The organism is uncultured Shewanella sp., assembly GCF_947497935.1.
GTDB lineage: Bacteria > Pseudomonadota > Gammaproteobacteria > Enterobacterales > Shewanellaceae > Shewanella.
Genome location: NZ_CANMIO010000026.1, coordinates 1 through 41,644, shown reverse-complemented (window position 1 = coordinate 41,644; position 41,644 = coordinate 1). Strand labels below are relative to the sequence as shown.

Below are 41,644 nucleotides of genomic sequence, written 5' to 3'. Positions count from 1 at the left end.
TCGCCGATGGTAGTGTGGGGTCTCCCCATGTGAGAGTAGGTCATTTCCAGGCGCCTATTTAAGTCGAAAAGCCACCTTATTAAGGTGGCTTTTTTGCGTTTAGGCGTTTGTAAAATATTGAACGCTAACTTATCTAGAATACAGCTACCCGTTAAGGTGACTACTTCACTTAAAGTAGGCATAAATGCCTACCCCCGACGTCAACTCGCCGCTGAGCGGGTTCTCCAGCTTGCAGCAAAGCTGCTACGCGCTACAAGATTGCAATGTACTTCGTACATTAAGCGCAACCTCTTCGCCCCCATGTGTTCGCTGCGCGAACCGAGGGCGATTATATGCTCCTGCATAATCGACACTTCCCACATCCATGTGGGTCGTAGGTCATTTCCAGGCGCCAAATACGAGAAAGCCCGCTACGATGTAGCGGGCTTTCTCGTTTTTGTCTGGAAAGGTGACCGAACTAACATGGGGAAGTAAAAAGTCCGAACGTAGTGAGGCTCAATACCCATGTGGAGTAGGGTGAAGCCCTTGTGCTTATCAAACGAAGTTTGATGCATGGGGTGAACGCGGAGAGCTTGCTCGAAGCTGGCCATGATAGGCGCTAAAGGATTTACGAAATAGAGGTAAAAAGCATTGCCCTAGAGCCTTTTGGTTGTTTATGGCGCTAGTTATAGAGGTACTGATTACGAAAAATGAATTGGAGCATAAGCGTGAAAGCATGAGCTTGGAGGGGATGAAGTTTAGGCTTCGGTAGTTATGGAGGAAAACAGAGCCACTTTTGTGGCTCATGGCTGTTTATTGCTCAAGGCTATTTATTGCTCAAGGCTGTTTGCAGATAACGTGATTAGCCTAGGATTCTATCTAAGATAGCTTTATTGGCTTCGGGGAATTCGTACTGGCTGAGTTGGTCTTTCTCAACCCAGCAGACTTGCTGACCTTCTAAGCCTTTAGCTTCACCACTAAAATTGGTCACCCAATGGATATCTAAGAAGACTTGTTTATCGCCGTAGTCATGATGGATTTCCATCATAGGCTCAGTGCTAATAACGTCTAAATTGACCTCCTCTTTTAGCTCTCGTATAAGGGCTTCTGAGGTAGTTTCTTGTTTTTCGACCTTACCACCTGGGAACTCCCATTTTCCACCTTGGTGTAGGTGTTGAGGGCGTTTCGCTAATAAAGTTCGTTTATGATGATCTTGGATAACACCTACAGCAACGTGAATTTGTTTACTCATTGGTTTTTATCTTGTTCGAATGGATTTTCGTCTAGGAAGAAATCGGCATCGTCGTAGCCTAATTGATCTAACAGCTCTGGATCGAATTCAGGTTTAACTGGAATAGCATTCTTTTCAGATGCCCAATCGCCAAGGTCGATAAGCTTACAGCGTTCACTGCAAAAAGGTTTGAACTCAGCTTCAGCATTCCAAGTAACAGGTGTTTGGCAGGTTGGGCATTTTACGGTTAAAGACATAGAGAACCTTGTCAGTTAAGGGGCTGACGCTTGAAAGTGTATTAGTAGATTTTAAAGTGTTAGACGCAGGTTGCCAACTCGAATTCGATAGTTTGATCTGAGTGCTTTTGTTGGTCAAACTTTACAAAGTGAATGGCGTAGCGGTTCCTATTACCACTAATGGTTGGATAGCATCCTTGCTCTGCGGCGAGCTTGACCCTAATTAGAGATAAAGGCTGTTTACTGCTCCCTTGATAAAAGCCGCCACAAGCCTGCTTCAGCTGGTATTCTGTTGTCTGTCTTGTTAAGTCAAGAAGCAAATTTACAGGTGAAAGTATGCTAGCAAAGTGGCCAACCCAATCTTGATATTCACTCTGCCGATCTTCCCAGGGTTTTGCTAACCAGTAATGGAGTTGTGGTAAGTCAAAATTACAACTGGCGCCGGGCATATTGAACCTTTGCCTTAGGGCTGATAAGAAGCGATCTTTCTGCAACTCATGACCTGGTCGTTGAGAGGCTTGCAATATGTCTCTACAAGTACTCAGCTTTGATATATACAGTTCAACCTGCTCATCATTGATAGTTGGTAGCGATTGCCATTTTGATAAGGCAAACAGCTGCCTATCTAAGTCTTTCAGGACTTCGCCGCGGTAATCGCAGCGTTCGGTAAGTTCGCATAAAGAGAAGAGCGGATAAAAACAGCGATGCTGGTGATCTTGTTCTAGGTTGGCCTGTAGTTGCTGCGCTAAATATTCTAGACGCAGGTAGCTACGAGTTTTTTCATTAAGAGGCTGTTCATAGATCAATTCAGTCATGGCGTTATTCAAGAATTACTAGCTAATTTTAAATAAAAGTTATGTAGTGCATGTACCTTGCACTTTAACGCCGATATCTTTCCCTGATTGTCTATGACATCATCAGCTTTTGACAGTTTATCGGCTCTAGAAGCCTGACTGCCTATTATCTTTTTTACTTGCTGTGCAGTAACTGCATCTCTGCTAATGGTTCTTTGCTGCTGCAGTTTTGGTGAAATATCCACCAAAAGTGTTCGATCTACTAAGCTATCTAACCCGTTCTCAAATAGCAAGGGCACAACCATAATTACATAATCTGATTGGGCATCTTTGCACTGCTTCAGCATTTCATCTCTAATCATTGGGTGTAGCAGGTTATTTAGCCATAACCTCGCAGAGTTATCTGAAAAAATTTTTTCTCTAAGCTTTGCGCGATCTAGATTGCCATCGGTCGATAGCATGTCTGCACCAAAATGTTCAACAATTTGGCTAAGGCCAGTAGAGCCCTTTGCTACAACATCGCGGGCGATGATATCTGCATCAACCAGTGTCGTGCCGAGTTCTGCAAAAAGGTTAGCAACTGTTGTTTTACCGCTACCAATGCCACCTGTTAGTCCAACTATATAGTCAGCCATAATGATTCCTTTTACTCTATTATGACCTTTATAAGGTTGAAAGGTACCAGTTGGTAATGCTCTCGCCCCAGATCATGGCTATCCAGCCTGCAGCTGCGATGTAAGGCCCAAATGGAATTGGATTGCCATGGTTTAATTTCTTGAACAGGATAAGCGCAATACCCACAATAGCGCCTACTAGGGATGACAATAAGATAACCAGTGGTAACACTTGCCAGCCAAACCAAGCGCCAAAAACGGCTAGTAGCTTAAAGTCGCCATAGCCCATACCTTCCTTGCCTGTCAGCAGTTTAAATAGCCAGAACACGCTCCATAAACTTAAGTAACCCGCTGCAGCTCCTATTAAGGCATCAGATGTTGTTGCAAAGGTGCCACCTAAGTTAACGATAAGACCTAGCCATAATAAGGGCAGGGTAATTTGATCTGGTAACAGCATTTCGTCCAGATCGATACCCGTTAAGGCGATAAGGCAAAAGGTCAGTAAAGTGGTTAGCGCAAATTCTAGGGTGGGGCCAAAGTGCCAAGCCAAAAAGGCGACTAGTGCGCCAGTTAGTAGCTCGACAATAGGGTAGCGAGCCGAGATAGGATTGCTACAGGCTGCGCATTTGCCTTTTAGTATCAACCAACCAAGTATCGGTAGGTTATGGATAGCTTTGATATTCGTTTTGCATTTGGGGCAAGCAGAGCCAGGAACGACTAAATTGTATTTCTCTGGAAAAGCATCAATTGGAGCTTCAAGCAGTTTTTTATTGCTATCAAATACCTGTTTTTTGTATTCACTTAGGTAGTGATTACACTCTTGTTGCCATTCTCGTTTCATCATTACCGGCATGCGATGAATTACCACATTTAAAAAGCTGCCGATCACAGCTGCAAACACAAAGCTTAAGCTTATAAACAGCCAAGGGGTCTGGCTAAAAACAGAAATTAGTTCAGTCATTATTTTTCTTAAATTTTTGAAGTTAGCAGTAACATGATTATGTTAACTAACGACTTTACCCATTTGGAAGATTGGTAAGTACATGGCGACGATCAAACCGCCAACAACGGTGCCGATAACGACCATCATAATAGGTTCGATAAGACTTGATAAGCCATCAACGGCATCATCGACCTGCATTTCATAGATATTAGCCACTTTATTGAGCATATTATCGAGTGAACCTGACTCCTCACCAATCATCACCATCTGAATTAGCATATCAGGAAAGAGGCCTGTTGTACGCATAGCGACGTTCATCTGCATACCTGACATGACTTCGGTACGAATTTTTAAAATCGCTTTACGATAGACGGCATTACCTGACGCACCTGCTGCAGACTCCAAACCGTCAATCAATGGAACACCCGCTGCGAAGGTGGTTGCTAAGGTACGAGCAAAACGCGCCATAGCCCCTTTGTGCAGAATGGGGCCTATGGCTGGTATTTTTAAGAGAAATGCATCAACTTGATCACGAAAAAGCTGCGAGTTTTGATGTGTTTTCTTAAATGCAAACACAGCCATAGCGATAGCGGCGGCAAAGAAGTACCAAGAGCTTTCAAGCCCACGAGAGATAACCAATACAAATTGAGTGAATGCTGGCAGCTCAGCGCCAAAGCCTTTAAAAATTTCTTCAAATTGTGGAACTACAAACAGTAGTAATAAAGCCGTAACCAAAACCGCGACGATAACAACGGCAGCAGGATAAAACATTGCCTTCTTAATTTTTGACTTTAGCGCTTCGGACTTCTCTCTATAGGTCGCAATGCGATCGAATACGGTATCAAGAGAACCAGAGTGTTCCCCTGCTGCAACGAGGTCGACATAAAGATCATCAAAGTATTGCCTGTGTGGTCGCAGTGCATCAGATAAAGGGATACCTGATTGAATTTCGGCAAGAATTGTGGCCAATAATTCGCGCATTTTAGCTTTTTCATGACCACGACCAAGGAGTTCAATCGTAGTCACAAGAGGGACGCCCGCGGCTAACATGGTGGCAATTTGGCGAGTGACCATGGCTATATCCATGGGTTGTATTTTAGGATCGCCAAGTTTGAATAGCGGAGCCGCTTGTTTTTTTACTGATTTAGGCGTCACACCTTGGCTTTTTAATTGAGCGCGGATCTCGGCGCTTGAAACGCCTCTTAGCTCGCCAGAAGTTTTTGAGCCATCACGATTTGTGCCTTTCCACTCGTAGGTGAGGACTTTGGGTTCGTTTTTTGATTTCTTGGCGGGATTCTTTTTTGTTTTAATTGTTGCCGTCGCCATAACGTATCCTTCTGATATTTAAGTGAGTAGCTAAAGTTGGGTGAAGGGTTAAAAACTAGTGACACGATTGATTTCGGTAATACTGGTGACGCCTTGGATGACTTTCAATAGACCTGAATCTCGTAAGTCGCGCATCCCCTGTTTCTTTGCTTGTTTAAGAATTTGAAGGGAATTGCCTCCCTCCATAATGGTACGGGCAATTTCATCTGACATCTTCATTACTTCGTAGATTCCGACTCGGCCTTTATAGCCGCCAGAGCAGAGATCGCAACCTACAGGCTTGTGGGGGGTTATGCCTGCATCGACTTGCTCTTGGCTAAAACCAAGCTTTAAAAGCCCATCAGCTGGAATATCTTCTGGCACCTTGCAGGTCGGGCATAAGCGTCTTGAAAGACGCTGGGCGATAATCAGGTTCACCGAGCTGGCGATGTTATAACCTGGTACGCCCATATTGATTAAGCGGGTTAGCGTTTCAGCTGCAGAGTTGGTATGTAGAGTTGATAACACTAAGTGACCCGTTTGCGCCGCTTTGATGGCAATCTCAGCGGTCTCTAAATCTCGGATTTCACCCACCATCACCACATCAGGGTCTTGGCGCAGGAATGAGCGCAGCGCTGATGCGAAAGTTAAGCCCGCTTTCAGGTTAATGTGGACCTGGTTAACCCCTTCGAGGTTAATCTCCACCGGATCCTCGGCGGTGGAGATATTACGCTCTTGGGTATTAAGAATATTAAGGCCGGTATACAGCGATACCGTCTTACCTGAACCCGTAGGGCCGGTCACTAGGATCATGCCTTGTGGTTTTTGTAGCATTTCTTCGTACATGATTCTCTGGTCATCTTCATAACCCAGCTTTTCGATACCAAGCTGTGCCGATGATGAGTCCAAGATACGCATTACAATCTTCTCGCCCCAGATGGTGGGCAAGGTGCTGACACGAAAATCGATGGATTTAGAACGTGATAGCTTCATCTTGATGCGACCATCTTGGGGGACTCGGCGCTCGGCAATATCAAGCTTGGACATCACCTTTAAACGGGCTGAAATACGACCTGAAAGATTAACTGGCGGCTCGGAGACCTCATGCAATATGCCGTCGATACGAAAGCGAATACGGTAGCGTTTCTCGTAGGGCTCAAAGTGCAGATCCGATGCGCCTTTACGTATGGCATCTGTGAGGATTTTATTGATATAGATAACGATTGGCGCGTCATCTTTGCCATTACCATCTTGCTCTTCATCGCGCTTATCGGTATCGGTTACTTCTATCCCTGCTAAAGCTTCCTCATCAATTGAGCTTAAATCAAGGCTACTAATGTCATCTTCAAGGATGGTTTCAAGCGCTTTAGTGAGTTTATCGTCTTCAACTAAAATCGCTTCGGCGTGCAGGCCCGCGCTGAATTGGAAGTCTTCTAGTGCTGCGATATTTGTTGGGTCGGAGGTTGCAATATAGAGACGGTTGCCGCGTTTAAACAATGGCAAGCAATTGTGTTTTTCAATCAGCTTCTTATTGATAAACTCTTCAGGAATAGAGCCTATATCGAATTCATTAAGATCCAGCAGTGGGGTGCCGTATTCTTCATAGCAAAGATCGGCGACTTCACGCGCTGACAAGAGGTTAATGCTGACTAAGGTGCGCACTAAAGATTGCTTGTGTTTACGGGATTGCGCAACGGCTTCTGCCAATTGTTCTTCGCTAAGTAGACCCTTGCGAATAAATAGTGTCGATAATCCCAAGTTTAGGCCGGTTGATGGCATAGATATTCCAGTTACACGCAACTGTAAAAATCATAACGCTTTTGTAGCATTTTGTCATCGAACTTTTAAGTAGATATTGATAAAGTTAGTCAACAAAGTCAGTGTTACTTTAGTTTTTTAAAAACATATGTTTACGCTTGCTTTTTGGGTGTGAGTATTCTCTTTTCGTCAAATGATGGGGGTCGCATTAAATTAATGGCTTAACATGGCCTGAACAATGAGTACAAGTTATGTGGTTTAGGCTTCAAATAGGCGAAAGGGAATAGTGAGGTGTGAAAATGTCATTAAATATTTATTCTTGGGGAGTGATGATAGCTTTTAGCTTGTCAATTCTATTTGGGACTGTCTTTTCGCTAAATATCATTAGAGTTATTGATGTTGATAATCTGTACGACCTAAAGCGAATCATCGTCATTGCATTTATTTTTTTGTCTTCTATAGGTTTACTATCATTTAAAAAAGTTGAATTTTTTAGGTGGTCTAATTCTAGTCAAATGTTCTTTTTGGGATATATAACTTTGGCTGTAATATCGACTTCTATGAGTAAACATGCTTACTGGAGCGGAGTTGAGCTCGCAAATATCGGCTTGCTGTTTTGTTCTTTCTATGTACTGTCAACATGCATTAGAACCATTCATGGAGATACATTCTACCGATGTTTGTTTGCCTTTGTGCTGCTATTTTCACTTCTAACGTTTGTTCGATATGTAATATTTCTTGGCTTGTTTTATTTTGACGGTAACGCTTTCAATATTCACAGCTTAGTATCTGGATACAGTAATGTAAGGTTTTTCAATCAATTGCAAGTAATGCTTATGCCTGTCTTATTACTGCCTTTTTTTTTGCAATCTATGGAGAAGTACAAAAATCTTTCTGTTTTTGCTCTTTCATTCCACTGGGTTGTTCTTTTACAAACAGAGGCTAGAGGAGCTTTGCTCTCTCTGATTATAGGTTTATTTTTGTTAGCATGCTTTTTACCCTCCAGTTCACGTAAAATACTCGTTTACAGTACGGTTAAATCAATATTGCTTGGTATCGTATTGTGGTTGATATTTATCATCTGTATTCCTATGTGGGTTATAGAAAGTTCGAGCTTTCAGCTTAGAACCGGGTCATCTGGCCGCATAGACCTATGGCTTTATGTGCTTAACTCCATTTCTAAAGAGTTATGGTTTGGCTTTGGGCCTATGAGCTTTGTTTGGGCGGAAGGAAGACCTTTACCTAATGCGCATCCGCATAATTCAGTTATGCAATTACTTTACGAGTATGGGATCGTCGTATGTATCGTCATAACTACTTGGATAATAAGGCGTGTATATGGACGTTTAGCATATCTGAAAGAGACTATGCATAGCTCCACAATTCCTATCACCTATGCAGTGTTGTCTGCTCTTATCTATTCTTTGTTTAGCGGTATTATTGTCATGCCGATGGCGCAGTTTTTGCTTGTGTTTTTAGTGGCAATACAAGTGCAGTATTGTGAGGTCAATTTTGGAAAGGTTGGGCTGTTTGGGAAATTATTTCTGATGATATCGGTATCCATAATGAGTGTTATCATTTTTAGTAGCTATCAAGATGGAGAGTTGCTCGAAGCTAGGTTTCCTCGGATTTGGCTTAATGGTCTAATTAGCTATTAAATTTGCGGATTTACATGCTTGTTTTGGTGATTGTTAGAGCCTCTGTATTTGTTGATACAAGCTCATAATCACTTTCTGAAAGGGTCGTTTGATTTAGCTCTAGTTTTTATATGACATCCAAAGCGAGTAGATATATTTATTAAAAGTGACTTTAATCCTTTTATTGTGTCTACTTATCTCAGGACTAACAGTAGAAGTAAAAAAGCCACTATTATTAGTGGCTTTTAGGGGAATCATGATTAGGTTGGGAGGTAATTATGAACCTGCGCCAGAGCCTTCTTGGCAAAGAAGACTATCTTTTGTATCAACGCCTACAGCGGTATAGGTGACACTACCATCGACATCTACAGCTCCGTTTACTGTGCACTTATCGTTAGTCATTGTGATTGTGTATGCAGTGCCTTGTGTAACAGTTGGCTTAGCAATACCAAGAACTGCTGCAATATTGTTTTCTACTGTTGAACAGCCAATGCCCGATGTAACACAAGCTGATGTGGTAGAAGTTAATGAGCTGACCGCTTTCATCGCTGCACCACCACTTGATGTCGTGATGTAGTCTTTATAAGCTGGCAACGCTACAGCAGCCAAAATACCGATAATCGCTACTACGATCATCAATTCAATTAGGGTGAAGCCCTTAGCTTTATTCATTTGTGACTTGTTCATCATGCTTTTCATGCCTATCTCCATTAGAAAGCTTTGAATCACGTTTGAACGCAGATTTTTGCTATTCAAATCGCTATTCGTACTGTTATATCAGTAAGTAGTGCTTCAACCCTGCTTGATGCTCCTGCGCCAGCACGTCGCAAATTCCTATGCTAATTGTCACTATTATGAGTTAGTTAAGGTGCATACAACTTGTATTCTAGAGTATGTACGATAACGGTATTAGTGGCTTTTAGCGCGACCTCAGGTATCCGTGTCTATCTTAAATATAAAAATTAATTTTTAAGGTTACTCGGCTTTATTATTAACTGAACTCAAAGTTACAAATTAAATTGAAGTATTTATTAATTAACTTAGTACTGATGAACGTACTGGTTAATAAACATTCTATTTAATACTGGTAACGATAAATCAGTTGTTATATCTAAAACGAGTTAACCAAGCTGGCAATCTCGCCTAAGTGCAAGTTAGTACAAAGTTAACAAAAATGGAATAGCTGTTTGCAATAAAGTGGCTCTTTAGTCGCGAAATTTTCTAAAAATGGTGAGTTTTTATCTAAATGGTTATAGCGGTTGTTTGTCGATGGTTGGAATATTGACATTTGTGAGTCTGGTGTCAGTTTTACGTTACGTCTTGGTCGCTATTTTTGAAGTGAGCATATTTAGGTAGATATTTAGTCGATGAATTCTATGCACTTCGGTTATTCTCTGTGTTATTTACCCCTATATTTCCGTCGAGTAAGCGCTGTCTAGTTCTGTTTTGTATAGCAGCTTAAGTCATATTTAAACATTTTGTTTACTTTACGTGTTGATGAATCGCCATTTCGCGACGCGAAAGTGTTAGCTCCTTGCTGTATATTTTAAAGTTGTTAACTAAGGAGTCGTTGATATAAAAGTGGCTCAAGAAGTTAGTCATTTGGTGTTATTACAATGGTTGTTATGGGGGAATAGGAATACTGTTATTTGGTTGATTATGCTAAATAGAGAGAAAGGATATTTAGATATTCGCGTTTAAAACGCATTTCTAATCAGCTTGATTATTTTCGTTAATGACACTTTATAGCGTCTAATGTCGACGATGACGATGACGATGACGATGACGGTAATCTATTAATGATTAATCAGATCGGAGCAGTTGCTAGAGTCGAACTCAATAAAAAGCCTAATAAAATTAGGCTTTTTATTTTGGAAGAATGAAATAAATACCTACTTAAGCCTTAACGACAGATCCAGTGCGCGGACATGTTTGGTTAATGCGCCAACAGAGATATAGTCGACACCGGTTTTGGCGAAGCTGGAGATGGTATCTATAGTGACGTCGCCAGAGACTTCAAGTTTCACACCTTGGCCATTGGCTTTATAACTGTTGTTAAGCTCAACCGCTTCTATCATCATGGTGATATCGAAGTTATCTAGCATAACAATATCTGATTGCGCATCGAGAGCCTGTTTTAGCTCGTCAATACTCTCAACTTCAACTTCTACAGGTTTGTCTGCGTGTAGCTCTCTAGCTGCTTTGATTGCTTTTTCTATGCTGCCACAGGCCATGATGTGGTTTTCTTTGATCAGAAAAGCATCGAATAAACCGATGCGATGGTTCTGTCCACCACCGCAAGTAACCGCATATTTCTGCGCGGTGCGCAGGCCTGGAATCGTTTTACGGGTATCGAGTAGGCGAGTGTGAGTACCTGATAAACGGTCCACATAGTGTTTAGTTAACGTAGCGACACCTGATAAGGTTTGGATGAAGTTCATCGCCGTGCGCTCACCCGTTAAGATGGCTCTTGCTGGCCCTTCGAGCTCACAAAGGAGTTGGTTAGGTAGAACTAAGTCGCCATCATCGACATGCCAGTGCAGTGCTACTTCACCACCTAACTGGTTAAACACTTGTTCAGCCCAGGCCTTTCCGCAAAATACCCCTTCTTCGCGGGTGATTAAGCTGGCTTTTGCTGTTTTATCGGCTGGAATTAGCTGTGCTGTGATGTCTGCGTCGGATCTTTGTGAGGAAGTTAGATTCGAACTGGAATCTTGGTGACCTAAATCTTCATCCAAAGCAGCTTTGACTGAGAGACGAATATCATTTTCAAGCATGGTGGCTGTCCTTACTGACTTATAACTTATCTTATTAACTGGGTTATAACTGTTGTATACATGGGGCACGCTTTAATAGTTGTTTTAATCTTAACATAAGTCGTTAGGGAGTGAGCTAGCATTATCATGGCTTATGCTCTGGAAATAACGGTATTTAGAGGGTGATAATTCTCAAAAGCGCAGCTATATTCATAGGGTTAAAACTGCTAAAGTGATTAATAATATTTGCTTTAGGATCATTGTTTTGCCGATGACTTTACGCGATGGTTGGGTCGCACAGGCTAGATGCTGCCCATCTCCACATTTTAATACTAGGCCGCTTAATGAAGTGAGCTTGCTGGTGATCCATAATATTAGTTTGCCTGCAGGCTGTTTTGGTCAGCCTTATATTGATCAGCTATTTCAAGGTTGTCTCGATATTGAAGCCGATACCAGCTTTAAAGATTTGCAAGGCATGGAAGTGTCGGCGCACTTTCTAATCAGGCGTGATGGTGAGTTGGTGCAATATGTCTCTTGTGATGATAGAGCCTGGCATGCAGGGGTATCTGAGTTTGATGGCCGTAGTAATTGTAATGACTTTGCTATAGGTATTGAGCTTGAAGGGACTGATGATCTTTCTTATTCAGACGAGCAGTATCAAAGGCTGATTGAATTAACTAAGAGCCTAATGGTTCATTATGCTGATATTACGCCTTCAAGAGTTACTGGGCATAGTGATATAGCTCCGGGGCGTAAAACCGATCCGGGTAATAGCTTTGATTGGCAGCGTTATAAAGCTGCATTGTAATAGAATGCGAGTTCGACGGCAGAAATGGTCGAAATGAGCAGATTAACCATTAAAGGTGAAAATTATGGCTTTGTTTGCGTTATTAGTCGCGATTTTAGTTGAGAGATTACGGCTTTTACCTAATTCTTGGCAGTTTGATGACTTGTTATCAAAATATCATAAGTCGCTTATCAGTGAGCAACAGCAGCCATCACTATTGACGATGATATTGGTAATTTTACTGCCTGCTGTTCTTGTCTATATCTTGTCTTGGCTGGCATCTGGAATATTGTGGGGAGCAGCCAGTGTCGCGCTGTGGGTGTCGATTGCGGTGCTTTGCTTTAGCCATAATGTACAAAGAACGGCTTTCAAGCGTTATATACAAGCGGCTTGCCGCGGAGACTCACAAGCCTGCTTTAATTATGCTAATGAATTGGACTCTAGCCTTTGTCTGGAGTCTGTTAATGAGAAAGAACTGGGCGAAAAAGTAGGGCAGAGTGTTGCGTGGATCAATTACCGCTATTACGGTGCGATTGCGCTATATATTATTGTTCTAGGGCCGGTAGGCACTGTGCTTTATTGCACGGTACGCTTTTATAGCGAACAGAGTCGTAAGAGTGATACTGCACTGCCTTTGGTCGATAATCTGCTATTCGTGCTTGATTGGATCCCAAGTCGCATCTTCTCATTTGGTTATGTATTAAGTGGTCATTTCAGACAAGCCATTTCGGCCTGGTTATCATATGCATTGAATCCTCAATCTTCCGCTCGTGACACGATTACTCAAGTCGCGGTCGCTGCTGAAACATTGCCCGAGTCATCATCGGCACCCATTTGTTTACAGTCGACTATCGCATTACTACAGTTGAGTAAGCGTAATTTTATTCTACTTATTACGGTACTTTCCTTGATGACAATATTTGGAGTGGTGAGTTAGTAAGCAAACAGTTTCGTTTCTAAAGAAAATTACGGCTGATTTTAAGTCAGTTGTACAAGCGTGATTAGACCAAGAATTGTACGATTTATTTGCATTTAATGAATCGTACGCTCTCTTCTATCAATATTCATTTACCAAAAAATCTCTCCATGTTTAATTGCTTATAATAATTATTATCAATGCGCCCAATATCAATATTGGCACATTGGTCTGACCCCACAGTGAGAAAAATCAGCTATGCTCACACATCGCGCATAGATTTGATGCAGATCACTAACTGGACATCCAAAGTGTGATTTGATAAAGTGCGCTCAGTCAATTAAATTGGTAAGACCAATTTACAATAGGAGCTGAGGGCCATATGGCTTATAGCAAAATCAACCAGCCTAAAATATCTGACGTCATTATGGGACAGTTGGAACAGATGATCTTGGAAGGAAGTATCCAACCAGGACAGAAGCTTCCTCCTGAACGCGAACTGGCGTTGCAATTTGAAGTCTCTAGACCTTCATTGCGCGAAGCGATTCAAAAGCTCGAAGCAAAAGGCTTGTTAATGCGTCGTCAAGGCGGCGGAACCTATGTAAAAGAGCAGCTCTGGCAAAGTCTTGCCGACCCAATCGTTGAACTCATGCATTCAGACTCAGAAAGCCAATATGACTTACTGGAGTTTCGTCATGCCACTGAAGGCATGATGGCGTATTTTGCCGCGCTTCGTGGTACTGATGCGGATATGCAAAATATCAAGCGCACCATTTTAGAAGTGGAAGCCGCTAAAAACATCGAAGAGCAAGCTAACGCGATTGTACGTTTCTACCGCGCTGTCGCGGAGGCATCACATAACGTGGCTATGCTACATCTGGTATTAAGTTTATCTCCTGTGCTGCATAAAAACGTGGCACAGAACTTAGAGCTTTTAAGCCGACGCGAAGAAGCCTCTACTATGGCAAACGATCATAGGCGAGCACTGCTAGCCGCTATTGTTCGCCGCGATCCCGAAGCTGCACGCGAAGCCTCCAATGAACACTTAAGTTACATTGAAGAAGTGATGTTGTCTGTTAGGGAAGAAGATAGCCGATTGCAGCGTAGCCTGCGTCGTTTAAAGAGTGGTGTATAGGCTCACTCTATAACGAGTATTAGCCTGTAACCGAACTAAATTTTTAATATTTAAATACACTAATAACCGACGGTGGTTACTTAGGTATTACGTATAGGAAAGGACTGCAAAATGTCTGAACATATGCTAAACGACATAGACCCACTAGAAACTAATGAGTGGTTGTCAGCTCTAGAATCAGTTGTACGCGAAGAAGGCGTTGAACGAGCTCAATACCTACTAGAGCAAGTACTCGATAAGGCCCGTTTAGATGGTGTCGATATGGCGACGGGTATTACCACGAACTACATCAACACGATTCCAACAAGCCAAGAGCCAGCATATCCTGGTAATACAACAATTGAGCGCCGTATTCGCTCAATCATCCGTTGGAACGCCATCATGATCGTCCTGCGTGCATCTAAGAAAGACTTAGATCTTGGTGGACATATGGCGTCTTACCAATCTGCCGCATCGTTTTATGAAATGTGTTTTAACCACTTCTTCCGTGCACCAAATGAAGTGGATGGTGGCGATTTAGTTTATTATCAAGGTCATATCTCTCCAGGTATCTACTCACGTGCATTCTTAGAAGGTCGTTTGACTGAAGAGCAGTTAGATAACTTCCGCCAAGAAGTAGACGGTAAAGGTATTCCTTCATATCCGCATCCAAAGCTAATGCCTGAGTTCTGGCAGTTCCCAACGGTATCTATGGGTCTAGGCCCAATGTCTGCCATTTATCAAGCACGTTTCCTTAAGTACTTAGATGGCCGTGGCTTAAAAGATACTTCAGCTCAGCGTGTATATGCATTCCTTGGTGACGGTGAGATGGATGAGCCGGAATCACGCGGTGCAATTTCTTTCGCTTCACGTGAAAAGTTAGACAACCTATGCTTCCTAATCAACTGCAACTTGCAGCGTCTAGACGGCCCAGTTATGGGTAACGGTAAGATCATTCAAGAGCTTGAAGGTCTATTTAGAGGCGCAGGCTGGAACGTAGTTAAAGTGATCTGGGGTAACAACTGGGATGCACTGATTGCTAAAGATACTACGGGTAAGCTACTGCAGTTAATGAACGAAACTATTGACGGCGACTACCAGACATTTAAGTCAAAAGATGGTGCTTATGTACGTGAGCACTTCTTTGGTAAGTACCCAGAAACCGCAGCGCTAGTATCTGATATGACAGATGCAGAGATCTTCGCGCTTAAGCGTGGTGGTCATGAGCCTTCTAAACTGTTTGCAGCATTTAAGAATGCGCAAGAAACTAAAGGCAAGCCAACTGTCATCTTAGCTAAAACTGTAAAAGGTTATGGCATGGGTGATGCAGCAGAAGGCAAGAACATTGCTCACGGCGTGAAGAAGATGGACATGACTCACGTACTTCAGTTGCGTAACCGTCTTGGTCTTGGCGATTTACTAAGCGATGAGAAAGTATCTGAACTACCTTACCTAACGCTTGAAGAAGGTTCAGAAGAGTACAAGTACTTACACGCTCGTCGTGATGCGCTTCATGGTTACACGCCACAGCGTCTGCCTAACTTCACAAAAGCGCTAGAGCTTCCTGCTGTTGATGAGTTCAGCTCTTTGCTTGTTGAGCAAAAGCGTGAAATCTCAACCACTATGGCATTTGTTCGTACACTGAACATCTTGCTGAAGAACAAAGGCATTGGTAAGAACATCGTTCCTATTATTGCTGACGAAGCACGTACTTTCGGTATGGAAGGTCTGTTCCGTCAAATCGGTATTTACAACCCGCATGGTCAGGAATACACACCTGAAGATCGCAGTGTTGTGTCTTACTATAAAGAAGCGACTTCTGGTCAAGTATTACAAGAAGGTATCAACGAGCTAGGTGCTATGTCTTCGTGGGTTGCTGCGGCAACGTCATACAGCACTAACGATCTACCGATGATCCCGTTCTACATCTACTACTCAATGTTTGGTTTCCAACGTGTTGGCGACATGGCATGGATGGCGGGTGATCAGCAAGCACGTGGTTTCTTATTAGGTGCTACAGCAGGTCGTACAACGCTAAACGGTGAAGGTCTGCAGCACGAAGATGGTCATAGCCATGTTCAAGCTAACACGATTCCAAACTGTATCTCTTACGACCCAACATTTGCGTATGAGCTAGCGGTAATCATGCAAGACGGTATCCGTCGTATGTATGGCGACCAAGAGAACGTGTTCTACTACTTGACGCTAATGAACGAAAACTACGCGATGCCAGCAATGCCAGAAGGTAGCGAAGAAGGTATTCGTAAAGGTATTTACAAGCTTGAGTCGTACACAGGTAGCAACAAGGTTCAGCTAATGAGCTCGGGTACTATCATGAACGAAGTGCGTAAAGCGGCTCAAATTCTAAGTGAAGAATACGATGTTGCATCTGATGTTTACTCAGTGACTTCATTCAACGAGCTAACTCGTGAAGGTCAAGATGTTGAGCGCTTCAACATGCTGCACCCAGAAGCTGAGCAAAAGACAGCGTACATTACTCAAGTCATGGGTACTGAACCAGCCATTGCTGCAACCGATTACATGAAGAACTATGCTGAACAAGTTCGTGCATTTATGCCTTCTGAATCATTCAAAGTGCTAGGTACTGATGGTTTCGGTCGTTCAGACAGCCGTGAAAACCTACGTCGTCACTTTGAAGTAAATGCTGGCTACGTTGTTGTAGCGGCGCTGAATGAACTCGCTAAACGTGGCGATATTGAAAAGTCAGTGGTTGCTAAAGCCATTGCTAAGTTCAATATCGACGCTGACAAGACAAACCCGCTATACGCGTAAGAGGCAATACAAAATGACAATCGAAATTAATGTACCTGACATTGGTGCCGATGAAGTTGAAGTGACTGAGATCTTGGTTAGCGTAGGCGACAAGGTTGAAGAAGAACAATCACTTATCTCTGTAGAAGGCGATAAAGCGGCGATGGAAGTTCCAGCTTCTGCTGCGGGTATTGTTAAAGAAATTAAAGTGGTAGTGGGTGACAAAGTGTCTACCGATTCATTGATTATGATTTTTGAATCTGAAGGCGCAGCATCTGCTCCTGTAGCTGCAGTTGAGTCAGCACCTGTTGCGGCTCCTGCTGCACCAGCTGCGGCTGAGCTAAAAGAAGTGCATGTGCCGGATATCGGTGATGACGAAGTTGAAGTGACTGAAATTTTAGTCACTGTTGGCGACAGCGTTACTGAAGAGCAATCGCTAATGAGCGTTGAAGGTGACAAGGCTTCTATGGAAGTACCTGCACCATTTGCTGGTGTACTGAAAGAAATCAAAGTGAATGTAGGCGACAAAGTCTCTACTGGTAGCTTGGTAATGGTTTTTGAAGTTACGGGTTCTGCTCCTGCTGCCGCGGCTCCAGCGCCAGTTGCAGCACCTGCTGCAGTGGCATCGGCACCATCAGTGCAAGATGTTAACGTGCCAGACATTGGCGGTGATGAAGTTGAAGTGACTGAAATCATGGTTAGCGTCGGTGATACTGTTACTGAAGAGCAATCGCTTATCAGCGTTGAAGGTGATAAGGCTGCGATGGAAGTACCTGCACCGTTTGCTGGTAAAGTGTTAGAAATTAAAGTGGCTCAAGGCGATAAAGTATCGACTGGTTCTTTGATTATGACATTTGAAGTGGCTGGTAGCGCACCTGTTGCTGCTCCAGTACAGGCGGCTGCTCCAGCTCCTGCTGCACCAGTTGCAACTCCTGTTGCAAGCCAAGCTCCTGCTACTAGCCAAGCAGCGGCGCCTGCAGCGAAAGAAGACTTCGTTGAAAACAGTGCATACGCTCATGCTTCTCCAGTTATCCGCCGTATGGCGCGTGAACTAGGCGTTAACCTAGCTAACGTTAAAGGTACTGGCCGTAAGAATCGCGTAGTTAAAGAAGATGTTCAAAACTACATTAAAGCGGTTATTAAGCAAGTTGAGTCTGGCGCAGTTAAAACTGCAGCTGGTGGCGGTGAGCTAAACCTACTTGCATGGCCAAAAGTGGACTTCAGCAAGTTTGGTGAAACAGAAGTTAAGCCATTATCACGTATTCAGAAGATTTCTGGTGCTAATCTACACCGTAACTGGGTGAAGATCCCACATGTTACCCAGTGGGATGACGCTGATATCACAGAACTAGAAGCTTTCCGTAAGGCGCAAAATGCTGCCGAAGCGAAGAAAGACTCTGGCATGAAGATCACACCGCTGGTGTTCATCATGAAGGCGGTTGCGAAAGCGCTAGAAGCATTCCCAACCTTTAACTCTTCATTGTCAGAAGACGGCGAAAGCTTGATTTTGAAGAAGTACGTTAACGTGGGTATCGCGGTTGATACGCCAAACGGTCTTGTTGTTCCAGTATTTAAAGATGTGAACAAGAAAGGCATTCACGAGCTATCAGACGAGCTGAAAGAAATCTCTAAGAAAGCCCGCGGCGGTAAGTTAACTGCAGCAGATATGCAGGGTGGTTGCTTCACTATCTCAAGCCTAGGTGGTATTGGCGGTACGGCATTTACGCCAATCGTTAATGCTCCTGAAGTCGCTATTCTTGGTGTGTCTAAGTCAGACATGAAGCCAGTTTGGAATGGTAAAGAGTTTGAGCCGCGCTTAATGCTGCCGCTATCACTGTCTTACGATCACCGTGTGATTGATGGCGCCGATGGTGCTCGCTTTATCACGTACTTGAATAACTGCTTGTCAGACATTCGTACCTTAGTGCTTTAAAACAGATAGGCTGCTTAATACAAGCAGCCTATTTTCTAGGTCGCTTATCTGAGTCGCTTACCTAATTCGCTTAATTGGCACTATTAATAAACATCAGCAAGATTAAGCGTTTCTAGGATTGTGATCAGCATCAAACAAAGGTTAAAATGCGGCCACCTTACAAGATTTGGCCACAGTTTATCGTTGAGTCGGTTTTATCGTTAACTCGGTGCCACCAACGACATAAAAAGAATAGAGGAAAACATGAGTAACGAAATTAAAACTCAGGTAGTTGTACTAGGCGCTGGCCCTGCTGGCTATTCAGCTGCATTCCGTGCTGCAGACTTAGGTCTAGATACTGTTATCGTTGAACGTTTCAGCACGTTAGGTGGTGTATGTCTTAACGTCGGTTGTATCCCTTCTAAAGCTTTGCTTCATGTTTCTAAAGTTATCGAAGAAGCAAAAGCGGTTTCAAGCCACGGTGTTGTTTTCGGTGAGCCACAGATTGATCTTGATAAGCTACGTGAATACAAGCAATCAGTAATCGGTCAACTAACTAGCGGTTTAGGCGGCATGTCTAAGATGCGTAAGGTTGACGTGGTTAATGGTCTAGGTAAGTTCACTGGCCCTAACACGCTAGAAGTTCAAGGTGAAGACGGCGTTAAAGTTGTTCATTTCGAGCAAGCAATTATTGCTGCGGGTTCTCGTCCAATTCAGTTGCCATTTATTCCTCATGAAGATCCACGTGTATGGGATTCAACTGATGCGCTAGAGCTTAAAGAAGTGCCTGGCAAACTACTTGTTATGGGTGGCGGTATCATCGGTCTAGAGATGGGTACAGTTTACTCTTCACTAGGTAGTGAGATTGACGTGGTTGAGATGTTCGACCAAGTTATTCCTGCTGCAGACAAAGACGTTGTTCGCGTCTACACCAAGAAGATCAAGAAGAAGTTCAACTTGATGCTTGAAACTAAGGTGACTGCAGTTGAAGCCAAAGAAGATGGTATCTACGTGACAATGGAAGGCAAGAAAGCACCTGCTGAGCCTGTACGTTATGACGCAGTATTAGTTGCTATCGGCCGTATTCCAAACGGTAAAGGTTTAGACGCAGACAAAGCTGGCGTTAATGTTGATGAGCGTGGCTTTATCAATGTCGATAAGCAGATGCGTACTAACGTACCAAACATCTATGCAATTGGTGACATCGTTGGTCAACCAATGCTTGCACACAAAGGTGTGCATGAAGGTCACGTTGCTGCAGAAGTGATTTCTGGTCTTAAGCACTACTTTGACCCTAAAGTTATTCCATCAATTGCGTACACAGACCCAGAAGTCGCTTGGGTTGGTCTAACTGAGAAAGAAGCTAAAGAGCAAGGTGTTGCTTACGAAACTGCGACTTTCCCATGGGCAGCAAGTGGTCGTGCAATCGCATCAGATTGTGCAGATGGTATGACTAAGCTAATTTTCGACAAAGAAACTCACCGCGTTATCGGTGGCGCTATTGTTGGTGTTAATGGCGGCGAGCTACTAGGTGAAATTGGCCTAGCAATTGAAATGGGTTGTGATGCTGAAGATTTAGCACTAACCATTCACGCTCACCCAACACTGCATGAGTCAGTTGGTTTAGCTGCAGAAATTTACGAAGGTTCAATTACTGATTTGCCAAACCCTAAGGCAAAGAAGAAAAAGTAAGCTTTCGCTAATAAAAAAAAGCGCTCATTTGAGCGCTTTTTTTTTAACAGCTCGGAAGAGTACGTTTTAAGTGAACAATGGGTGAATCTGTGTTGGCTAAATGATACATTCTGGTTAACATGAAAAATCCCATAAGCACGTGAGAATAATAATCAAAAAAATCTGGCTTGCCTCCATTCTATTATTGTTAACTTGCACTGTGCCCGCCTTGGCTAGCGGTGTTGTTCAGCGAGTATTTGCAGCAAGCGACGGGCTGATCAGTGCTACAGTGTGGGATATCGCTTTCGATGAGCATGGTTTTACTTGGTTGGCGACAGAGGAGGGGCTGTATCGAGTCAGCAACAATAAAGTTCGCCGAATCGACAAGGTCGGCCTAGACTCCAAAATCAGCGATAGTATTCTTTTTCTCTCGGTTCCTCTTGGCAAGCAGCACATCTTAGTCAGCGGCAAGTACCAAGCTTATCTTTATGACATTTACGCTAATCGATTTGTCGAGTTTGGCAGCCCAGAGTTATTTCCTGAGTACCGTGGTAGTGGCATCGTATCGCAAATACAAGATACAAATGGCGATCGAATCTTTTTGACCTATGATGGTGAGCTGCTTAGATTTAACTATCAAAGCATGACCCTTAAGCGAATAAAGTTTCTCCCCAGTAATCCTGATCACCTTTGGTGGATAATGTTATCTCTGTCTGATAATCGTCTGCTTGTGGGTCAAGAAAAGCATTTAGAAGTTCGCGATATTAATGGTGTTAGATTAGACGTTTTACCATGGAAAAATGAGTGGGGGATGATTAAAAATGTCATCAAGCATTCTAGTGGGCGCATTTGGATCAGCTCGAGCAAAGGGCTATTTGAAGTTGACCAACAAAACCTGTCGATACAAAAAGTCGAACAGCTTGAACACTATATCACCAATATGGCCGAAGATAAGCAAGGCTATCTCTGGCTCTCGACTCGAGCTGGTTTGCTACGATGGTTGCCTGATGCCCAAAAAGGTATGCTCTACGGCAACGAATTAAAGCAAAAGTCCAACATAGATTACACCTATGACATTGCCGTCGATGAGACGGGATTGATTTGGGTGGGTGGCAGCGGTGATGGGGTCGCTATCTTAGCGGTCGACTCCGATTTTATTATTGATAAATTTACCAAAGGGTCTCCCTACGAGCTTAAAGATGAGGTGATCTGGACCATCTATGCTGATGACAAGTATATTTGGCTTGGTACCGATGCTGGCTTGATGCTAGTCGATAAGCACACTCAGAAATCCTACGCGATTAATCCTCAAGGGATAAATCTAAACGACAGCATCTTTAAAATTGATCCGTTAGATAACGAGTATCTATTGTTGTCGACGACCAACGGTTTATCTGTGGTAAATAAAGATACCTTACATAGCCAAAGTTTTGCGACTTGGTCAGGCGGCCGCAGTTCACTTGAATATAAAATGGTTTATAACACCTATTTTGATACTTTCATTGAAGGGCGGATCTGGTTTGCAACTAGTAGCGGACTTTATTATTGGGAAAAAGGATTTCTCGAGCCCAAGCTTATTCGCTTGGGTAGTGCTCTCAATAGTAATATTGCCGTTGAGGTTGTTGCTGTTACTCGAGACAGTGAACAGCGCTTATGGCTCGGTGGCTCGCGTATTTTTGGCTACCTAGACTCTCAAGATACCTTTCATCCAGTATTGGACCCCTTAAGTTTTGCAACAAATGGTGAGTCGAATATTCGATTTATTAAAGAGGTTAACCCAGGGGAACTTTGGCTTGGTTTGGAGTCGCAGGGGTTACTGTCATTCGATGTTCATTCTGGTGCGATTAAAAGTGTGACTGATAACTGGGACGTTAGTTGTGATTCAGTCTACTTTATCGACAATATTGGCGATTACCGGATCGTGGGGTGTCCTCGCTCGTTACTGAGAGAAAATGTGATTGATGGTGAGATCATAGTGATTTCACCACGGGATGGCTTGTTAAGTGATGAGCTAAATGAAGGGGCTTACTTTGTCTCCGAAGAGGGCTTATATCTCGGTACCCCTGATGGCGCGATGTTGGTCGATGTCGAGCTATTAGAAAACAGGATCTCAGATGATTCTATAATGCTAGAGTCGATAGAAATCTATTTTGAAGATCGCACTGAACTGAGTTTGATGCCGAAAAATGACTATCATATTCTACCCGGTGCCCACTTAATCAGTTTTCAGTTAGCTCGCCATGACTACCTCAACGTGAAACCTATGCAGATTAAGTATCGCTTACGTCGAGGCGGGCTAGACGAACAGGTAAACTATATCTTTCTCGATGGAAAATCCCAACTTAATATCTCCGGTTTAGCATCTGGATCTTATGTGCTGGAGATTCTTAGTATGGACAATGAAGTTTGGTCTGAGAATCCATTTTCATACAGTTTCTACGTTGAAAAGTATTGGTGGCAAACTTCTTGGTTTAAAGGCGGCATTTTGCTGTGTCTGTTGCTAACGGGCCTCGGAATTATTTTATACCGTCAGCGCCAAGTGATGGCGTTTAAAGGGGTCAATTCGGCGTTAACCGAAAGTGAGAATCGGCTCAAGCAAGCACTTAGAGGCAGTAACTCTGAGCTATGGGAGTGGCAGCGGGAGAGCGATCTATTTCGTCTAGAAAATACGGGGGGCGTATTATCTGCCGGGCAGTCACAAGTTTACTTGAAGTTAGAGCAGTTCCCCATCCACAAAGAAGATGTCGACGAGGTCATGGCGGCATGGAATGATATGTTGCAGGAGCGCACCGATAAATTCGAAGTCGAGTATCGATACTGGCGCACCGATGGCTGTATGGGCTGGGTTCGTGCGTTAGGCCGCCCAGTCGAAAGGAATGATATTTCAGGGGCTATTGAGCGTGTTGCTGGGATTTATAGTGATATCACCGAGCAGAGAAAACTAAAGGATGATGTTTATCTATTGGCACAAGCCTTTGAAAATACATCAGAAGCAGTACTTATTTTTGATAGCAATGAGACTATTCAAGTGAGCAATAAGGCCGCTGAGGATATTATTAGATTAGATTCTGAAAGTTTGAGCGGCATGGCTTTTTCTGAGGTACTACAGGGCGAAGAGAAAAATACCAGTATTGCTAGCCTACTGCAGCAGGGGGTGAGTTGGGCTGGAGAGTGTTCTGTTTATACGGGTGACGGCCAAAGGTGCGCGGCTTGGCTGAACGTCTCCTCTATTTTGAATACAAGTGGCAATGCTAGCCGTTATGTGGTGGTTTTTTCGGATATCACCGAGCGTAAACGTACTGAAGCTGAACTGCGTCGCCTGGCTAATTTTGATGTATTAACTGGCCTACCTAACCGCTCTTTGTTCTCGAGCAAATTATCTCAGTCAGTGTATCAAGCTGAAAAAGAGGGCGGGAACTTAGCCCTACTGTTTTTGGACTTAGACAGGTTCAAGCATGTGAATGATTCTTACGGTCATAGTATGGGAGATGCCCTGTTAGTTGAAGCATCTAATCGTTTGCAGGCTCTGATTTCAGATGAGAATGTCTTGTGCCGTTTTGGTGGTGATGAGTTTGTCATTTTGCTGCGTGATACCCCGACGATCGATACCGTGAATTACTTGTGCGAGCAGTTACTAGCGAGTATAGAAAAGCCTTTCGTGATCTATGGTCGGGAGTTCTATATCTCAACTAGTATCGGTGTCAGTCTATGGCCGGAAGATGCGAAACAGCCAGAGGTGTTGATTAAAAATGCCGACTTAGCTATGTATCACGCTAAGGAAGAGGGTAAAGGCCACTTTAAGTATTATTCGGAGGAGCGCAATGCTGAATCGCTTTATCATTTAGCATTAGAAGCGGATCTACGTAAGGCAATAGAGCGAAATGAGCTCGAGCTGCACTTTCAGCCTCAAATAGATATTTTGCAAAATGATAAACTCGTTGGGGTGGAAGCACTATTACGCTGGAATCACCCCAAAGAAGGTTTTATTCGCACAGATATCTTTATTAAGGTGGCAGAGGCATGTGGCCTGATTGTCGAAATTGATCGTTGGGTCATGCGTGAGGCTTGTCTTTATGGAGCGCGTTGGGCTCAGGAGTTGACCGAACCGATTAAGGTTTCGGTTAACATCTCTGCTCTGCACTTTCGTCTCCCTGACTTTATTAGCGGCGTTCAGCAGATCACGGCTGAGACAGGTATGCCACACTCTGCGCTCTCTTTAGAGATCACTGAAGGGGTGTTGATGAAAGAGCTTAAGGTGGCCAAGCAACACCTTAAAGCGCTTAAAACCATAGGGATCGATGTGGCGATCGATGATTTCGGTACAGGTTACTCGTCACTGGCATACTTAAGGCATTTCGAAGTTAACACCCTTAAAATAGATCGCTCCTTCCTTATCGATATCGCAACCAATAAGGCCGATCAGGCGATAGCGAGCAGCATCATTGAGCTGGCGAGAAACTTGAAGTTAGATGTCGTTGCGGAGGGCGTGGAAACCCATGAGCAGCTTGAGCATGTTTTCAGTCGAGGTTGCTATGTTATTCAGGGGTACTACTTCGCCAAACCTATGCCATTAGGCGAAATTGAAACTTATATGGGGTTAAATCAAGGCTTAAATAACGGCATAACCATAGAAGTTTAGCCCCAAATAGCCTGTCGGCAGTGCTATTTCTTGCGCATCGCCACTAAATAAAATACGTTAAGACATCAGTAGAAGAGTTAAATAAGTCATTATGATTAATAGAATTATTATTCTTTGTCTAGCACTGGCTAGTTCGCAAGTTTCGTTTGCAGAAGAGCGTCCTAAAATCGGCTTGGTCTTGAGTGGTGGCGGTGCCAAAGGTGCGGCCCATATCGGCGTGCTTAAGGTGCTGGAAGAGAAAAAAATCCCCATCGATTATATTGCTGGAACCAGTATCGGTGCCTATGTGGGGGGGATGTATGCGCTTGGCTATAGTGCGGCAGAGATTGAAGCTATCATGATGAATACCGATTGGAGTCAAGGCTATTCTGACACCATTCCTAGGGAGTCTTTAAGCTACCGAGATAAAGAGACTCGGGATCAGTTTAATATTCCAATCAATGTAGGTTACAGCGATGAGCAAGTTAAAATGCCTGCGGGCTTGTTACGCGGGCAAACGATGTCACAGCTACTTCGCAGTTCAACGGACTTAGTGCACCAATTTGGTGACTTTGATGATCTTTCCATTCCATATCGAGCAGTCGCTACAAATTTAGTAACCAGTGAGCCTGTGGTGCTGAGTTCTGGCAGCGTCGTTGCGGCTATGCAGGCTTCTGCGTCTGTGCCTGGTGCCCTGCAACCTGCGGTTATCGACGGCAAGTTGCTGGTAGATGGGGGGATTGCGAACAATATGCCTGTCGATGTGGTTAAGGCGATGGGGGCCGATATTGTTATCGCAGTTGATATCGGTTCACCATTGGTGAGTAAAGATGAGCTTAACAGCACTATTGCAGTGTTGAATCAATTGTCCACAATTCTAACGAACGCCAGCTCCGAGAGGCAGAAAGCCCTACTAAGCGATCATGATATCTTGATCCGCCCAAATATTGGTGAGTTAAGCACCACTGACTTTAGCATTATGCCTATTGCGTTGCCGTTAGGAGAAATCGCTGCACGGGAGCAGAGCGATAAACTTGAGCAATACAGTGAAAATAGTAACGATTACAAACAGTATTTGGCTCACAAAAAAGATAAGAGTAAGCAATGGCTAGCCGAGATCGATAGGCCGTTAATTAAAGTGATTTATAACAATGACTCTAAGGTCAGTGAAAAGCTACTGGCTGACAATCTAGATCTGAATGTCGGTGACCATGTCACTGCAGAAGACTTAGAGGCAGGTTTAGATAGAGTTTTTGCATTGGATAAGTTTGAGCGAGTCGATGCAGAGTTTACCGACACCGATGAGGGACGGGTATTGACCGTCACGACTAAGACTAAATCTTGGGGGCCGAATTATTTTCAGCTCGGCTTTAGTTGGGAAGATGATTTTAGTCTAGATTCAGTCATCTCTCTTGATATGGCTTATACCATGACCGAGCTTACCGAAAATGGTGGTGAGTGGCGTAATGAGTTGTCACTTGGTTTCGATAAGTTATTAGCATCAGAGTTTTATCAGCCGTTGGCAAAAGATCAGTCTTTTTTCAGTCGTGCTAGAGTCGAGTATGAACTTAAAGATTGGAGCTTCTTTGAAAATAATAATCGGGTGCTAGAGCTGAAGCAGACGGCTTACCGTACCGAGGTAGGTATAGGTGCAAATTACACGAAAAATGGCATGATCGAAATCGGTATGCTGGGGGAAAAAGGCGATCTTGAAAATGACCTCTGGGGCTTAGGGAAGGTCGACTACTCTGGTTATGGTGGCTACTTCAAGTTTGCTTATGATGACTTAAACAGTATCAATTTCCCGACCTCTGGTAATCGATTTACCTTTAATGTGTATATGAGAAAAGAGAGCTATGACCTAGATGGTGTCGGCGACTCTTCTGATTTTTCAATGCAGTACGAAGCCGATTGGCGTGGCGCTGTTGGTGTGGGTAATCATGCCTTCGTGGGGATAGCGTCACTAGCAACTGTCGATAAAGACGGTGCATTTACCGTTAACGTATCCGAGCTTGGCGGCTTCTTAAATTTGTCGGGTTATCACAAGAATTCCCTTTATGGTTCACATAAAATATTTGGTGCCTTTGTCTATCAGTATGATTTAGGCCGTGATGTGCTAGGAATGACTGAATATCCACTGTATCTCGGCACGAGTATCGAAGCTGGTAATGTGTGGAGCCAAAAAGACAGTGTATCGCTAGATGATCTGATCTATGCCGGAAGCTTATACTTAGGCATTGATACCAGTGTCGGTCCCGCAGCATTCGGTTTCGGTGCATCTGATGATGGCGAGAAAACGGTATTTCTGTTTATTGGTAAGAACTGGTAAAGCTAGTTTACAAGATAGAGTATGAGATAAGGCCCATCATTTGATGGGCCTTTTTTTGCCGCTAGTACAGGGCGTGAAATCGCTCTAACTATGGCTCGACAAGAAGTCAGCTAGCGCCTCTAGACTGTCTAATTGCTGGTGGGCGATGATCCATTTATCGAGCTTGGCTTGCTTAGCTTCCGGGATCGCGATGGTCTGCATATTCGCGGCGCGGGCAGAGACTAATCCATTAAATGAATCTTCAATGGCTAAACAATTTATGGGATCAATATTGAGCGCCTGCGCACAATTTAAATAGACTTCGGGGTGGGGTTTGCCATAGGTTAAATATTCAGCTGATTCGATCGCTTGAAAATATGTGGCTATCTGTAACTTGTTTAAAACAGCATTAATAATATCGCTCGAAGAGGAGGTGGCTAGACCGACTTTTAGCCCTCGTTCTCTGCAGGCTTCAAGCGCAGATAATACGCCTATCATCGGTTCACCGTTAGCGGAAATATGGCTGACAACTTGAGCGACAATGGCTTGAGCCGTTCGTTGGTTATCATAGTTTTCCCACGGATAGCGGCTATACCAGAAGGCCACAACCTGATCGATTCTGAGTCCTGTCGTTTGCAGCATATCTTCCATCGAGACGTTTAAACCTAACTCGCTTAACACCTTAAATTCGGCTATTTGCCAGACAGGCTCTGAGTCGATCAATATACCGTCCATGTCGAAAATAACGGCTTTTAGCTCTGGTGTACTCATAAGTATCCAATTATGTTCATTATAACTTTGGTGAATATTAGCTGTTTAAATGGTCGTTTTTGCGAATAATACGGCAATGATAACACTAAATCTTACAGGATTTTATCCTATAAATAGTCGGCAGTTTCTGGATGGAGTCTTAGGTAAAACTATGATTTATATAATTTAGATCAAGTTTTTACACTATGGTCTAGTTTTCTTTTTATGCGATTAGATTTACTGTATAGCCCGAGATGTCGATTGGGTGTTGTTTTACTTTTGCTGAAGTGTGATCGGATTCATACTTTTGTAAAGCTGTAGTATAATAGCGCTCGAATGAAGGGTCGAGCCTGCCGAGCTGTCAGTTTCAATTTGAAGACGAGCAGTTTCGCTGTTATATCAATCTTAGATTGGTATTGAACGCCAAACAAAGAGGAATGTTGCCGTGCTAGAAGCATATCGTAAACACGTCGCAGAACGTGCTTCAGAGGGCGTAGTCCCTAAGCCATTAGATGCCCAACAAGTGGCACAGCTAGTCGAATTGGTAAAGAATCCACCTGCAGGTGAAGAAGCGTTTATTCTTGATCTGCTTGAAAACCGTATCCCACCAGGTGTTGATGAAGCCGCATACGTTAAAGCAGGCTTTTTAGATGCTATCGCAAAAGGCGAAGTATCATCTTCTATCTTATCGTCAGATCGTGCAATCGAGCTGCTTGGCACCATGCAGGGCGGTTACAATATTGAGCCATTGATTGCTCAATTAGATAATGACGCACAAGCACCGCTTGCAGTGAAAGCACTGTCTCATACTCTGCTTATGTTCGATGCGTACCATGACGTTGTTGAAAAAATGCAAGCGGGTAATGAGTTCGCTAAGCAAGTGGTCCACTCTTGGGCAGATGCCGAGTGGTTCCTGTCTCGTCCAAAGCTTGCTGAGAAAATCTCGCTAACCGTATTTAAAGTATCGGGTGAGACTAACACCGATGACCTATCTCCAGCACCAGATGCATGGTCACGTCCAGACATTCCATTGCACGCACTTGCTATGCTGAAGAATGCTCGTGAAGGTATCGTTCCTGATCAAGCTGGCGAAGTCGGTCCAATCAAAGAGATTGAGTCGTTAAAAACTAAAGGTTTCCCACTGGTGTATGTGGGTGACGTTGTCGGTACAGGTTCTTCACGTAAGTCAGCAACTAACTCGGTACTATGGTTCATGGGAGATGATATCCCTAATGTACCTAACAAGCGTGCGGGTGGTTTCTGTCTTGGTGGCAAGATCGCACCTATCTTCTTCAACACTATGGAAGATGCGGGCGCACTGCCAATCGAACTAGATGTGAGCAAGATGGAGATGGGCGATGTTATCGACATCTATCCATACGAAGGCATCGTTAAGCGTCATGACACAGATGAAGTGATTTCACAGTTCTCGCTAAAGACTGATGTGTTGATGGACGAAGTTCGTGCTGGTGGCCGTATTCCATTAATCATCGGTCGTGGCCTAACAGATCGTGCTCGTGAAACATTAGGTCTTGAAGCATCTGCTGAGTTTGTTCGCCCACAAGATGTCGCTGACACTGGTAAGGGCTATACCCTTGCACAGAAGATGGTCGGTAAGGCATGTGGCGTGACAGGTATTCGTCCAGGCCAATACTGTGAGCCTAAGATGACTTCAGTTGGTTCGCAAGATACTACAGGCCCTATGACTCGTGATGAGCTAAAAGATCTAGCATGTCTTGGTTTCAGTGCCGATCTGACTATGCAGTCTTTCTGTCACACTGCGGCTTATCCAAAGCCAGTTGACGTAAATACTCATCATACACTACCTGATTTCATCATGAACCGTGGTGGTGTTGCACTTCGTCCTGGAGACGGTGTTATTCACTCTTGGTTAAACCGTATGCTACTACCTGATACCGTTGGTACGGGTGGTGACTCTCATACGCGTTTCCCAATTGGTATCTCATTCCCAGCAGGTTCTGGTCTTGTGGCATTTGCTGCTGCAACGGGTGTCATGCCTCTTGATATGCCTGAGTCAATCTTGGTTCGCTTTAAAGGTGAAATGCAGCCAGGGATCACGCTACGTGACTTGGTACATGCTATCCCGCACAAAGCGATTGAAATGGGTCTGTTGACTGTAGAGAAGAAAGGTAAAATCAACGCTTTCTCTGGTCGCGTACTTGAGATTGAAGGTCTTGAGCAGCTTAAAGTTGAGCAAGCATTTGAGCTTTCTGATGCATCAGCTGAGCGTAGCGCCGCAGGTTGTACTATTAAGCTTGATAAAGAGCCTATCATCGAATACCTAAACTCAAACATTGTCATGCTTAAGTGGATGATTAGTGAGGGTTACGGCGATCGCCGTACTATCGAGCGTCGTATTACAGCGATGCAAGAGTGGTTAGCTAATCCAGAGCTTATGGAAGCGGATAGCGATGCAGAATACGCAGAAGTGATTGAAATTGATCTAAACGACATCAAAGAACCAATTCTCTGTGCTCCAAACGACCCTGATGATGCGATTCTACTTTCATCTGTAGTTAACACTAAGATTGACGAAGTGTTCGTTGGCTCTTGTATGACTAACATTGGTCACTTCCGTGCGACAGGTAAGATGCTAGATAAGTTCGCATCGACATTACCGACACGCTTGTGGATTGCGCCGCCGACTAAGATGGATCGCGACCAACTTACTGAAGAAGGCTACTATGCAATCTTCGGCCGTGTTGGTGCACGTATCGAGATTCCTGGTTGTTCACTGTGTATGGGTAACCAGGCACGTGTAGCAGAAGGTGCGACGGTAGTTTCTACCTCTACGCGTAACTTCCCTAACCGTCTAGGTACTGGTGCCAATGTTTATTTGGCTTCTGCTGAACTAGCGGCGGTTGCTGCGCTTCTTGGTCGCCTACCATCAGCCGATGAGTATCAGACATACGCGAAGGAGTTAGATGCAACGGCAGCTGACACTTATCGTTACCTGAACTTCGACCAAATCGCTTCATACACAGCAAAAGCTGATGAAGTAATTTTTCAATCAGCAGTTTAATACCAATTAGTATAAAGATTTGGTCGCTCAGCGAGAGTTTAGCGGCACTGAGACAAGGCAACGAGTGCAGAGCATAGTTATTCTACGTTTAAGCTTGTTAACGAAGTATCAGAGCCGCTAAAACTCGCCATTCTGGAGCGTTTTTGGCTGCCTACTTCTGCGTTGAATAACTTCACAAGGGAGCAACCATTCCTTCAGTTATTCGCCTTGAATTAGTTTGCCAAAAACGCTCTGAGTAGATCAACTTCTTATACCGATTGGTATAAGCTAGATTGAAGCACTAAAAAGGCCAGCTAATCAGCTGGCCTTTTTATTAATTCATTTTTAAGTTCCGCTAGAACCTAGAACCTAGAACCTAGAACCTAGAACCTAGAACCTAGAACCTAGAACCTAGAACCTAGAACCTAGAACCGAGAACCGAGAACCTAGAACCGAGAATCTAGAACCGAGAATCTAGAACCGAGAACCTGCTAGTACTCAAGCCTAGAACCTTTAAGAATGCTTGTTATGAAGCACTTCTAGCAGCTTATCTTCCAGCTCAAAACGTGTTTCCATAGCATGACCGAGAGATGACAAGTCTTTATCTAAATGAAATAACACCTGCTCGTCTTCGGCTTCAGTATATTTGTCATTAAAGTCTAGGGCGGTATCAGTAGTCTCACTGATTTGCGGTACCAGTTGCTGAGCGAGTTCTTGGCTTGAGGCACCATGCTTTTCGCAGGCGGTTACCACTTGGTTATAGATCTCAAAATGGCCTTCAGACACATAGTCCATTAGTTGGTCACAAAACTGTTTGACTGAGTCAAAGGCGGGTAGTGATTTGTCTGTTTCCTCATACGGCGGGATCCCAGCAATCTGGCAATAGTTAATAAGCAAGTTGCGCCGATTATTTAACCATTGATCTATAAGAGTATTTGAGCCGCCCCATTTTTGTTCGGCTTTCTCTAACTTTCTTAGCATGATCTTCCCCGTTAAGAATCCTTCTCTGTACTTCTAATGTAGGGGAAAAATGTAGTTTTGATCAACCATTTTTGGCCGATTTATGAGGAAATGCTAAATGGACATACCAGAGCAAGAGTTGTAAACAAACTGCTATAAAATAAAATGCCCAGCGATAGAAAGCTATCGCTGGGCGAGTAAAGTTTGTAGCGGGCTCGATGCGACGAGCTTCTTGATTGTTCTTGCTAGCGCAGACTTTTTATACCAAAGCTAACAACGAGGTGCAACTTTTTTCTGTAACATTGAGAGTCATACAGCTTAGGTTAAGCTCGCTTATGAACCTATTTCACGTTTTTAGTGAAAGCTGTGAACTGCGCTTAGTAGCCTGAAATTCTCGTAGTGAAACAAGCTAATAATGTTAACTACCTCAGAATTGGCGGAATTTGTCGCGTTACTTGTCACATTATTTTACCTATGGAGGTTACTTTATTAACGTAAATGCTAAACTACTGCCCCAAGCGGATATCACTATAAGTTTAGGAATCAAGCCAAATGGCAGAATTAAAGAATGATCGTTATTTACGTGCGTTATTAAAACAGCCTGTCGATAGAACTCCTGTCTGGATGATGCGTCAAGCTGGCCGTTATCTTCCAGAATATAAAGCAACCCGCGCAGAAGCTGGCGACTTCATGTCTCTTTGTAAGAACCAAGATTTAGCTTGTGAAGTTACCTTACAGCCACTACGTCGTTACGACTTAGACGCAGCTATCTTGTTCTCAGACATTCTTACTGTTCCTGATGCAATGGGTTTAGGTCTGTACTTTGAAGCTGGTGAAGGTCCACGTTTCGAACGTCCAACAGATACAATCGATTCAATTAAGAAGCTTTGCATCCCAGATCCTGAAGATGAGCTTGGTTATGTAATGCGTGCGGTAAGCACCATTCGTCGTGAGCTTAAAGGTGAAGTGCCATTAATCGGTTTCTCTGGTTCACCTTGGACACTAGCGACTTACATGGTTGAGGGTGGTTCTAGCAAGGCATTCGAAAAGATTAAGAAGATGGCTTATGAAGAGCCAGCTACTTTGCACATGCTGCTAGATAAGCTCGCTGACTCAGTGACCCTATACCTGAACGCTCAGGTTGCTAACGGTGCACAGTCTCTGATGATTTTCGATTCATGGGGTGGCGCGCTTTCTCACCACGCATACCGTGAGTTCTCATTACGTTACATGCAGAAAATCGTTGATGGCCTAACTCGCCATGCAGACGGTCGCCAAGTACCAGTTACTCTGTTCACTAAAGGTGGCGGACTATGGCTTGAGTCTATGGCTGAAACTGGTTGTGACGCACTAGGTCTAGACTGGACTGTTGATATCGGTGATGCACGTCGCCGTGTAGGTCATAAAGTTGCGCTACAAGGCAACATGGACCCATCAGTACTTTACGGTACACCAGAGCGAATTCACCAAGAAGTGGATCAAATTCTTTCTTCTTACGGTGAAGGAACGGGTCACGTATTTAACTTGGGCCATGGTATTCACCAGCACGTTGATCCAGAGCGCGCTGGCTCATTCATTAACTCTGTACATGAGTTATCGGCTAAGTACCACAAGTAATTAGCTCGCTTAACAGCGAATGATTGACCATCGGTTGGTATAAATAAGGGCTCAGTTTACTGGGCCTTTATTGTTTCTGCTTTACTTAATATTTCCCTTTATTGAACACTAATCAGTATAAAGAATTGATCGCTCAGGGAGAGTTTAGTGCTTAGTCTTACGGGCTGACTGAATGTAACCCTGAGCAAATTTGATTGGCCAGTTGACGATTATTTTCAATAAAAGATGAGATTAAATATCGATTATGAGTTGGTTGATGTTTTTATCAACGACCGTTACACATCGCGGTGTTAACTGTGGTGGAAATGGGGTAATTTGCTCACACAAACCAAGTAGTAGCCAGAGTGACTGGCGGGTTTTGAATTAGAGAAGTTGTCCTTAGATGCAAATTGGCAAGAAAGTTGTCTTAGTAATATTTGGGATCTGTATCCCCCTCATAGCCGCAGCCTGCTTAGCAGGAGTGACTTGGTTACACAGCGAAGTTGACGCTATACGTAGTTTTGTTATTGAGAAAGAACTGGAGAGTATTCAGTCTCAAGTAAACCGTGACCTCGAACGTTTTCAGCTTCAGCTTGATAATTTTCCCAAAAATAATCAAGAAGGAACCCCCAGCTCAGTATTAGCTGAAACTGCATTATTTGGCGGCACTCATGTGCTGCAAATTAAAGGTGGTCAACTCGAACCTATCAATAAACAACAATCTATGGTGCCGCAGTTGCCCATAGCGTTACTTGCAAGTGAGCAGGCAAAGGTTGGGGTATACTTTGACAAGGTATCGGCCTTAGGTTATTTCATCAGTATTCAGGCTAAGGTTGCCGAGCCTGAACGGTTAGTGAGTATGAGCCGGCTCACAGATGATTATCTTGCGACCTTAGGTTTTGTCGATTTTGCTACCCAGATAAAAGTTGCAGCTGGAAGTGCGAAGCCAGGACTCGTGTTAACAGGCGATACTGTAACCGCTCAATTAGCTATTCCTGCGCTGTTTAATCAAGAGCAGGCGCACCTCTCTATTGCGTTCTCCAATCAATTCTTCTCGCGCATGGCGTGGCAATACAGCTTACTAACGCTAGGCGGGTTGGGGCTAGTGATTGCATTACAGTTAGTGGTATTTATCTGGCTAAGAAATGCAGTGTTTAGGCCTTTGAATCGACTTTCCGAGCAAGTAGGGAGCTTAGATCTTAGCTTAAAAGGCCGTCCCTACATCAGCGGAGCTGACCTAAACAGAACTGGAACAAATGAGTTTGGCCGGGTCACTAAGAGTATTAATCACCTACTAGAGAACCTTTATCGACAGGAGAATCAATCTCAAGTCACCTTGGGATCTATTGCAGAAGCGGTGATCTTGACTGACATGGATTGTGGAGTGAGTTATATCAACCCCTATGCTGAGCGCCTATTGAAGCTGGGCAACGCAGAAGCGCAAGGTAAGAAGATTCATGAGCTATTACCGGGTAACCAAAATTTAAGCGATAAGGTTAACGCCTTTATGCATAGCGAATCGCAAAATGTTGATTCCATACTCTTGCGTCTTAATTACGACACGCCCAAGTTAATGAGTGGCAGTTTGGCCCACTTCTCTAACCACGCAGGGGAGATCATTGGTGTTGTGCTGGTATTAAAAGACTCGACTCAAGAAGCCTTGTTAAAACGCCAACTGCAGCGGCAAACCTACTTAGATCCCGTTACAGGCCTACTGAAAAGGGCTACTTTTGAAGAGCGATTTGTTGAGTATGCTCAATCATCCCAATCTTTAGCGGTAGTGTATCTAGATCTCGAGCAGTTCAAACTTATCAATGACTCCAGTGGCCACACTATAGGCGATAAGATGCTTAACAAGGTGGCCAGAGCGATTGAATCTTGCTTATCGGATAATATGCTATTGGGCCGTATAGGAGGCGATGAATTTGGTTTGATCATTAAAGATAGCTCTGCCCTAGCCGTTGCTAAGTTACTTAAGAAGATCATTGCTGGTGTGGGCAGCCAAACGGTAACGCATAACGACACTTGCTATCGTGTTGGTGTAAGCGTTGGGGTAGCATTATCACGCTTTAATAAAGACACTGATCTACTCGGGCTACTCAAAGATGCCGACATTGCCTGTCATGCAGCCAAGCGTAAAGGCAGTAATCAGGTGCACTTCTATGATGGCCGCGATATCGATTTAAGCTATCAACGCAATGCGCCCAAGTGGGCTGTTAGAATTGTGCAGGCGATTGAGCACAATGAGCTAATTCTTTACTATCAAAAGATAAAGTGTCTTTCTTCTCATAGCCATAGGCAGCGACTTGAAATCTTGCTTAGGATCCAAGAACCAGGAGGTCGAATTTTGCCTCCGGCACAGTTTATTGCGGCAGCTGAGCGTTTTAAACTTATCGTTGATGTCGATAAAGAGGTCATTAGAAAGACCTTCCTATGGCTGTCTTTAAATGAGGAACTGTGGGATGACCATTGCCTATCGATTAATTTATCGGGTAATAGTCTTGGCGCAGAGGGCATGGTCGACTTTATCTTGAACCAACAAAAGCGCTTTGGTGTGCCAAGTAACTGTATCTGCTTTGAGATCACCGAAACCAGTGCCATTCAGAATCGCAGTCGGGCGATGAAGATGCTATTAGACTTACGAAAACGCGGCTTTGCCTTTGCATTGGATGACTTTGGTAGCGGGTTCGCATCTTATGGTTATCTCAAAGAGATGCCGGTCGATTACGTCAAGATTGATGGCTGTTTCGTTAAGAATTTAGTGCATAATGCCAAAGACTACGCCATCGTTAAATCGGTCAACGATGTCTGCCGGGTAATGGGCATTGAGACTGTGGCTGAGTTTGTCGAAAACCAAGAGATTATCGACAAACTCGAGGTGATTGGTATTAACTATGCTCAGGGCTACGGTATTGGCAGACCACAGCCTTTAGACTCCTATCAAAGCGTCTCGACTCCAGAGAAACAGATGGCCTAACTTTTATCGCTCTCGTGCTTATTAAGGAGCTATTTGCGATCTTGATTGTTATGTGTGAGCTTTAGAGGCTAAACATAGTAACGATTTTCGATAGTTAGGCCATATATGCAAACCTTTAAAGACAAAGTGATTATCATTACCGGTGCATCCGAAGGTATAGGGCGAGCTTTAGCGCTGGCGCTTGCTCCACATGGATGCAAGCTAGTGATCAGTGCTCGTAACCTTGAACGACTGGAATCTTTAGCTAAAGAGTTGGCAGAACTTGGCGGTACTCCCTTGGTTCATGTTGCCGATGTCTCTAAGCAAACCGAGTGTGAAGGCTTAGTTCAGGCCTGCGTGAGTCAATTTGGAAAGTTAGATATCTTGGTTAACAATGCTGGCATGACCATGTGGTCGCGTTTCGATGAGCTTGAAGACTTAAGTGTTTTATCGCAGATCATGCAGGTGAACTATCTAGGCCCAGTCTATCTTACTCATGCCGCCATTCCTCATCTTAAACAAACCCAAGGTCAAATTGTTGCCGTTGCTTCCATCACTGGCATGACTGGCGTACCCGCACGTTCGGGATATGCCGCCTCTAAGCATGCGGTAATAGGCTTCTTTGACTCGCTGCGTATCGAACTCAGTGATAACAATGTGGCGGTAACTGTGATTTGCCCTGACTTCGTGGTCACTCAGACCCATAAGCGTGCATTAGATGCTCAAGGCAAGCCACTAGGGGAGACGCCAATGCAGGAAAGTAAGATCATGACGGCAGAGGCTTGTGCGCAGATGATGCTGCCCGCTATCGCAAGCAGAAAGCGGCTACTCATTACCTCATTAAGAGGGCGGATTGGCCGCTTCTTTAAAATTATCGCCCCGGGGCTGATTGATAAAATAGCCCGCAGAGCAATAGCGACAGGCCGTTAATTCAATTTCGACTAACAGCTTTGAGGCTACTTATTGAGATGTTTTACAATAGTTTCAGCGGCTTCAGCTTTGGTTGCTTTGTCTGCCGTTGGTTCAATATGTGCAGTTGCGTTATGCCCCGTCATATCTTCTGCGATATGCAACCAGTCAGGGTGCCAGTAAAAAGATGAGCCAGCGAGTGTGTCCCAGTTATGCACGCCTGATGTTTCGCCTTGATAGATAAGATCGCTTACTGAATATTTCATAGTTAATCCCCGATAAAAAGTTTAAATATTTGAAATGTGTTAGCGCATATCACTCACTTAGATATGTATGAGCTTAATTGCTGATGTGCCTAGAATGCGCTTCCAAATTACGAATTTGTGCTACTTAGATCACAAAAATATTGATTGCTTGGTGTTAGCAAATATATTGGTGTGGGTTGAAACAACTAGGATAGACAATAAAAGCCCGGTATAAACCGGGCTTATCTATGAACTAATTGTTGGTTAAATCAAGGTTGATTAGCCACCAAGTTTGTGACTGAATATCGCCAAACTCGACAACACCACCGCTGCGATAAGGCTTAGCAAAGTGCACCAGTACGATAGCATCGCGAGTCTGGTATCTTCCTGGCTCAGTAAACCATGCGTTAAAAGGGTCATTTGGGTTGAGACTTACAGTCACCTCTGAGCTTACGGGTTGAGTGAGGCCTGGACAGGTATAGATACTATTGGAAGTAATGGGATAACCGATTTGGCTTCCATCGCCGCAATGACTGGTTTTTTGTAGTCTTAAGGTCACAAGTGTACAGTCATTATTGTCGATAGGTGCCTTGCACACTTGGACTATCATTGTTGAGTAACCGCTACTCTGTTCGTCAGCGCTGTGATTTGTTAATTCGCCTCTGCCACCAAAAGCAGAGAAATAAGAAACCTCATTGGCAGGGATAGAAATCGGCGAGACTATTTGCTTATCCATGCCATCAAAGTTGATGATCGCTTCTTCACCTAGCCCAGCTTCCGCTTTTGAGATAAACAGTTTATAGCTGGCTGATCCAGCATGGTAATTCTGTCCGCCATCATCAGTGATAATGACTCCAAAGTAGTCATTTTCTTCTTCTTTAGGATAGGTGTGTACCGTGACCTCTCCGTTAGAAGCTAATTCGGCAAACTCGGGGGCGACAACTGATTCAAACTTAAAGCTCAATTTACCCAATTGGTTCGTTGCAGTAGGAGATTTAATGATACGGTCTGGATAAAAAACTGAGTGCAAGATATTACTTTCTAACTCGAGGCCTGGGTGCTTTGCTTTTTCAATGTTTACATTGAACTGGCGCGTAGTACGCTCGAAGTTTCGGCTTTGCTCAATAACGCTGACCTTGGCAAGGCCTGCTCCATTAATAGAAAGTAAGCCACTTGTTGGATCTATACTGACAATGTGGCTGTTATTGCTGGCGCTATAATAGCTTATTTCACTGTCAACACCCTGCTCTGATAACGTTGGAGCAGAGAGCGTTTTGCCGATGTCAAATGTTGTACTTATTAAAGAAGTTGAAAGGGTGAGTTCTGTGTTTTCTGGGGCTTTATCAATGAGTACATTGAATTCGGCCTTCTGAGGAACATGACCAGCATCCCCTAGGTCTGTAACAATGAAAGTAGCGGCACCAGCATTATGAATTGTGAAGGTTCGTGCGGCCTCATCTATCGAAACAACGTCACTTTGTCCGTGCTTTAGCTGCCATTCCAGTTGACCTATACTGCCTGAAATCGGTATGTCTAATGTTCTTTCTGCTGAATATGGAACACGGACTGATGTAATCTTTAGAGTGCCATATAGAGGAGATACATCGACATAAAACCGTTCAGTAACGCTATGGTAAAATTCATCCCCTGAATCGATAGCGGTTATCCAACCTCGGCCTGCACCCGCTATGGTAATAATGCCAGTATCAGGGTCTTGAGCAAAAACACCATCACCTCCATTATCGATGCTATAGCTCATACTGCCTTTGTTATTTAACACCTGAGGGATAAAAACGCCATTTTCTGCGTAGTCGACTTGTGTGTTGGCTAGCATAAGATCGCTATTGGTTTGCTTGTCGATCGTGACATAGAAGCTGTGCTGTTGGCTAGACCAGAACTCTCCACCATTATCAGTGACAATAATTTCAACCTTTCCAGGCTTTAATACTGTCATTACGCCAGTACTAGCATCAATAGTGACAACATCTGTTGGACTGTTATCCGCTAAAGCGAAATCTAATTGGCCATGGTCGCCGATGACTTGCGCTTGAATGCTTTGATTGTCTTGGTAGCGCGTGTGGATATCTAAACCAGCGAGAGTATCTGTGCTGATACGTGTGACTTCGACATCAATAGAGAGGCTTTCAGCTAGGTAGTTTTTGTCACCCGAGTCACTAATGGTCACTTGTGTTTTGCCTACTGCAACAAAATCGAAAATACCTTTTTCAGCATCAATGATATTGATGACATCAGGCTTAGCTGTTGCTGATACAGCAAAGGATAACTGACCCTTAGCGCCAGTCACCTTAATTGATTTTTGAATGTCTGCACTAAAAGGGGAGGTGATATCTGCAGCTTGTAGTTCAAGGTTTTTAGCTTTGTTGATTTGTACTTTAAAGCGTTGAGGTGTTACTGGCTCATGGTGATTTGGAGCATCCTGTAAAACTTCAATTTCGGTATTGCCCGCGCCAATGACTAGCATTTCGCCATTGAGTTCGTTTATCTGTACGACATCGGTATTGGCTCCCTCGGCTAATGCATAGTTGATACTGGTTGTTGGTGTCCCATCGAATACAGGTAGTAGCTTAGCGCCGAGTAAGAATGGTTTATCAATAACATCGGCAAAGCGAGCAAACTCAGTTTGGGCTGTTTCTACGTGAATATTGAATTTTTGAGTGTCTTCTTGGTAGTTGCGACCGCCGTTATCGGTAACATTGACTGAGACATTACCACTTCCCCAGATAAGAAATTCTCCAGCAGGTTCAATAAGCACCACCTGATCGCTTTGATCTACGCCAAGTTCATATGTTAGCTCGCCAATAGCTCCGTTCACACTAGCTTGATGGCGTGCACCTTCTTGATAAAGAAGGCTGAGATCATTGGTTACGAGAGGAGGGCGTGGGGCTTTTTCGATAGTGACCTTGAAGCGGGTACTCGCTGCGAGGTATTGTTCATTACCAGTATCTGTAGCGATTAACTCAGTTGTGCCAGCATTGAGTATTATGAGGTCGCCTTTGTCTGATGAGATCTGTAAAACATCATCAGCAGCGTTATCAGCGAGTTGGTAACTGATCGTTCCTAGTTTCCCTTCAATACTTGGCGTGATCCTAGCTTGCAGTGCAAACGTTTGTTTGACATCAGCTATATTCATTTTTGGGTGAGATTGTTTCTGCGGTGGGGGAGTTGTTGAGTCAGACTCTCCCCCACCACATGCGGTAAGTAAAAGAAGTAACAACAGATTTAGGTACTTCATAGCGCCTCCAGCTTAAAAATTGAAGCGGGAGTATACGTATGTGAAAAATACGCTGCAACAAGGTGCTTTAGTGTTATTTACTGCTGATTATTGTGTTTGCTGTAGTTTGAAATTTTGTATTCGGTATGAAAGTTGTATATAAAAGCTATGTTTTATATTAGTAGTTGATAGATATAAAAAAGCACCAAATATCCCTATTTTATGTAGGTGATTTTATGCAGGTAATTTGCATTTAAAAAAAATGGGACTTATCTCCCATTTTCTAGTTTCTTAGATTTTATCCGGCAGAAAACAGTAAAAACCTTAAATTGGCTACTTATTATATTAAGGGGTTTTTCAGTGTGCAGCGTATTCACGAGCAATTACGCGGTAAGCGATGTCAGTACTGCTAAGTTATTACAGCCTTATCCCAATAGTTTGTAGCGAATGAGTGTGAAATTAAAGGCATAAAAAAGCCCTGAATTAACAGGGCTTCTAGTTTGGCTCACTAATGAAGAGGCAATTTAACCTTCGCCGTTTTCACGAGCACATATTACATGGTAGGCAATGTCTGAGCTGTTCAGCTAAAACAGTCGCCATCCCTAGTTTTATGCTATTAACCT

General features: G+C 43.7%; 26 protein-coding genes. 13 read left to right on the top strand and 13 right to left on the bottom strand.

Annotation, left to right across the window (positions count from 1 at the left end; genetic code table 11):
* Positions 1-841: 841 nt before the first annotated feature.
* The 7 genes from mutT to pilB are packed head-to-tail and all read right to left on the bottom strand — an operon-like array spanning position 842 to position 6,881.
* Positions 842-1,231 carry an 8-oxo-dGTP diphosphatase MutT gene (mutT, locus tag Q1A86_RS19525; RefSeq protein WP_299810591.1) on the bottom strand — a complete coding sequence of 130 codons (390 nt, stop codon included), beginning with the start codon at positions 1,229-1,231 and terminating at the stop codon, positions 842-844.
* Positions 1,228-1,467, bottom strand: coding sequence for a DNA gyrase inhibitor YacG (gene yacG / locus Q1A86_RS19520; protein ID WP_299810588.1), 240 nt, complete (start codon positions 1,465-1,467; stop codon positions 1,228-1,230). Before yacG ends, mutT begins: the two co-directional genes overlap by 4 nt.
* Before the next feature lie 59 nt (positions 1,468-1,526).
* A complete protein-coding gene (gene zapD, locus Q1A86_RS19515; protein ID WP_299810586.1) occupies positions 1,527-2,261 on the bottom strand; it encodes a cell division protein ZapD in 735 nt (244 codons plus the stop codon).
* Positions 2,262-2,269: 8 nt separating this feature from the next.
* Positions 2,270-2,875, bottom strand: coding sequence for a dephospho-CoA kinase (gene coaE, locus Q1A86_RS19510; protein WP_299810583.1), 606 nt, complete (start codon positions 2,873-2,875; stop codon positions 2,270-2,272).
* Positions 2,876-2,903: 28 nt separating this feature from the next.
* Entirely contained in the window at positions 2,904-3,815 is a 912-nt protein-coding gene (locus Q1A86_RS19505) for an A24 family peptidase (RefSeq protein WP_299810580.1), read from the bottom strand.
* A 42-nt stretch (positions 3,816-3,857) separates the two neighbouring features.
* Positions 3,858-5,123: a type II secretion system F family protein gene (locus Q1A86_RS19500; protein ID WP_299810577.1), complete on the bottom strand. Its 1,266-nt coding sequence runs from the start codon at positions 5,121-5,123 to the stop codon at positions 3,858-3,860.
* Between the two features lie 48 nt (positions 5,124-5,171).
* Positions 5,172-6,881: a type IV-A pilus assembly ATPase PilB gene (gene pilB / locus Q1A86_RS19495; protein WP_299810574.1), complete on the bottom strand. Its 1,710-nt coding sequence runs from the start codon at positions 6,879-6,881 to the stop codon at positions 5,172-5,174.
* A 278-nt stretch (positions 6,882-7,159) separates the two neighbouring features.
* Here pilB and Q1A86_RS19490 point away from each other — a divergent pair, with 278 nt between their 5' ends.
* Positions 7,160-8,518, top strand: coding sequence for an O-antigen ligase (locus Q1A86_RS19490; RefSeq protein ID WP_299810572.1), 1,359 nt, complete (start codon positions 7,160-7,162; stop codon positions 8,516-8,518).
* A 255-nt stretch (positions 8,519-8,773) separates the two neighbouring features.
* Here the strand turns inward: Q1A86_RS19490 and Q1A86_RS21215 are convergent, their stop codons facing one another.
* Together Q1A86_RS21215 and nadC are read right to left on the bottom strand one after the other, a co-directional pair.
* Positions 8,774-9,169, bottom strand: a complete 396-nt coding sequence (locus Q1A86_RS21215) for a prepilin-type N-terminal cleavage/methylation domain-containing protein (protein WP_367277939.1) — start codon at positions 9,167-9,169, stop codon at positions 8,774-8,776.
* Positions 9,170-10,389: 1,220 nt separating this feature from the next.
* Positions 10,390-11,274, bottom strand: a complete 885-nt coding sequence (gene nadC / locus Q1A86_RS19480) for a carboxylating nicotinate-nucleotide diphosphorylase (RefSeq protein WP_299810569.1) — start codon at positions 11,272-11,274, stop codon at positions 10,390-10,392.
* A 250-nt stretch (positions 11,275-11,524) separates the two neighbouring features.
* On the opposite strand from nadC, the gene ampD reads away from it, so the two are divergent.
* From ampD to Q1A86_RS19440, 8 genes are all read left to right on the top strand, one after another.
* Positions 11,525-12,061 carry a 1,6-anhydro-N-acetylmuramyl-L-alanine amidase AmpD gene (ampD, locus tag Q1A86_RS19475; RefSeq protein ID WP_299810594.1) on the top strand — a complete coding sequence of 179 codons (537 nt, stop codon included), beginning with the start codon at positions 11,525-11,527 and terminating at the stop codon, positions 12,059-12,061.
* Between the two features lie 64 nt (positions 12,062-12,125).
* A complete protein-coding gene (gene ampE / locus Q1A86_RS19470; RefSeq protein ID WP_299810566.1) occupies positions 12,126-12,977 on the top strand; it encodes a beta-lactamase regulator AmpE in 852 nt (283 codons plus the stop codon).
* Positions 12,978-13,338: 361 nt separating this feature from the next.
* Positions 13,339-14,091, top strand: coding sequence for a pyruvate dehydrogenase complex transcriptional repressor PdhR (pdhR, locus tag Q1A86_RS19465; RefSeq protein WP_299810563.1), 753 nt, complete (start codon positions 13,339-13,341; stop codon positions 14,089-14,091).
* 111 nt (positions 14,092-14,202) lie between these two features.
* Positions 14,203-16,863, top strand: coding sequence for a pyruvate dehydrogenase (acetyl-transferring), homodimeric type (aceE, locus tag Q1A86_RS19460; protein WP_299810560.1), 2,661 nt, complete (start codon positions 14,203-14,205; stop codon positions 16,861-16,863).
* Positions 16,864-16,876: 13 nt separating this feature from the next.
* Positions 16,877-18,775, top strand: a complete 1,899-nt coding sequence (gene aceF, locus Q1A86_RS19455; RefSeq protein WP_299810557.1) for a pyruvate dehydrogenase complex dihydrolipoyllysine-residue acetyltransferase — start codon at positions 16,877-16,879, stop codon at positions 18,773-18,775.
* A 243-nt stretch (positions 18,776-19,018) separates the two neighbouring features.
* On the top strand, positions 19,019-20,446 hold the full coding sequence (lpdA, locus tag Q1A86_RS19450) for a dihydrolipoyl dehydrogenase (protein ID WP_299810554.1): 1,428 nt from the start codon (positions 19,019-19,021) through the stop codon (positions 20,444-20,446).
* A gap of 139 nt (positions 20,447-20,585) precedes the next feature.
* Complete coding sequence (locus Q1A86_RS19445) at positions 20,586-25,064, top strand: EAL domain-containing protein (protein ID WP_299810551.1); 4,479 nt, start codon at positions 20,586-20,588, stop codon at positions 25,062-25,064.
* Between the two features lie 91 nt (positions 25,065-25,155).
* On the top strand, positions 25,156-27,372 hold the full coding sequence (locus Q1A86_RS19440; protein WP_299810548.1) for a patatin-like phospholipase family protein: 2,217 nt from the start codon (positions 25,156-25,158) through the stop codon (positions 27,370-27,372).
* Between the two features lie 84 nt (positions 27,373-27,456).
* On the opposite strand, the gene hxpB is transcribed toward Q1A86_RS19440, so the two are convergent.
* On the bottom strand, positions 27,457-28,122 hold the full coding sequence (hxpB, locus tag Q1A86_RS19435; protein WP_299810545.1) for a hexitol phosphatase HxpB: 666 nt from the start codon (positions 28,120-28,122) through the stop codon (positions 27,457-27,459).
* 424 nt (positions 28,123-28,546) lie between these two features.
* On the opposite strand from hxpB, the gene acnB reads away from it, so the two are divergent.
* Positions 28,547-31,144, top strand: coding sequence for a bifunctional aconitate hydratase 2/2-methylisocitrate dehydratase (gene acnB / locus Q1A86_RS19430; RefSeq protein ID WP_299810542.1), 2,598 nt, complete (start codon positions 28,547-28,549; stop codon positions 31,142-31,144).
* A gap of 492 nt (positions 31,145-31,636) precedes the next feature.
* On the opposite strand, the gene rsd is transcribed toward acnB, so the two are convergent.
* Complete coding sequence (gene rsd / locus Q1A86_RS19425; RefSeq protein ID WP_299810539.1) at positions 31,637-32,104, bottom strand: sigma D regulator; 468 nt, start codon at positions 32,102-32,104, stop codon at positions 31,637-31,639.
* A gap of 531 nt (positions 32,105-32,635) precedes the next feature.
* Here rsd and hemE point away from each other — a divergent pair.
* From hemE to Q1A86_RS19410, 3 genes are all read left to right on the top strand, one after another.
* Positions 32,636-33,700 (top strand): uroporphyrinogen decarboxylase, encoded by a 1,065-nt coding sequence (gene hemE, locus Q1A86_RS19420; RefSeq protein WP_220782023.1) that lies wholly within the window; start codon positions 32,636-32,638, stop codon positions 33,698-33,700.
* Positions 33,701-34,082: 382 nt separating this feature from the next.
* Complete coding sequence (locus Q1A86_RS19415; RefSeq protein WP_299810533.1) at positions 34,083-36,656, top strand: EAL domain-containing protein; 2,574 nt, start codon at positions 34,083-34,085, stop codon at positions 36,654-36,656.
* A 105-nt stretch (positions 36,657-36,761) separates the two neighbouring features.
* Positions 36,762-37,565, top strand: coding sequence for an SDR family oxidoreductase (locus tag Q1A86_RS19410; protein WP_299810530.1), 804 nt, complete (start codon positions 36,762-36,764; stop codon positions 37,563-37,565).
* A 26-nt stretch (positions 37,566-37,591) separates the two neighbouring features.
* On the opposite strand, the gene Q1A86_RS19405 is transcribed toward Q1A86_RS19410, so the two are convergent.
* Both Q1A86_RS19405 and Q1A86_RS19400 read right to left on the bottom strand, forming a co-directional pair.
* The gene (locus Q1A86_RS19405; RefSeq protein ID WP_299810527.1) at positions 37,592-37,810 is read right to left on the bottom strand and encodes a hypothetical protein; all 219 of its coding nucleotides are present in this window, start codon (positions 37,808-37,810) and stop codon (positions 37,592-37,594) included.
* Between the two features lie 232 nt (positions 37,811-38,042).
* Positions 38,043-41,042 carry a hypothetical protein gene (locus tag Q1A86_RS19400; RefSeq protein WP_299810524.1) on the bottom strand — a complete coding sequence of 1,000 codons (3,000 nt, stop codon included), beginning with the start codon at positions 41,040-41,042 and terminating at the stop codon, positions 38,043-38,045.
* Positions 41,043-41,644: the final 602 nt, after the last annotated feature.

Excerpts from the sequence above, each read along its gene's own strand:
- mutT (WP_299810591.1), bottom strand. The coding sequence starts at position 1,231 with ATGAGTAAACAAATTCACGTTGCTGTAGGTGTTATCCAAGATCATCAT.
- yacG (WP_299810588.1), bottom strand. The coding sequence starts at position 1,467 with ATGTCTTTAACCGTAAAATGCCCAACCTGCCAAACACCTGTTACTTGG.
- zapD (WP_299810586.1), bottom strand. The coding sequence starts at position 2,261 with ATGACTGAATTGATCTATGAACAGCCTCTTAATGAAAAAACTCGTAGC.
- coaE (WP_299810583.1), bottom strand. The coding sequence starts at position 2,875 with ATGGCTGACTATATAGTTGGACTAACAGGTGGCATTGGTAGCGGTAAA.
- Q1A86_RS19505 (WP_299810580.1), bottom strand. The coding sequence starts at position 3,815 with ATGACTGAACTAATTTCTGTTTTTAGCCAGACCCCTTGGCTGTTTATA.
- Q1A86_RS19500 (WP_299810577.1), bottom strand. The coding sequence starts at position 5,123 with ATGGCGACGGCAACAATTAAAACAAAAAAGAATCCCGCCAAGAAATCA.
- pilB (WP_299810574.1), bottom strand. The coding sequence starts at position 6,881 with ATGCCATCAACCGGCCTAAACTTGGGATTATCGACACTATTTATTCGC.
- Q1A86_RS19490 (WP_299810572.1), top strand. The coding sequence starts at position 7,160 with ATGTCATTAAATATTTATTCTTGGGGAGTGATGATAGCTTTTAGCTTG.
- Q1A86_RS21215 (WP_367277939.1), bottom strand. The coding sequence starts at position 9,169 with ATGAATAAAGCTAAGGGCTTCACCCTAATTGAATTGATGATCGTAGTA.
- nadC (WP_299810569.1), bottom strand. The coding sequence starts at position 11,274 with ATGCTTGAAAATGATATTCGTCTCTCAGTCAAAGCTGCTTTGGATGAA.
- ampD (WP_299810594.1), top strand. The coding sequence starts at position 11,525 with ATGACTTTACGCGATGGTTGGGTCGCACAGGCTAGATGCTGCCCATCT.
- ampE (WP_299810566.1), top strand. The coding sequence starts at position 12,126 with ATGGCTTTGTTTGCGTTATTAGTCGCGATTTTAGTTGAGAGATTACGG.
- pdhR (WP_299810563.1), top strand. The coding sequence starts at position 13,339 with ATGGCTTATAGCAAAATCAACCAGCCTAAAATATCTGACGTCATTATG.
- aceE (WP_299810560.1), top strand. The coding sequence starts at position 14,203 with ATGTCTGAACATATGCTAAACGACATAGACCCACTAGAAACTAATGAG.
- aceF (WP_299810557.1), top strand. The coding sequence starts at position 16,877 with ATGACAATCGAAATTAATGTACCTGACATTGGTGCCGATGAAGTTGAA.
- lpdA (WP_299810554.1), top strand. The coding sequence starts at position 19,019 with ATGAGTAACGAAATTAAAACTCAGGTAGTTGTACTAGGCGCTGGCCCT.
- Q1A86_RS19440 (WP_299810548.1), top strand. The coding sequence starts at position 25,156 with ATGATTAATAGAATTATTATTCTTTGTCTAGCACTGGCTAGTTCGCAA.
- hxpB (WP_299810545.1), bottom strand. The coding sequence starts at position 28,122 with ATGAGTACACCAGAGCTAAAAGCCGTTATTTTCGACATGGACGGTATA.
- rsd (WP_299810539.1), bottom strand. The coding sequence starts at position 32,104 with ATGCTAAGAAAGTTAGAGAAAGCCGAACAAAAATGGGGCGGCTCAAAT.
- hemE (WP_220782023.1), top strand. The coding sequence starts at position 32,636 with ATGGCAGAATTAAAGAATGATCGTTATTTACGTGCGTTATTAAAACAG.
- Q1A86_RS19415 (WP_299810533.1), top strand. The coding sequence starts at position 34,083 with ATGCAAATTGGCAAGAAAGTTGTCTTAGTAATATTTGGGATCTGTATC.
- Q1A86_RS19410 (WP_299810530.1), top strand. The coding sequence starts at position 36,762 with ATGCAAACCTTTAAAGACAAAGTGATTATCATTACCGGTGCATCCGAA.
- Q1A86_RS19405 (WP_299810527.1), bottom strand. The coding sequence starts at position 37,810 with ATGAAATATTCAGTAAGCGATCTTATCTATCAAGGCGAAACATCAGGC.
- Q1A86_RS19400 (WP_299810524.1), bottom strand. The coding sequence starts at position 41,042 with ATGAAGTACCTAAATCTGTTGTTACTTCTTTTACTTACCGCATGTGGT.